Origin of the sequence: Bacillus sp. AFS053548, assembly GCF_002575105.1 — a bacterium.
In the GTDB taxonomy this organism is placed as follows: Bacteria; Bacillota; Bacilli; order Bacillales; family Bacillaceae_G; genus Gottfriedia.
The window spans coordinates 1-52,383 of sequence record NZ_NUHI01000033.1 but is presented as its reverse complement, the minus strand read 5'-3'; the positions used below and the strand labels follow the sequence as shown (position 1 = coordinate 52,383).

Below are 52,383 nucleotides of genomic sequence, written 5' to 3'. Positions count from 1 at the left end.
GTTTAGTTTTCAAAGTTCACTATGTCGCTCTGAGGCGACTTAAACATCTTAACATTTTCTGTTGAATGTTGTCAATGTTTTTTTTAAGTTTTTTTCGTTGTCGTTTCGAATTAATGTGACAACGTTTAATAATATAACATCTATAAAAACAAAATACAATACCTAATTTTAAATTCTTTTTATTCAGATAGTTTCTACCAGATTCCAATAAATAAATGATGTCCTTATTCCTTTAAAAAGATACATCCAATCATAAAAAAACTGGCTAAAAATATTCCTTCAGCCAGTTAGTTAAATCTTATTTATGTCTCATTAATGGGAACAATAGAACGTCACGGATCGAAGGAGAATTAGTTAACAACATAACTAATCGATCAATACCTATTCCAAGACCACCAGTTGGTGGCATACCATGTTCTAATGCTTCGATGTAATCATCATCCATCATATGTGCTTCGTCATTACCAAGCTCACGTTCTTTAAGCTGTGCTTCAAAACGCTCTTTTTGGTCAATTGGATCATTTAACTCTGTAAATGCGTTAGCATGTTCACGTGCCACAATAAATAACTCAAAACGATCAGTAAATCGTGGATCGTCAGCATTCTTTTTCGCAAGCGGTGAAATTTCTACAGGGTGACCATAAATAAATGTAGGTTGGATTAATGTTTCTTCAACTTTTTGTTCAAAGAATTCGTTAATAATATGACCAACAGACATATTCTCATTAACTTCAACATTATGTTCTTTAGCATATTGTCTTGCTTGCTCAACTGACATCTCTGGCCAGAAATCTACTCCACAAGCTTCTTTAATCGCATCTACCATATGAAGTCTAGTCCATTTTGGCTCTAGGTTTACTGTGTACTCACCGTAAGGAATAGTAGTAGTACCTAAAACTTCTTTAGCGATATGAGCGATTAGATTCTCTGTAAGTTCCATAATGTCAGCATAATCAGCATAAGCTTCATATAATTCAATCATCGTAAACTCTGGGTTATGACGAGTAGAAATACCTTCATTACGGAATACGCGACCAATTTCATAAACTTTTTCAAGTCCACCTACAATTAGTCGTTTTAAGTGTAGCTCAATTGCAATACGCATATATAATTCCATATCAAGCGCGTTATGATGAGTGATAAACGGTCTTGCAGAAGCTCCACCTGCAATAGCATGTAGCATAGGAGTTTCAACTTCTAAATAACCTTGGCTATCTAAATAACGTCTCATAGATTGGATAATTTTACTGCGAGCAATAAATGTTTGTCGGCTTTCCATATTCATTAAATCTAAATATCTTTGACGGTAACGTTGCTCAACATCTTGTAAACCATGAAATTTATCAGGAAGTGGTAATAACGCCTTTGAAAGGAATGTATATTCTTTAACTTTAATAGATAATTCTCCTACATTCGTTTTAAATACCACACCTGTAACACCTACAATGTCACCTAAATCAGTAATATCAAAGATTTCATATTGTTCTTCGCCTACAGCATCTTTACGAACATAGATTTGAACTTGTCCATTTAAATCTTGAACATGTGCAAATCCAGCTTTACCTTTACCACGTTTAGTCATTACTCGACCTGCAAATGAAACAACAATCGCTTTTTCTTCTAATTCTTCTTTAGAATACTGGTCAAATTGTGCTAATAAATCATTTGAAGAATGTGTGCGCACAAACTTTTTACCGAATGGATCGATACCTTTTCCTTCAAGTGTTTTTAATTTCTCCCTACGTATAAGGGCTTGATCATTTAATTCTTCGTGACTCATTTTCTCAACTCCACGTAATTATTCAAAAATATTTAAATACAATATGATTTTAATAGAAAAACTGCCAGTATTTCGATCCGGCAGTTTTGTTTACTATAACTTATTATATTTTGTCAAGCGAAACCTGTCAAACTTACAAAGCTTGAGTAGCTTTCATTTTTTCTTCCACTTCATTAACGTATGTTGCTAACACTTCAACCATTTGAGCACGAGTACTAACCTCGTTAATTTGATTTCGAACTAATGCAGTACCTTTTAAACCTTTTAAATACCATGCTGCATGTTTTCTCATTTCCAATACAGCTACATGTTCATTTTTCAAATCAATTAAACGGTCTAAATGCAATAAACATACATCAATTTTTTCACGCGCTTCTGGCTCAGGCATTAATACACCAGATTCCAAGTATTTAACTGTACGATAAATCATCCATGGATTTCCTAATGCAGCTCGACCAATCATTACACCATCACAGCCTGTTTCATCTAACATACGCTTGGCATCTTGAGGAGTCTCCACATCACCATTACCGATTACCGGAATCGAAACCTGATTTTTAACTTCTTTAATCCAGCTCCAATCAGATTTCCCTTCATACATTTGATAACGAGTTCGTCCATGGACCGCAACTGCTTTTCCACCCGCTGCTTCAACTGCTTTTGCATTATCTACTACATATATGTGATCGTCATCCCATCCAAGACGCATTTTAACTGTAACTGGTTTACTAACATTCTGTGCTACAGCATATACCATTTCATGAATTTTGTTTGGGTCTAAAAGCCATTTAGCTCCTGCGTCTACTTTTGTAATCTTAGGAACAGGACATCCCATATTAATATCAATAATATCTGCATTCGTATTTTCGTCAACGTACTTAGCAGCTTCAACTAATGTTGATTTTTCTCCACCAAAAATTTGTAAGCTTAATGGCTTTTCACGTTCATCCATATAAAGCATATCTAATGTTCTTTTATTATTGTGAAGAATAGCTTTATCACTTACCATTTCTGCGCATACTAAACCTGCACCAAATTCTTTTACAGTTAAACGGAAAGCTGAGTTACAAACTCCAGCCATCGGTGCTAATACGACGGGATTTTTCATCTCGATGTCACCAATTTTTAGCACATCCCATCCTCCTTCTATCTACAAGAAAACTCTATATTGATAATTCCTCTACACTTACTTTTAATTGTTTTGCACAATCATGCAAAAATTGTTCAGTCGGCATACGATTCCCTCGCTCAACTTCACCTAACACAGAAACAGAAACTCCAAGGTTTTTTGCAAAGCCTTCTTGGGTAAAACCTTTTAATTTTCTAAAAGCCCTAATCCGTCTACCCCACTTTTCAGCTTCCATAATCGAACTCCTTTATCCTCTAAAAATTTAGTTTCAACCTTAATTGATTGGTTAATTTCTTTTAAGGGGATTAATACAAAGCTTCTTTCAAACATTCTCGGGTGCGGTATTCTTAGGTGCTCAACTTCTATATCTTCGTGATTATAGAGTAAAATGTCAAGGTCTATCGTTCTTGGACCCCAACGCAATTCCCTTTTTCTACCAAGGCTTTGTTCGATTCCTTGCGTAACATCAAGTAATTGAAGTGGTGTTAAATTGGTAGAAATTTTAATAACGAGATTTAAAAATGGATCTTGGTCTACGTATCCAACTGGGTCTGTTTCATAGATAGAAGAGATTTGTTCTACTTGAATGTCAGGATGATTCACTAATTCCCTAATAGCGTTTGTAAGAAAACCTTCTCGGTCGCCTATATTCGTTCCTAAACTTAAATATGATTCATTTTTCATATGCGACCTCTTGTTATTTCAACTGCTACAAAATCATAATTTCCTGGTATTGGTGGATCTGGTTTTATGACTTTTACAGTACATTGTTGAATTAAATCATATGTATTTAATAATTGTTTGGCAATCTCTTCAGCCACTGATTCAACTAAATCATAAGACTGACCTTGAACTACTTCTTCGCAGGTTTTAAATAAGTCTGCGTAACTTACTGAATACGCCAAATCATCTGTTTCTCCTGCTTTTTTTGTATCTAATTCGACAATTAAATCAACATTAAATCGTTGCCCTAATGTTTTCTCCTCTTTAAATACACCATGGTACCCATAAAATCTCATACCTGTAACATAAATTTTATCCATTTTTTACTCCAATCCTTAACATTGCGTCCATCATTTTAGCCATACGGGAAATCGCTAATACATCATGTACTCGGACAATTTCGCAGCCTTTCATAATACCTAAACAGACTGTAGCCCCTGTACCTTCCATTCGCTCATGTACTTCAGTACCAAGAACCTCCCCTATAAACCTTTTTCGTGAAGTACCAAGTAACACTGGATAATCCAATGCTTTGATTTGCTCCATTTGGTTTAAAACTTCTAAATTCTGCCCAGCCGATTTTGCAAAACCAACACCCGGATCCAAAATTATCATTTCATCCTTTACACCTGCGCGTTTTGCTATATTAATACTTTCAACTAAATCACAGACAAGATCACTCATTAAACTATAATAGTTTTCATCTGTTCGATTGTGCATTAAACAAATTGGAACATTGTATGCAGCTGCCACTTCAGCAATTTTAGGGTCTTTCTTTGCTCCCCAAACGTCATTAATGATTGTAGCTCCTGCTTCAACAGCTTGTTTTGCCACTTCAGATTTATATGTATCAATGGAAATTGGGACATCAATTTCTTTAGATAATGCTTTAATAATCGGAACAACTCTTCTTAACTCTTCGTCTTCGTCAACTATGGCAGCTCCAGGTCTTGTCGATTCCCCACCTACATCAATAATTTTTGCACCATCAGCAATTAACTTCTTTGCATGTTGTATCGCTAATTCAATTTCGTTGTATCGACCACCATCAGAAAATGAGTCCGGGGTTACGTTTAAAATCCCCATTACAATTGTTTCATTCGGAATTGGTAATGAGTAATTTCCACAAATCAAGGGTTTTGTTGCTCTTCTCACGCTTGTTCACTTCTTTCCATTTCATTCATGCTTAATAAGGATTTTCGATGAATTCTATAATCCTTCTGCAAATCCTTTATTACGCTACTTTCACTAACATTAAAAATCCGCTCACCAATTACTGTAACGGGAATAATTTCTTGGATTGAGTTTGAAATAAATATTTCATCCGCTTTTAACAACTCTTGTTCAGTATAGAAGCCCTCTTCAACTGTAATCCCTTTTAATTTAGCCCAATGAATCACGAACTGTCTCGTTATCCCATTCAAGATTCCCGTATCAACGTGTGGTGTATATAATCGACCTTGGTTAATAAAGAAGAGATTTGAAACGATACCTTCTGTAAGAAACCCATCTTTGTTTAAAAAGATACCTTCTATACTTGGTGAGTTACCGATTTCTTTTTTACCGATAATATTATTTAAATAATGATGAGACTTTAAACGCTCTTTTCCTTCAGGAGAGTTTCGAGGGGTATTTAGTATTACCCCTTCTTTCTCTAAGATATTACTTTCATGCATAGGTTTAATAAAAATGATGGTATTTGGATTCGAATACTGACCAGTGTATAAACCTATTTCACCTTCACCTGCTGAAACATTCAAACGCATATACGCATCTTGTAAACCATTTAATTCAATTAACCTATTTAAAATCGTTTGAATTTCCTCATCTAGCAAATTCCATTCGATATTCAAGTTTAATAACGACTTTCTTAAACGTTTTAAATGATCAAATAATAAAAATGGATGCCCATCATAGATCCGAAATGTTTCAAATACTCCTAAGCCATATAAAAAGCCATGATCAAATGGAGATATTTTCACTTCATGATCGTTCAAGAATTCTCCATTAAAATATAGTTTCATACTGTACTCCTAGACGGTTTATATGCTTGTAAAAAGTTTCTAAGCATTTCTTTCCCGAATTGTGACATAATCGATTCTGGGTGAAATTGTACTCCTTCAATCGGTAATGTCTTATGTTTTAAAGCCATTATTTCTCCCTCATTCGTCCAAGCTGTTATTTCAAGCTCCTCAGGGAACGTTTCTTTTTTAACAATTAAAGAGTGATATCGTGTCACATCAATTGGTGATGGTAGATCATTAAATAATCCTAAACCTTCATGTGTAATTGCAGATGTTTTTCCGTGCATTAAGCGTTCTGCACGTACTACGTCACCTCCAAACACTTGAGCGATCGATTGGTGACCTAAGCATACGCCTAAAATTGGGATTTTCCCAGCAAAGTGTTCAATTGCTTTTAAACTGATTCCAGCTTCGTTTGGTGTACAAGGACCTGGTGAAATCATCAAATAAGATGGGGCTAATGCTTCGATTTCTTCTAAAGTAATTTCATCATTTCGTTTTACAATTAACTCTTCACCTAATTCGCCTAAATATTGAACTAGATTATAGGTAAATGAATCATAATTATCAATCATTAATATCATTTTACATTCCCACCCATCTTTGCTTTTTCTTCACTTACTTTCTTAGCTGTCCATAAAGCTTGAGCTTTCTTAAGACTTTCTAAATACTCATGTTTTGGACTAGAATCAATAACAATACCAGCACCAGCTTGTACAAATGCTTGCTGGTCTTTTGTAATCATTGTTCGAATCGTAATGTTCAACTCCATATCTCCTGTGAAGCTAATCCACCCAACAGAACCTGTATAAATGCCACGCTTGGTCGGCTCTAGTTCTTCAATAATTTCCATCGTACGGATTTTTGGAGCTCCTGTTATTGTTCCCCCGGGAAATACTGCTTTTAATAAGTCAAATGAATCTTTACCCTTTTGTAGCTCACCTCTAACATTTGAAACAAGGTGCATTACATGCGAATACTTTTCGATTACTAATAGTTCGTCTACTTCAACAGTTCCATATTCGCATACTCTTCCTAAATCATTGCGCTCTAAATCAACTAGCATAATATGCTCAGCTTGTTCTTTTTCATTGGAACGTAGTTCTTCCATCAGTTGTTGTTCTTCCTCAACTGTTTTACCACGAGATCTTGTACCCGCTATTGGTCTTGTCCAAACTTCTTGATCACGTTTTGCTACTAATAGCTCTGGTGAGCAACTAACAATTTGAAACTCTTCAAAATCTAAATAGGACATATATGGTGAAGGATTTATTTCTCTAAGCTGCTCATATATATACAGTGGTTCTGTTACAAGCGTCTCAGATTGTAGCACCGATAAATTAACCTGGAATACATCCCCCGCACTGATATATTCTTTAACATTTCCAACAGCATCCGTAAATTTTTGTTCAGACATATAAATTGTTTTTTCAATCTCTTCGGTAGAAGTTCTTCTAGATAAATCGATTTGCTCTATTTCACTAATGTAGAACTCTTCTAAAGAGTCTAGTCGTTCTTGTGCCTGATCAGCATTTTTCATTTCATCTATAACAATAAAATATAATTGATTTTCTTCATGGTCATAAATAACAACTTCATGGAAGATTAATAAATAAACATCTGGAATATTGTAGACATCCTCAGCCATTGTTGGTAGGTCTTCGATATAATGGTTACAGTCATATGTGAAATAACCGATTGCCCCACCTTGAAATGGTGGTAGGTCATCTCTTTTTTCCGTTGTGTATTTAGATAGATATTCCTTTGCTAATTCAATTGGATTTCCTTCATACTCCACTTTCCCGGAGCATCCTTTAATCCCTACTTCGATCATTAATTTATTATCCTTCCCATATAACTTCGCAACAGGATTAGATGCCATAATTGAATATCTACCGTCACGACCACTTTCAAGAAGAACGGCATTCTTTTTCTCTTTTGCCGTTTCTACAAAGTATTTAAAGAAAGGTGTAGTATATTTGATAACTTTTGAAAAGATTTCATAATTCATGTGAATATCCCCCTCTGATAGCGCTTCTTTTTTCATTTTACACAAAAAGTAAGAAGTATACATCAAAGCATTTTATGGAAAAACAAAAAACCCCTTTGCTCACTTGCAAAGGGATTTTAAATTAATTATTTAATCCATCAAAAAATTACTCAAATTGGAATAATGCTGTACTTAAATAACGCTCTCCATTACTTGGAATGATCGCAAGTACTTTTTTACCTTTTCCAAGTTTTTTTGCAACTTGTAAAGCAGCACTAATTGCAGCACCAGAAGAGATGCCTACAAGTATACCTTCTTCTTTTGCTACTTTTCTAGCCGTCTCCATTGCATCGTCATTTTTGATTTTAACGATTTCATCATAAATATCCGTGTTCAATGTTTCAGGGATAAAACCTGCTCCAATACCTTGAATTTTATGCGGACCTGGTTTACCACCTGATAAAACTGGAGAGTCTTCAGGTTCAACTGCGACAATATTAATTCCAGGGTAAGCTTCTTTTAAAACAGCTCCTGCGCCGGAGATTGTTCCTCCTGTACCAACTCCTGAAATAAATGCATCAAGTTGATCTCCCATTTGTTCAACAATTTCCGGACCAGTTGTTAAACGGTGGACTTCGGGATTTGCAATATTATTAAACTGCTGTGGAACGAAATATCCATTTTCTTTTGCTAATTCATCAGCTTTACGAATTGCTCCTCCCATTCCCTCAGGGCCAGGAGTTAGAACTAATTCTGCGCCATATGCACGTAATAAGTTTCGTCTCTCAATACTCATTGTTTCTGGCATTACTAGAATTGATTTATAGCCTTTAGCAGCTGCTACCATTGCTAATCCGATACCAGTATTTCCACTAGTTGGTTCAATAATTGTATCACCTGGTTTTATTAGACCTTTTTTCTCCGAATCCTCAATCATCGCAAGTGCAATACGATCTTTAACACTGCTACCAGGATTCATAAACTCTAGTTTTAAGTAAATTTCCGCGCTGTCCTCGTCTACTAATCTGTTAAGTTTTACAATTGGAGTTCTACCGATTAATTCGTAAACTGAATTTGCAACTTTCATTTCATCCACTCCTAATTCCAAGTATATTGACCTGTTTAATATACATTATGTAAAAAACAAAAGAATCTGTCAATTACTTTCTCCTATACATAACTTGTATGAAATTCATAATAAATTATGAAAAGAAAGCTCGACAAATTCCTTCAATTTTCACCTACAATTTGTTAATTAATTCTTTTAATTGTTCATCAGAATAATGATAAGGTTGATTACAGAAATGACATGTTACTTCTGCTTCTCCATCCTCTTCTAATATTAATTCCAATTCTTGTTTACCAATGCTTAAAAGAGCACCCTCAATTCTCTCTCTTGAGCATTGACATTGGAATTTTACATCCATCGTTTCTAAAACTTTAACTTCTTCTTTTCCTAACACTTCATATAAAATTTCTTCTGGAGTCAGGCCTTCTTCAATTAGTTTAGAAACTGGTTTAATTGTTTTTAAACGATTTTCAATTTGCGTGATACATTCTTCACTTGCACCAGGTAAGATTTGAATAATAAATCCTCCACTTGCTAAAATCGAATGATCTGGGTTTACTAATACGCCGACACCTACAGATGAAGGTGTTTGTTCAGATACAGCAAAATAGTAAGTAAAATCTTCACCAAGTTCACCTGATACAATAGGTACCGAGCCTGTGAAAGGTTCTCTCATACCAATATCTTTAACAACCGAGATTGTACCTACAGTACCAACAGCTTTTGCTACATCAATTTTTCCATGTTTGTTAAGCTCAGTTTGTACATGCGGATTCTGAACATATCCTCGTACTTCACCTTTTGCATTACTATCGACTAAGATATGGCCAATTGGGCCATTACCTTCAACTTTTAAAGTTAACTTTTCATCGCCTTTTAACATAGCACCCATCATTGTAGCAGCTGTTAGTGTACGACCTAATGCAGCAGAAGCGTTTGACCACGTGTCATGACGTTCTTGAGCTTCTTTTACGATATTTGTTGATCTAACGCTATATGCACGGACTTCACCGTTAAAAGCTAATGCTTTTACTAAATAATCTTTCATGTTGTACCCCTTTTTATGAATTTCGTTTATAAATTAAATGTAGACCTTTTAATGTTAAATATGGATCCATGACATCAATGATATTCGATTCCTTAGATATTAATGATGCAAGTCCACCTGTTGCTATAACAGTAGGTTCTACCTTTGCTTGAGCTTTCATTCGTTTTACAATACCTTCAACTTGACCTACATAACCATATAGGATTCCAACCTGCATTGCTTCTACTGTTGTACGACCGACAATATTAGAAGGTCTTGAAAGCTCTATACGAGGCAGTTTTGAAGCCTTTGTATAGAGTGCCTCTGTTGAAATATTGATGCCTGGTGCAATTGCTCCACCGATGTAATTTTTATTTTCATCTATATAACAATATGTAGTAGCTGTTCCGAAATCTACAATAATCAGCGGACTTCCGTATTGTGCAATTCCAGCAACCGCATTAACAATTCGGTCCGCGCCAACTTCTTTCGGATTATCATATTTTATGTTTAAACCTGTTTTTATACCAGGACCAACGATTAGTGGCTTTTGTTTAAAGTATTTTGTTGCCATTCTTTCCAGTGAGAACATAATCGGTGGGACAACTGATGAAATAATAATTGCATGAAACTCATCAAACCCAATACCTGCATATTCAAGTAATGAACCAATGACCATACCGTACTCATCTTCTGTTTTGTAACGATTCGTCTCAATTCTCCAATGATGTATTAACTCATCTTCTTGATAAACACCTAAAACAGTATTTGTATTTCCTACATCGATTACAAATAACATAAACTCCACCGTCTCTCCATTTCAAAAATAAAACTTTTATTTTATATTTTTTGTCTCAAGTACATTTTTTAATCACTATAAAAATAATGATAACACAAGTTGATAGTAGTTTAAAAATAGATGCTTTTTGCTGTGGGTATGGCTCTGTAAAGGTTTTTTAAAACGCTTCATTGAACCGATTTTCCCCATGGTCTTGGCCTATTTGACTTTTCGCCAATAAACAAAAGAAAGAGTGTCTAGAAAGACACTCTTAATTGTTTATTCAGTGATTTTAGGCTCAGTTGGTTCATCATTCTTTTTAGAAATGTTGACTTTAATCTCATCATTTGAAGTTGGAGATGTAGGAAGTGTGCCTTGTTCCCAAAGACTCTTAATTGCTTTTGCATCTAAAGTTTCCACTTCTAATAATGTGTTAGCAAGCAAGTCTAATTTTTCGCGTTGCGTCTTAATAATATCGGTTGCTTTTGCGTAACATTCTTTAATGATTGTTTGAATCTCTACGTCGATTTCATAAGCAATTTTATCACTATAATTTTGTTCATTATTAAAGTCTCTACCAAGGAATACATTTCCTCCTTGAGATTGACCAAACTGTAATGGACCTAGTTTATCGCTCATACCGAACTCAGTAACCATACGACGAGCAATACCTGTTGCACGTTGGAAGTCATTATGAGCTCCTGTACTTACTTCACCAAATACCACTTCTTCAGCAACACGTCCACCAAGTAGACCTGTAATTTTATCAAGTAATTCTGGTTTTGTCATAAAGTAACGATCTTCTTTCGGAAGCATTACAGCATAACCACCAGCTTGACCACGAGGTACAATTGTTACTTTATGAACCATTTCAGCCTCATCTAACACTTGGCCAATAACCGTATGTCCAGCTTCATGGAATGCAACAATTTTTCGCTCTTTTACAGATATAACTTTATTTTTCTTAGCAGGTCCCGCAATTACACGGTCAGTTGCTTCGTCAATATCAAGCATATCGATTTTCTTTTTATCACGACGAGCCGCAACTAATGCCGCTTCGTTTAATAAATTCTCTAAATCTGCACCAGAGAATCCAGGAGTTCTTTGAGCAATAGCTTTTAAGTCTACATCTGGAGCCAATGGTTTATTTCTTGAATGTACTTTTAATACCGCTTCACGTCCTATTACATCTGGACGATCTACCGTAATCTGTCTATCAAATCGACCTGGACGTAATAACGCTGGGTCTAAAACATCTGCACGGTTTGTTGCAGCGATGATAATAATACCTTCGTTAGCACCGAAACCATCCATTTCAACAAGTAACTGGTTTAATGTTTGTTCACGCTCATCGTGTCCTCCACCTAATCCAGCACCACGTTGACGACCTACAGCATCGATTTCATCAATAAATATGATACAAGGAGCGTTTTTCTTCGCATTTTCAAATAAATCACGAACACGAGAAGCACCGACCCCTACAAACATTTCAACGAAATCAGAACCACTGATTGAGAAGAATGGAACTCCAGCTTCTCCTGCAACAGCTCTTGCTAATAATGTTTTACCTGTTCCAGGAGGTCCTACTAATAGTACCCCTTTAGGAATTCTTGCACCTAATTCAGAAAACTTACGAGGATCCTTCAAGAACTCTACTACTTCTACAAGCTCTTGCTTCTCTTCATCTGCACCTGCAACATCTTTAAATCGTACTTTCTTTTTCTCGTCATTATAAAGACGAGCTTTGCTCTTCCCAAAGTTCATAACACGGCTTCCGCCACCTTGTGCATTATTCATTAGGAAGAAGAAAAGAATGAAAATAATTACAAATGGAATGAGTGAAGTGAAGATTTGCACCCATGCACTTGTTGTTTCAGCTGGATTCCAATTAGCCTTTATTTTATAGTCAGCAACTGCTTTGTTAACTATTTTTGTCGTTTCGTCACTAATTGGTACTTGAGTTTGGAAAGATTCGCCTTTTTTTACATCTGTAAAATGACCTCTTACTATGTACACTCCATTTTTAGGTTGGATAGATGTTAAACTGCTAACATCTCCTTTTTGTAACTTAGTATAAAATGTATCGTAACTTACTTTCTTAACTTGAGATTCTGGCCCATTGAAATATGTAACAACACCAATCACAACTAAGAAGATTAATATGTAAAAGACTGTATTACGGAAAATTCGATTCAATTCCAAACCTCCTCTCTTTCAATTTAATTACTTTATATAGTAGCATAGTTATACCATGTAAACAAACGAATAAAACTTGACTTATTTCGTGTAAACTTCAGGCTTTAAAACGCCAACATACGGCAGATTTCGATAACGTTCAATATAATCTAAACCATATCCTACTACGAAAGCATCTGGTACTTCGAAACCAACTAAATCAGCCTCGATATTTGCTTTACGTCCGCTTGGCTTATCTAATAAAGTAACGATTTTAACTGTATTAGCTTTGCGATGTTTAAATAGTTCAACTAAATAATTTAAAGTTAGACCACTATCAATAATATCTTCTAGAATGATTACATCTCTTCCTTCTACAGAAGTATTTAAATCTTTTACAATTTTCACTTCACCAGAAGAAACTGTACTATGTCCATAACTAGAAACATCCATAAAATCAATTTCGATATATGTATCAATATGCTTGATAAGGTCAGACATGAACGGAAGAGCTCCTTTTAAAACACCCACTACTAGTGGAAAGCGGTCTTTGTACTCTTCAGTTAGTACTGCACCTAATTCTACTACTTTTTGTTGAATTGCATCTTCACTTACTAATACTTGTTGAATGTCTTGTTTCATTTTTTCCTCCTAGAAACTCTTAGAAACCACCTGTATTGCAATGAGTGACTCATCTGTCGAAAAATTTCTTTCAAATGCAGATTTCTTTACGAAAGGTACCCATAATATATTATTTTGACTATCCGTAATTATTGGCCATTCATCACGTAATGATTGTTTCATTTTTTCATCAATAAATATATCTTTTAACTTTTTTGACCCATTCATACCCTTTAATGACATTCGATCACCATTCTTTCGATTCCGAACAATGAGTGGAAAAGAAACATCCTTGATAGAACAAATAAACGTGTCATTTTTTTGTTCAAAACATTGATTGTTTAATTCAACTTTAATTGAAAAACCATTTGGTAGTTCGTATTCGCCAGGCTCATTAATAGAAATAGTATAATCCTTCACATTCATTTGTTCGAATGTAAAGAGGCATTCATTATATGAGCGTGTGACAAAAAGTCCTCCAGGTAAATGCTGCTCCCACGTAGATTTTTCATTTCGTAATAAAGTCAGAATTGAATTAAGATGCCCTTGTGTCAAGCCTTTAGGGATAGATAGGTAGACATAATCTAATATTAGTTGAATACATCTTCTTTGTAAAGATATAGGCACATTTAAAAACTGTTTAACGTCAATAGTGACTGCTTGCTTTTCTTTATTTTTTATAACTGTATTCATTGCGTCTTCAGTTAATTCCATTAAATATAGATCATCTTCCAATTGCTGTCTACTAAACTGCTGGAATCTTTTATGTGCAGTTGGATTTTCTTCAAAAATAAAAGGTAGAATATGATGCCTAAATCGATTTCTTGTGTAAACATCTTTATCATTACTTGGATCTTTTCGAGGGATAATAGTTTGTTCGTGACAATATGTAGTTAATGCTTGTTTTCTTAAATCTAAAAAAGGACGAATAATTTCGCCTGTACTAAAAGATCTCTTTTCCCTAATGCCAGCGTAACCGACCTGCGAGCTACCTCTTACTAAGCGCATTAAAATCGTTTCAACTTGGTCTTCCCCATGATGACCTAACGCTAAATAATTCGCTTCATATTTATTCATCACTTCGTCAAAAAAACGATATCGACATTCCCTTGCCGCCAATTGACTACTTAATCCCGTTTCCTCGATATACTGATTCACATTTATGCTCTTACCTTCATATTGTACGTTATTTTGTAGGCACCAGTTCTTAACATATTCTAAATCATCTAAAGATTCTTGTCCTCTAAACATATGATCTACATGTGCGATAATAATCGAGAACTCATATTCTTCCCTAATTGATAAAAAAGAATGAGCTAACGCCATTGAGTCTGGACCTCCAGAAACGCCGATCACAATTACACTATTTCTGATAATATTGTTTTGTTTTATAAATTCCTTTAATTGATTAATTACCATTTACCTATACTCCTAAATGAAAGTAAAATTCATATCTTTATGTTACCATTCACACACTTGGAGTACTATAATTTACATCTGATAATAAAAATATAATGCATAAGCCAAGCCCATTAGCAGGAGAATGGTCGACGTTTCGAACCAGTGAATTCTTTTTTTCTTTTGCTTCACTTGGACATTGTTCCCTGCTCTTGTCTGTGTTGATTGGTTAGGTTTTTGATTCTGATTAGTTCTAGGTTGATTTGTAGGCTGGCTATGTTTTTTTGATTGTGTTGATTGATTAGCAGTCTGATTTTGCTTTTTCGATTGCCTTGTTTGATTCATCGTTTGTGCTGTAGTAGCTTGATCCTTTTTACTCTTCTTCTTTTTTGTAGCATTTATCTTTTGTTCATACATTAATAGAGCTTGCTTCATAGCATTTGCATTAACATACTCCCCTTTTAATCCCTTCATTAGAAACTCTTTATATGGATTAAGGGTTTGTGTTTGCGTTATTACTTGTTCAATTTGATTTATTCCCAACCCATTTTTTAAAAACTGCTTTTTACAATGCAAGTGGATAAAAATCATCGTAACAGCAAATAAGTCATAGGAAATTTCTGCTTTTCTAGAACCTAAGCCCCAGTAACCACGATCAAAGAACTCCGTAAACTCTTTAACTGCACGTCCAATTTGAGTAACTCCTCCAAAATCGACCCACTGGATTTTATTTGGTTCTTTCGTAACTAGTAGATTATCTGTTTTTAAATCTCCAAAAATAAAGCCTTTATGGTGCAATTTATCTAACAATGATAAAACTTGTATGATAAAAATACTACTCCATTCCATTCCATTTCTTTCAATAAATTTTGGTAAACTTACACCATTTACATATTCCATAACATAGTAATAGCAGCATTCATTTGTTACTGGATTTATATAGTCATCTACATCGATAAAAGAAGGCCCAAGGATTGAATCCTGGACCTGTGTGATTTTTTTTAAAACATTTACTTCGTTCGTGATATTAGTAGAATCTTTACTCAGCTTAATAGCAACATCTCCAGTTTTTCCAGAAGCTAGATAAACTGTTCCATTTGCTCCATTTCCAAGTAAACTCTTAATTTCGTATTTGTTTTTATTCCACTTTCCAGTAATGAGAGTCCCAGGCGCTAAATTAATCTGCCCATTCAATTGATTGTTCATCATCACCATTATTACCTCTATTGTAGTTTTGTTCGTTAAAATAGTTTAAAGCCTCACGTAGAGCAGGACCTGTTGGCGTCATACCGCCCATCGTTAACTTAGGAAAAATTGTGTTTAGTTTTTCTAACTTAGGTGTCCAATCTAGTAATTTATCTACATCGTCATGTTTCCCAGGAAATATAAATAATGAGTAGGCATTCTCTCCTGTTCTTGAGTTTAAACTAATTTGTAAATCAAATAATGATTCCTTAACAGTTTCTAGTTTGTCTTTCATACTAGCACTCGTATCTACTAAAATAATAACTTCTAAACCTACAGTTTCACCGATATCCTCTACAACCTCATATACCTCTTCTCGTTTTGAAGGAGGAAGTGATTCAATCGAATTGCTATCGCCTAAAATTTGCTTTAATTCTTTATTAACAAATCCCTGAATTGTTTGTGTCATCGCTTTTCTAGTAACCATTTGGACAGTTTGAGAAAGTTGCTTTGTGTAAACGACTTGACTAATCCCTCCACCAGCTTTAGCAATTTCCTCGATTTCCTTTAAACCGTCACCACTTTGTACATTTTCATCTAAAATTCCAATTACATTTACTGTAATACCGTATTCTTGTGCCAGGCTTGACACAGCTAACGGATCTTCACCATGGTTTGAATAACCATCAGTTATTAATAGAATTTGTTTTAATTTTCCCTTATACATACAAAATCCCCTCCGCGTAAAAGTTGTTACCATTTTGTCCAATTACGGGAGGGGATAAACCTTTATTATTTTATTTTACTAAGCCATTGCACTATATGATGAGATAGATGACCACTCTGGCAGGTTTCGTTTAACAACAGCAACCACAACCGTCATATCATCATTAATATCACCTGTATTCGAACGTATTACTTCCTCGAGTAACAATTCTGCTACAGTTTGTGGATCATCCGTTTCAAATTCACTTATTTTACGTTTCATCCACATTTCGTAATTTTCAACATGTTTAGGACCTTCAAAAATACCATCACTCATCATAATTAATAAGTCTCCAGCTTTTAACTGCTCACTAATGACTTCTACATCAAAATCATCAATGATCCCAATTGGTAAATTACTACCTTCAATTTTAATAACTTGCTTGCCTCGTTTAACAAAGCTTGGCGATGAACCAATTTTTAAGAATTTTGCTGAAGCATCGTGTAAATCGACCATTGCTAAATCTAGTGTAGCAAAGACCTCTTCAGTAGTACGTAATGATAGAATCGAATTAATCGATTTAATAGCGACTGTTTCTTCAATACCTGAATTTAATATTTTTTGAAGTAGTTTTAGTGTTTCATTACTTTCAATATGAGCTCGCTCACCATTTCCCATTCCATCACTAATCGCGATAGCGTGCTTTCCTGCTCCAACATCCATTATTTTAAAAGCATCACCCGAAATAAAGCCTCCACCTTTAGCTGCAGTCGCAACCCCGGTTTCAATAACAAATGCCTTATCTGATCCAAATGTAACTAAGTAATTACCTCCATTTGGTATTGTCGCTGACTCTTCTTTTAATACGACAATCGTCTCTTTTAAAATATCTGATAGAATCGGCGCAATTAATTTTTGGCATTCACCATACTCGTTTTCAAACGGAATTAATATATCTATATCAATATTACCTTGCTCTAAGTTATAAATTTCTACTTGGCTAACGTCAATTCCAAAGTTTAATAAAGCTTGTAGGATTTGGTCCTCCTGTAATTGATGGTTTTCTTTTTCACGTTGAATCTCTTTTGCAAAATCAACCATTACTTTTGAAACCCCGCGCAATTGCTCAGCCACTAATCTTCTACTTTCTTGAACTTGTTTTTTAAGTCTTTGATTTGCACGGAAGTAGAAAACCTCTTGCTTCATTAAATCAGCCATTTTTGAAGAACGTTGGCAATATTTCTCCCACTCTCTCATAAATTGGCCATTCTTAATGAGCTGATCCTTTTCAACTAAATGCATCATATTTTCCATGTATTGATATGTTCGGTCACCATTGTTTGACCAGCAATGGTCCTTTTTCATACAACTATTACAGCACTTATTTGAAATACTACAAATAAACAGTTCTTCATCAGTTAGTTCGTCCTCAATATGTGCAAACTGGCTAGGCTGTGAAAAACTTGCAGATAATGCTTCAAACACGTTTGAAAATTGAGTAATCCGATTAGCTGTCAAATCTCTTATTTTACGCAAGTATTGTTGTTGATCTGTAGAATGTTCTTCTGTTCCTGGTACTAGTTTAGCTAATTGCTTAAGTAGGAAAGATGGTGTTATTAAGAATAAGACAATCGCAATTACTGATTCAATGATTGAAAAAATAATATCTGATTGTTTCTCAGCATAAAAGCTAATGAGGCATGTCCCAATTAATAGGCCGGCTGCCGCACCTAATCTTTTTCCCTCTTTAAGGAGGCCACCAAGTAATCCAGAGAATGCTAATAAGCTCATTTGATATAGACTCGAAACACTCGCTAAACTTAGTATAAGGCCCGTTACAACCCCTACTGTACAACCGACCGTTCCTCCGGCTACGAAGGCAAATAGTAAGACAATGTATCTAGTAACAATATGCTGAATAGATAAATCTTGAATATACCAATCAGTTGTCCCCGTCACAACTGAAGCTAAAAGAATAACTAAACATACGATTTCTTCAACACCTAAAAGCTGTTTTCTTTTAGGAATTGCGAGTAGAGGTACGCTCTGGAAAAAGATCATCGTTAAAATAAAACTTAACCCCGCTTCAACTGATGCCATCAAAACATCATACATCAGAACTTCCTGTTGAAAAGCATAAGTGATTAATAGATGACTAATAAATACTGATAAAAAAACTTGAAAAGGTACTAAACCTATATAATGTCGTTTAACTCTAGCGAAGAAAATATTAAGGATAAAAAATAGGATAATTGTGGCAAATGCATAACTAACCGTTTCAATCGACACCGTTAATGAACCGATCATAAGAGCAACAAAAGCTATTCCTGTACGCTCACGTTTCATCATATAAACTGAGGCAAAAAACGGTAATACAAACGGGAGAATATGTGATAGTATCAACGCTCGTCCTAATAAAAATCCCGTTAAAAAGATTAGTAACCCCCAATCAAAGAATGCTCTCTCTAATTTGGATTTAATTGATTTAGAAGATTGCCGAAATACTGATTGAAATCCATTAGTAGGGACCAAGCTTGCTGAAGAATTAGAAGACCCTCTTTGCAGTTTCGTCATATTTCCACCTCATCCGAATTGGTTTATTGAACATATTTTAACTTGTCCAATTGAAGGAATATGTCAAAATGACAAAGGCAAATAAAAGTTTTCTTCGACGGAAAAAGCTTTTACGTACAACTGTTTTACAAAATATGAGAAAAGCTTGCAGCATAATTTCTCTAATAGGGTAAAAGAAACGCAATTATTAAATTTTATGTCAATCGAAATTCAGAATAAAGAGAGAAAGTATGGAATGAAGAATGGGTTAAGGGGCGGGGACACATGTTCCTGAAAAAGAAAAAAAACGCCTAGCCTCTCTTATAGAGACCAAACGTTTTTGTTGTTGTATGACCCGTACGGGATTCGAACCCGTGTTACCGCCGTGAAAGGGCGGTGTCTTAACCGCTTGACCAACGGGCCGTTAAAGGGAATGGTAGCGGCGGAGGGAGTCGAACCCACGACCTCACGGGTATGAACCGTACGCTCTAGCCAGCTGAGCTACACCGCCATTATCTTTAAACGACAAGATTTATATTATCATGGTACCAATTAACCGTCAACAGTTTTTTTAAATGTTATTTTATTATTTTTTCCATACAAAAACGCACCCATTAAAGAGTGCGTGTTCTATATACCTATTTATGTCCTGACAAGGTAGGAAATTAGCCTCGACGAGCTCCACGGCCACCACGTTTAGATTCTGTGTTGCGTTTTAATGAAGCTAGACGGTCTTCACTGTCTTTTAAAAATTTACTCATTTTTTGATCAAATGTTTCTTTAACCGGACGTTGATCCGAACGGTTTTGATTTTTGCCACGGTTTCCACCACCGCCGCCTCCATATGAAGGTCTGCTTTGACGAGGTCTTTGCTCACGCTCTCCCTCTTTTACTGGTGGACGTTCTTTCGCTTTTTTGATTGAAAGACCGATTTTACCGTCTTTTTCAACATTGATTACTTTTACTTCTACTTCATCGCCAACTTTTAAATGTTCGTTAATATCTTTAACATAGTTGTCAGCTACTTCACTAATGTGAACAAGTCCAGTTACTCCTTCTGGTAACTCTACAAAAGCACCAAAATTTGTAATCCCTGTAACTTTCCCACTAACTTTGCTGCCTACCTCAATTGACATAAAAAAAATGCTCCTCCTTAAAAATGTTTAACTGGATTTACTATATTATATAAAATTATAAAAACAAGTGTCAATGAAACGATAATTACTTGATATTAGGAAAAATTATTTCTCCCTTTTTAGAAAAAAATAAGTTTTTTCTAGCTAACTCAATAATATATTGATCATCGTTCAATTGGTCGATCATGCGCTTCGAATCCTCTACCTTACTCTTAGTTTTCTTTAAATCAACCTTTGCTAGTTTTAATTGCTTTACTTTAGATGAATACACATGTTGTTGTGTTACATAATGAGATTGTAATAAAAAGAATAGGGGGACAGTTAAAAAGCAGAATAATGAAATTCGCACTAAAAACTTTTTAAAACTCCTTCTCCTTGGCTTAACGCCATTTTCCTCTACTAAAGTAATATTTTGTTTATCTTGAACTTGTCTAGTTAAATCCAATTTTCTCGCATGTTCCACCTATTTCTTCCTCCTATCTAAAAGGTCCTTTACTTTTTTAATAGTAGTAAGGAAGATATTCTTGAATTTTCCGAAAACTCCTTTAAATTGTATTAAATAGTTTTTGACTCGTTTTGGCACAAAAAACCAACATACTCTGCCGAAAAACAAAAGAATTGATAGTACAACGTTGTAAACTAAACGGATTAGTCGAATAAGGAGTCCATAAATAAACAAAAGAATGATGATTATTACCTGAATAATCCACTTTATAGGTTTTACAATGAATATTACGATCAACTTTACTATAATGCGATAAATGCTAATAACTAGCTGAATAACAAATTCTAATATTTTTTTATAAATAGTTCGAAAAAGACTTTGATATGCCGCATAACCACATAGTAAAGCTAATAGTAAATAAAACCTAAGTGCACCTTCATTAACTAAGTATAATACATAAAAAACTAGAAGAGCTTGAAAAATCCAAAATAATATATCAGTTGCAAATACAATTAATCGATTACGAGTACCTCGATATAAAAAACGATGGTATGTATCTAGTGCCATACCAAGATAAGCACCCATACCGACCATCGCTATCATTGAGTAGAACTGAACGTTTAAGCTCATTTAAATAGCTTGCTAAAGATTCCTTTAGCTTTCCCCGAGTTGTATTCGTCAATATAACAAAGTTCATTAATCTTTCCCTTGATTGCTACATGACCTTTTTCTACATCGAGGTTTTTCATTTGTAAATTATGACCTTTGATATGCAAAAAGCCTAAAGCCGTTTCTAATAGGAACTCTTCACTATCAAAGCTCTCAACCTGTTTTACTCCAGTAATCTCAAGATATCTTCTACTTTTTAACGATAAATCCTGCTCGATTATTTGGCTTGTATTTTTCGCATTTAACTCATACGGATTATTCATACTAGTCCCTCCATTTACATAAACTGTACCTCTTGTAAATCGATTCCTAATACAGTGTTATTTGTACAAGTATATGAAGGGACAACTTTTTTAGAACAAGCTATCTGACAGTTTTTCCTCACTTATGATTGTATACATTGCATCTGCTTCTTCTTTTCGAACGGTCTCTTTAAGTAAATTAATTTTTGCTGTAACAATTTTTTGTCCGAATCGAATTTTTAATTCGTCATTTACTTTGACTTCTGTAGATGCTTTTGCAACTGTTCCATTAATCGTTATTCTTCCTTGATCAGCTACTTCTTTCGCAAGTGTACGACGCTTAATAATTCTCGATACTTTTAAAAATTTATCAAGTCTCATAATTTATTCTCCTCAATTCTCATTCAATTAGACATTATTCGTATTTTTTAGCTTCATTCCATATCTCATCCATTTCTTCAAGAGATACATCAGAAAATGTCTTATTTATTTCACGAAGTCTTAATTCAATATATTGAAAACGTTTTGTAAATTTCATATTTGTTTTTAAAATCGCTTCTTCAGGATTTACATCAATAAAACGTGCTAAATTAACAATACTAAATAACAGATCACCAAGTTCCGCTTCAACTTTAGACTGATCATTCAATTTGATGGCATCAAGAACTTCAGTTAACTCTTCGTTAACCTTATCTACCACTGGCGGTAATTCCTTCCAATCAAATCCTACTTTCGCAGCCTTACTTTGAAGTTTCTCTGCTTTTAATATTCCTGAAAGATCCTTTGGTATGCCTGAAAGAACAGATTCAACGACATGTCCTTTTTCAGCTTGTTTTAATTCTTGCCAATTTTTTAATACGTCTTCTTCATCATTCACATGAACTGTTGAAAATACATGCGGGTGACGATAGATTAGTTTGCTTACTAATCCTTGAATTACATCTTGGATTGAGAAGTAACCTTCATCTTCTCCAATTTGGGCGTGCAACATGACTTGAAGTAATACATCTCCAAGTTCTTCAATAATATGATCGTCATCTTCTTCATCGATTGCTTCAAGTAGCTCATAAGCCTCTTCTAGTAAGTACTTCTTTAATGATTCATGAGTTTGCTTTTGATCCCAAGGACATCCATTTGGGCCTCTTAAAGTAGCAATGACAGAACGAAGTGTTTCAAATTGATGATACAGATCCTCTTCATTTTTAACTGGAGGTACATAAACACTAGTCAAATTATTAATTGATGTATCGCGATCTAACTCAAACAATGGTACTCTTCTTATTTGCTCATTTGAACTACCCGCTGCCGTAACTATTACGACTTCATAATCATCAGGAAGCTGCTCCATTAGCTTTAATTTCGCATGTGAGGCAGTCATTTGATCGTAAACCTGGCAGATGATCAAATGCTGTCTAAACGTAATCGACTCCGCCTCTAAATCCGTTGCATCAACAAACTGGAAGCCTTCGATTGGATCAATCTTCAAACTAGTAAACATCGCATCTAAGAAGCTTTGTCCACCTTTGATGTCTAGCTGGATATTTCCTTTATCTGCAAGCTCTATTAATAGCTGAACAGTTTTTTCTGCTACAAGAGGATGGCCTGGTACAGCATATGTAATTGCACCTTCTTCAGAAGCTTTCACCAGTAGTTTAACAATTTCTTCATATACCTCTTCAAAACGATCATGTTTTTCATAAATTCCATCGAATGATTGGAACGTTAATCCTTCTGTTTCTAATTCACTTATAACAGGGTGGTCTTTTGTACGTAAATATAGATTGTCAGTTTTTTGCAACTCTTTATAAATACCAAATGGAAGCTGATTAAGGTCACCTGCTCCTAAACCTAAAACTGTAATCTTGTTCATTTTGATCCTCCTGTTCTTTTAAGAAAGCCATTTCTGTAATTTTTCACTTTTAACGATTGAGCTTAGTTCTTCTACAGTAAATAACTTAACTTTTATTAATACAATCGCGAATACGATTGCACCTACAACCGCTGAAGATAGTGCCTCAACTAACATTCTTAAACGAAGTGGGTTAATAAACATTGCATATTTTTCAAAAACATATTCATAACCATATACACAACCATACATAATGGCTACAGATAGTAGTAATTTCACAATAAACTTAAAGTCAAAAAATGCTACTTTTGACAATTTATATATATAAGCTAAGTTCAAAATCGTAACAATAATTAAAGCAGATACCGTTGAATAAGCTGCTCCTTTAGATCCGATTTGCTCCATTAAAATAACATTTCCAATAAATTTAACACATCCTCCAGCAATTACATTTAAAGCTGGAATTAAACTTTTACCTAATCCTTGTGCGATCGAAGATGTCGTAATCGATACCCCAGCAAAGAAGATTGATATACATAAAACAGTTAGGACATCCGTTCCTAAATCATTTCGATAAAGCATTATATTGGTCGGGTGGATAATTGAAATTAAACCAATTGTTGCTGCTGCTCCTACTACAATACTTACTCTAATGGCACCTGAGATTCGATTATTAATAGAATGATGTTCTTTACGAACTAATTCACTAGACAAGTACGGAATTAGAGCCAGTGAAAACGATGAAGCAATGACAGAGCCTAATTGAATCAGCGGGAATCCACGGTCATAAATACCCTTTACTAGCTTAGCACCTTCAACATGATATCCATACTGTACTAATAACGGATAAAAAGAGAGTGAATCGATAAACTGAATGAATACAAGTACTAAACTACTTAAGCTCAGCAGGATACCTTGATACAAAATGGTTTTTAATTCTAAGCGATAGGTTTTAAGTAAACCAAATGATGGTATAGTCAAACCAGATCCTCGAAAAGAAACCCAATAAAAGAAGTACAGTATCGCTGCTATACTACCAAGTATTGAACCTGAAACAGCCCCTGCACCTACAATATAAAGATTGTCGGTTGTTTGCATTAAATAAAGTGACAGCACTAAAATCGTAATAACTCGAATTAATTGCTCAATCACCTGACTGACTGAAGTAGGTCCCATATCCCCTAAACCTTGATAATATCCTCGAAATGCTGACGTGATTGGAACAAATAAAAAGCCAACACTAACAACACGAATTAACATCGCTAGATGATCATCACGCATAAACTTCGCTATACTATTACTTCCTACGTATAAAGTAAAGAAACACAATATACCAATGACTAACAACATCATAAATGTTGCATAAACTAAATCTTTAGCCCCTTTATCATCTTTTTTAGCCAATCTTTCAGCCACATAAGATGATAAAACTAAAGGAAAGCCATATGTAGAAAATGCTAAAGCAATTGCGTAGACTGGATATACCTGTTGGTAAATATAATAACCTAAATCGCCGGCAATATTTTGATAAGGAATTTTATAAAACGCACTTAGTACTTTTGATAATAACGATGCTATTGTTATGAACAAAGCCCCTTGTAGGGCTGCTTTTTGCTTAGCTTTTTGCAAAAGGATAACAACTCCTTTATTAGACGGTTCACCCTTTAATGTATTACATTATTAGGGCTTATGTAAAGAGTTGCCAAAAGAAAAAAACCTCTCTTTTCCAATTTTAGCAAGTAATGGTTTTCTTTAAATATAAATCCGGTAGTTTATATCAAAGGGAAAAAACAAAGACCAGTTAAGGTATTATTCCTTTACTGGCCCATGTTTACTTCATATTTAATTATTGCTCCATTTGTCTAGCTAAGAAGTTAGTAGCGGTATCGATTGCTTTCTTTTCAACTTCAGAAATTGTTTTATCTTTTGAAAAGATTACAACAGCTCCAATTGGATCTCCACTTGCGATGATTGCTCCTACTGCATAAGATTGATATTTTTCAATTACACTTTCGATAAATGAAGCTTCCCCAGGCTCGCTAACTACTTTTGAGTTACGCTCCACCATAGTTTTTTCGATAATATCACCAATGTTTTTGTTTAAGTATTCTTTTTTGGAAGCCCCTGCAACTGCTACAACTGAATCTCGGTCACTTATAATGACAGTATGTCCAAGTGTGTCGTAAAGTGCATCAGCGTATTCCTTCGCAAAATCACTTAATTCACTAATTGGTGAATATTTCTTTAAAATGACTTCTCCATCTCGGTCCACAAATATTTCTAATGGATCACCTTCACGAATCCGTAAAGTTCTCCTAATTTCTTTTGGTATTACTACTCGACCTAAATCGTCAATTCGACGAACAATACCTGTTGCTTTCATACTTGTAAAGCGCCTCCTCACTTACTTGCATGTCTACGTTGATGAAAGATATCCGAGTGACAATGAGGTAAGGTCACCCTTAATTAATGATAGTATCCTACACAACGAAAGTTCTATACAAAATAAGTGAGATTTTTTAACACCTTTACTAAAAATATAGTACTGTAAGCACTTTTTGGTAACTTTTAATTACTTTATCGCCTAATTAAAGCAACCATTCGCATTACTTCCCTAAGCATTTACACTCTCTTTTTTCACGTTCTTTAATCCATTAATTAAACCTTCTAGCGTAGTAAGCCATTCAGCTGGATTTTTTCCTTTTACGTCTAGTGTTACTTTTAATTTCGATCCATCCATGCCTAAACCAATGCCTCTACCGAATGAATTACATAGTTGGAATAACTTCCCACCATCAATATTAGCACTTGCCTTCTCAGAGAAATAAACACTTACTTCTGATTTAACTTGTTTAATCAGTTCAATCTGCTCTGCAATAGCTAAAAGTTTAATATGAGCAACCTGACATAGGTAACCTACTTCTAACGGGAAATCGCCAAAACGATCCATTAATTCATCTTGCAAATCATTTAACTCTTCAAACGTTTCAACACGTCTAAATTGCTTGTACATCTCAATTTTTTGCTTACTATCTTGAATATACGTATCAGGTAAATAAGCATCTACTTCAATGTCAATTTCAATTGAAATTATATCTTCTTTCTTAACTCCTCTACGCTGTTCGATTGCATCTTTTAGCATTTGAGAATATAAATCGAAACCAACTGAATCAATAAATCCATGTTGTTGTGCTCCAAGTAGATTTCCTGCACCTCGTATTGACAAGTCACGCATAGCGATTTTGAAACCTGAACCTAGTTCTGTAAATTCTTTAATTGCTTGCAGGCGCTTCTCGGCAACCTCAGTCAATACTTTATCCTGTTTATATGTGAAGTAAGCATATGCCACTCTATTTGAACGTCCTACACGCCCTCTTAATTGATAAAGTGTTGATAGACCCATTCGATCTGCATCATATACAATCAATGTATTAACATTTGGAATATCCACGCCTGTTTCGATAATCGTCGTACTTACTAATACGTCATATTGGCCATCTAAAAAGGCATACATAACTGACTCTAGTTCCCCTTCATTCATTCGACCATGTGCTACAGCTACTTTTGCATCTGGTACAAGCATCGAAATCTGTTCAGCCATACGTTCAATATCTTCTACTCGATTATATAAGAAATATATTTGTCCATCTCGAGCAAGCTCTCTTTCAATCGCTTCTCTTACTAATGCAGCATTATATTCAACAACATATGTTTGAACTGGAAAACGATTTTCTGGTGGCGTTTCAATAACTGATAAATCTCTTACTCCTAACATCGACATATGCAATGTACGAGGGATTGGAGTTGCAGTTAACGTTAAAACATCTATATTTGCTTTTAGTTGTTTTATTTTTTCTTTATGAGATACACCAAATCTTTGCTCTTCATCAATAATTAAAAGTCCTAAATCTTTATATAGAATATCCTTCGATAATAGGCGATGTGTTCCAACTACTATATCGACAGAGCCCTCTTTTAAGCCTTTCATCGTTTCAAGCTGCTGTTTGCGAGAGCGGAAACGATTTAACAAACCGATATTAATTGGATGATCTTGGAACCTTTCTCTTAATGTTTCGAAATGCTGCTGTGCCAAAATTGTAGTAGGAACTAAAATAGCAACTTGCTTGCCTTCAACAATTGCTTTAAAAGCCGCTCGAATAGCTACTTCAGTTTTTCCGTATCCTACGTCACCACAAAGCAGTCGATCCATTGGACGTTCTCTTTCCATATCCTTTTTAATTTCATGTATTGATCTAAGTTGATCGTCAGTTTCCTGATAAGGAAATGAAGATTCGAATTCTTGTTGTTCGAGTCCATCAGGTGAAAAAGCATAACCTTTTGATGCTTCGCGTTCTGCATAAAGTTTAATTAAATCATCAGCTATATCCTGAATGGAGCCTTCAACCTTCTTCTTAACCTTTTTCCAATCAGTACCACCAAGTTTATATATCTTTGGCTCTTTACCTTCAGATCCAACATACTTTTGTACTTGATCAATTTGTTCAATCGGTACGAATAATTTGTCGTCGCCATGATATCGAATATGTAAATAATCTTTATGAATACCATTAATCTCTAATGTTTCAATTCCCAAAAACTTACCAATACCATGATTTACATGAACAACATAATCTCCAACTTTTAATTCTGAGTAATTTTTTATTCGTTCAGCATTTGATAATTTTGTATTGATTCTTTTTTTCTTCTTAGCTTTTTTCGTGAATAACTCACGCTCTGTTATTAGAACAAATTTTTCTAAAGGAAGTTCGAATCCAGAACGAAGATCACCTTTCATGATGTATACTTCACCATTTTTTATTTGTTCTAAAGAAGAGACAATTTTACCTTCAATTTGGTAATCTTCTAATATATTTTCAATTTTATTTGTTCTTTCGTCACTTTCGCCGAGCATAACGATTGTATAGTTATTTTTCTTCCATCGATCTAATTCATTTTTCAACAGATTCATTTGTCCATGAAACTCTTGCATCGATTTACATTGAATCGAAACTACTTGTTCAGGATGCGTATGAGGTACTCTTCTAGGGAAAAGACTCGTATGAATTTGTTGGCGCTTTCTCGAATGTAGTAATTCAAAAAAGTCATGTGAAAAACTTACCCCATGTAACGCATTTCCTTCAGCTAGTAAAGACGTATACCACTCTGCTTCATCCTTTTTAAGCTGCTCTACAATTTCATGAACCCTCGAAATCTCATCAATAACGACAACAGTTTCCTTAGGAACATAATCTAGTAAACTAAATTGGTTTTCATAGATTAGACCAAAGTATTTGTATATTTGATCAATCAATTGCCCTTGCTTTAGTTGTTCAAGATCATAGGTTACCTTTTCAACCAATAACTCTTTTACTTGTTGATCACTTATTTTTGATAGAGTTGTTTTAAAAGCTTGTTCAATTCGTTGAACTCCTAATTGCAAATCAGTCTTGGAAATAATCCTTTCCGTTGCTGGACCAATATGGACAATCTCATACTTTGTAATAGATCTTTGAGAATCAGGAGAAAACGAACGGATTGAGTCGATTTCTGTGTCAAAGAGTTCAATTCGAATAGGATCTTCATACGTTAGCGGATAAATATCAAGAATTCCTCCGCGTACACTAAACTCACCTTTACTTTCAACCATCCCAACACGTTCATAGCCCATTTGAACAAACTTTGAAATCAAATTAGATAAGTCAATTTCTTCACCAATTTCAAAACTGATCTGATAGTTAGACCATAATTCTGGAGATGGCAAATAGCCAATTAATCCCGATACAGGCGTAACTACTACCGACGGTTTTTTTGACATCAAACTGTTTAACGCGATTAATCTTTGCGATCTAAGCTCTGGACTTGATACTGCAATCTCTGAAGCAATCAATTCATTTGCAGGATATAAAAATACTTTATCTTCCCCAACAACTGATTTTAGGTCTTCCGATACTTTTTGAGCTTGGAGAAGATTATTTGTCACGATTAACTGGGTTTGTCCAGTTTCTTTAAAAACAGCTCCAGCAAGCAACGTTTTCGCAGACCCCGTTAAGTTTGTAACCAATTGTTCTCTTAGTCCATTTTTTAGGCCATTTATTATTTTCTTAATATCTTTATACTGGTTAAATTGTTCAATTAAACCAATCACGAAGTCAATCTCCCCTAACAGTCAATCTAAGTAACAATAATCTTAGTTGAAGTTTATATTTATAGTTTTTTTGAAATTTGCTCCATTTCAAGTGACATTTGTATAGATAAACACACTTCATCTTAACAGAGTCTAGAAAAAAACAGAAAAACGCCTCAGTTATAAACCAAAGGCAATTTAATTTATGAAATTCTTATATTCATGATAATGTGGAAACTCAGAAAGAGTCATTTCGCAATCCTCGCACACAATATAAATTACTTGATTAGGAGATTGAATAAAATTTACAAAATCGCTTAATTCTTCATCGAAAGAATGACAATACGAAGATGAAACTTGTAACAACTGTTGTTTTTCAATACTACCCATTTGTTTACTACAATACCGACACTGACAATCTAATAATTCCATTACTTCCTCCATACTACATAAAATTCATATATACAGTATGGATTGTACTAACTATACTTATTCAATGTGAAAGCTTAAATTCCTGTTTTTTTATTTTTTATTATATTGATTCATTACATCCACGAAAGAATGCTTTAAAAAATATTCACATGCATCTGCGGCTCTTTTAACACCATCAACTACTTCAGCAATTTCTTCTTCAAAAAAGTTTGATAATACGTGATTTACGACACTCATCCCATTTGATGGACGATCTACACCAATTCGAACACGTTGGAATTCTTGTGTTCCTAAATGCTGAATTAATGACTTAATGCCATTATGCCCCCCAGCACTTCCTTTTGTACGAAGACGAAGCTTTCCGGTTGGAATATCCATTTCATCATAAAGAACGACAAGATCTTCTAAATCAATATTAAAATAATCCATAAATGGTCTTACACATTCACCTGACAAGTTCATATATGTTAAAGGTTTTAACAAGAAAACTTTTTCTCCGTTCACAATTCCTGAAGTATAAATACCATTAAATTTTTGTTGGGTTAATGAAAAGCCCCATCGGTGAGCTAATTCATCGATCGCAATGAAGCCAATATTATGTCGCGTTCTTTCATACTCTCTACCTGGGTTGCCTAATCCTACAAACAACTTCATTTATTATCCTCCATTCTAATTCACTTGGTTATATTACGAAAAGACGTAACCACTTCTGGTTACGTCCTCTTATAAGTTTCAAAGCAAAGATGTAATTTTTATATTAATCAAATAAAGTACTTACTGATTGCTCTTCGTATACACGGATAATCGCTTCACCTAATAGGCCAGCAACTGATAATTCAACAAGTTTATCAGTCTTTTTATCTTCAGTAAGACAAATTGAATTTGTTACAACTAGTTCTTTAATACAAGAGTTTTCGATACGATCAATTGCCGGTCCAGACAATACAGGGTGTGTACAACATGCATATACTTCTTTTGCACCATGCTCTACTAATGCATTAGCAGCAAGTGTAATTGTACCCGCTGTATCAATAATATCATCAATTAAGATAGCCGTTTTACCATCAATATTACCGATGATGTTCATAACTTCAGCAACATTTGGTTTTGGACGACGTTTATCAATGATAGCAATCGGAGCTTTTAGACGATCTGCCATTTTACGAGCTCTTGTTACTCCACCGTGGTCAGGAGAAACAATTACGATATCTTCAAGGTGTTTTTTTCTAAAGTAATCTGAAAGGATAGGTACACCTAATAAGTGATCAATCGGAATATCAAAGAATCCTTGAATTTGTGGAGCATGTAAATCAAGTGTAATCACTCGAGTTGACCCCGCAGTTTCAAGTAGATTTGCAACTAACTTTGATGTGATTGGCTCACGTGAACGAGCTTTTCGATCTTGACGAGCGTAACCGTAGTAAGGAATTACAATGTTAATTGTTTTTGCTGATGCACGTTTTAAAGCATCAATCATAATTAATAATTCCATAATACTTTCATTTACAGGGAAACTAGTTGACTGAATGATAAATACATCACAACCACGGATACTTTCCTCAATGTTAATTTGCACTTCTCCATCGCTAAAACGAGAAACCGAACATTTACCAAGCTCTACACCAATGTGTTTTGCAATTTCTTCAGCTAATTTAGGATTCGAGTTTAGAGTAAATACTTTTAAATGCTTGTCTGGATAATGATTAGGCATGTTTCGTGTACCCTCCGCTTTTTTTCTTTTCTTTTTATCTATAATTAATTTTTATAGTAACCTTCTTTGTTCACTTGTCTTGCTCTTGCAATTGCTAGTGAATCTTCTGGAACTTCATCAGTAATCGTTGAACCAGCTGCAATGTATGAACCTTTTTTCACAGTTACAGGTGCAATTAAATTTGAATTACAACCAACAAAGACATTGTCCTCGATTGTTGTTTTAAACTTATTTTTACCGTCATAGTTCACAGTGATTGAGCCACAGCCAAGATTAACACCTTGACCAATTTCCGCGTCACCAATATAGCTTAAATGAGATGCTTTACTTCCGTTGCCAAAAGTAACTTTCTTAGTTTCAACAAAGTTTCCAATTCGAACTTCATCACCTAATGTTGATGCCGGACGAATGTGAGCAAATGGTCCAACTGTAGTTGAATGACCGATTTTACTTTCATGTACAACTGATTGTTTAATACTTGTATCATTACCAATTTCACTATCGATAATTTCAGTATTTGGGCCAATTGTACTACCCGTTCCAATTATACTATTTCCATAGATCATTGTACCAGGGTAAATAATTGTATCCGATCCAATTTTTGCATCTGCAGAGATATATGTGCTAGCAGAATCAATAATTGTTACACCGTTCAACATATGCTTTTTGTTTATATTTTTGCGCATGATTGATTCTGCAATAGATAATGCATATCGATCATTTACACCTAATGTTTCATCGAAATTTGCTGTTTTATATGCAGCTACTATTTCGCCTTTTGCTTTTAGTATCTCAATAACATCTGGTAAGTAGTACTCACCTTGAGCGTTATTATTGTTTACCTCATTTAAGGCTTCAAATAATGCTTTATTATCAAAGCAATATGTACCTGTATTGATTTCTTGAACTGTTAGCTCTTCTGGACTTGCATCCTTATGCTCAACAATTTTTATTACAGACCCATTTTCGCCCCTAATTATTCTACCATAACCAGTTGAATCCTCAAGATGGGCTGTTAAAATTGTAGCTTTTGCCTGTAATCTTTCATGCTCATCGAATAATGCTTGAATTGTCTCTGGTGAAATTAATGGTGTGTCACCACATATTACCAAAGTAGTTCCTTCTTTATCCTTTAACATTGGCGCTGCTTGAATAACAGCATGTGCAGTACCTAATTGCTCAGCTTGTAGAGCATATTCGCTATGATCACCTATTTGTGTTTTAACTAATTCCGCTCCGTGACCTACAACAGTTACAATATTTTGTACACCAACTGACATTACGTGGTCTACAACATGTTGAACCATAGGCTTCCCACAAACAGGGTGAAGTACTTTATATAATTTTGATTTCATTCTAGTACCTTTTCCTGCAGCTAGAACAATCGCATATTTATTTGACATAGTCATCCTCCATCAATCTAAATACCTATACCTGGTAGCTCAAAATGCTAATTTTAATATTTTTCCACAAAATACATCCATTTTATTATACCATAAAAAAAGAACCCATTATACATTAATGGGTTCTTTTTGGTCATATTTTTAAGAAGCACCTGCTTCTTCAAAGTCTTCTTCCAACTCACCTACACGGTGATATTCAGCTAATACAGAATCCTGTATTTTGCTACGAGTTGAAGAGTTAATCGGATGAGCGATATCACGGAACTCTCCATCCGGAGTACGTTTACTTGGCATTGCTACAAATAAACCGTTATTACCATCGATTACGCGAATATCATGAACAACAAATTCATGATCTAATGTAATTGATGCGATAGCTCTCATACGACCCTCCGTGTTTACGCGGCGTAGTCTTACGTCTGTCACTTCCATCTTGTTCACCACCTTTATCAACTTAAACCATAATTAGTAAGTTTCAACAATTATCAATAATTTCCTTCTTTTTGGAAAATTTTTTATTTAAATTATTTAATTTTTACAAATGTTTACTAAATTAATGTCCTCAACTTATTTATCGGAATATTTTAATTGAATTTTAATGAATATAAAAAAAAACCTGAAAATAATTTCAGGTTTTGGTCTTATACTACTGCGATACATTCGATCTCTACTAATACGTCTTTAGGTAGTCTTGCAACCTCGACACAGCTTCTTGCAGGCTTGTGTTCATTGAAAAACTCTTCATAAATAGCATTAAAGTCAACAAAAGTTGTTAAGTCTTTTAAAAATACAGTTGTTTTAATAACTTTTGATAAGTCTGTTCCGGCTTCTTCTAGAACAGCCTTAAGGTTGGCAAATACTTGCTTGGTTTGTTCCTCAATTCCACCTTCTACTATATTTCCTTCTACTGTTAATGGAATTTGTCCAGAAGTGTATAATAATCCATTAGCGATTATTGCTTGAGAATATGGTCCAATTGCTTTTGGTGCATGATCAGTATGAATTAATTGCATTATGTATCTTCCCCTTCTTCATTATATACATTTAGCTTATCTATTAAATGATTATAAGCTTTCAGTTTTAATAAATGATTCTTCTTGGAAATTGCCTCTTTCAACTCGAATAAGCTGTTCTCTTTCATTTACCTCAGATAACTTTACAAGTGATATATAATCTTCAACTAATCTTTCTTCAATATTTACTGCCTCAACTAATACACCAATTCCTGCAACATTTGCCTGAAATTCCTTAAGCAAATTTTTCATACCAGTAACCGTTCCACCAGCTTTCATAAAATCATCGATAATTAAAACATTTGAACCTGCCTCGATGCTTCTTTTTGCTAATGACATTGTTTGTATACGTTTTGAAGAACCTGATACGTAATTAATACTTACTGTTGATCCTTCCGTAACCTTGTTATCTTGACGAACAATTACAACTGGTACATTTAAAAAGTTTGCAACAGCATATGCTAAAGGAATTCCTTTTGTTGCGATTGTCATAACGATATCTATTTTTTGATTACTGAATATTGATGCAAACATACGGCCTACACTATTAACATAGTTAGGATTGCTTAATATATCAGTCATGTATAAGTATCCACCGGGCAAAACTCGGTCTGGTTTTTGAAGTAGATCACATAATTCTTCAATTACTGTATTTACTTCTTGATTACTAATACTAGGAATATACTTTACGCCACCAGCTGCTCCTGGCACAGTCATTAGTGTCCCAATTCCTTGCTGTTCGAACGTCTGCTTTATAATACCTAAATCTTCACTTACTGATGATTTAGCAGACGCATATAAATCAGCAAAAAATGTTAATGATACTAATTGTTGTGGATGGTGCAACAAATAGTGTGTCATACCTACAAGACGAGAGCTTCTTCTAATTTTCATGCAGCACCTCAAATCACGAATATTTTATAAAAATTTTATAATAATATTCGTTTTTAATCAAGTTTTTCCCTTTCACCTAACATCCGAACGGCGTATACTTGATCGCAGAAACCTTTTAATCCGTTATAAACACGATTCATCCTAGAATCATGGCGAACTAATCCGAATACTGTTGGACCACTTCCGCTCATTAAAACAGCATCTGCACCAAAACGTTTCATTTGATCCTTAATCATTGCAACCTCAGGGTGTAATTGCAGTGTAACTGTTTCTAATACATTTCCTAATGACAGACAAATATCGTCGTAATTTTTATTCGAAATGGCATTAACCATACGATCTACATCAGGATGTTGAATATTATCTAATTTAAGCTTTTGATAAACAGTTGCTGTTGAAACGCCCTGTGTTGGTTTTGCTAAAATAACCCAACAAGGTGGTGGGGTATCAATATGTTCAATTTTTTCACCACGACCTGTAGCTATAGCTGTTCCTCCGTAAACACAAAATGATACGTCCGACCCGATTTTAGAACCAATTACCGCTAATTCATCTAACGAACAATTTAAATTCCAAAGCTTATTTAGACCTCTTAGTACCGCAGCAGCATCTGAACTACCTCCAGCTAAACCAGCAGCAACAGGAATATTTTTTGTAATAAAAATATGCGCTCCTAATTTTACTCCGAACATTTCTTTGAGTAGCATCGCAGCTTGATAAGCTAAATTACGTTGATCATCTGGCACGTAACGATTGTGTGATGTAACGACAATCTTATCTTCTTGAATAAGCTCTAATTCAATTCGATCGGCTAAATCGATCGTTGTCATGATCATTTTAACATCATGATAACCGTCGCCTCTTTTCCCTACTACGTCTAATGAAAGATTTATTTTCGCAGGAGCCTTCACCATTAATTTCACTATTTTCACCTTCTTATGAACACTTACTTTTTTGCTATTGTATCATAATTAACTCATAAGAAAAATGTACCCCAATGAAAGAGAGCAAGATCAGTAAATTTTCTTTTAGAAGATTCACAAAAACCGAAGCATTTAGCTTCGGTTTGATGTGTAGACAAATTTGCTTGTCGAAGTGAAGATTGTTTATTGTTGCTTATTAGATAAATGTAACTCAGCTAATTCGATTGCCCTTTTAACCATGTTGCCGGCATCCTTCGCTCGAATGCCTCCCCAGCCTTCTTTTTGAACGACTTCATAGAAACCAAGATCTTTTGCAAGTTCCTCTTTAAAGCTCTGTGACATTATACCCCTTTTTCTTCTACCCAAAAAAAAAGCAACCCCCTTTTTCCACTTCGACATTATTAGTATGTGTAAATCTGTTTAATTTCATGAATAATAAAAAGAAAAGGGACAGTAGAGAATTCTACTGCCCATTCGCCATTAGTCCACTTGTATGGTCATCACAGAAAAACAATTCAACTGTTTCTGTTAAAATATCTGCATAACTAAAAGATAAGCGTTCAAATGTGTTCTCTTCTTGATCTAATTGTACTACGAATATGGATGGATATGTTTCTGCTAATACACCGGAACGTTCCACAGTCTTTCTACGTCCGCTGTTTGCTTTCAATGTAAGTCGTTGTCCAACATGACTATCTAAAGTATCCTTTATTTCAGATAATTTTTTTGCCATTTCATACCACCTCACTATGACAAGTATACCATCTTATGTAAACTAAGTCAAAAAAAGATAAAATTATACCAACGATACTGGTTACATGTCAATATTTTTTTGCAACACCCGATTATTATTTGTGAAAATCTGAAAATTTATGTATGAAAACAAAAAAAGATTTTCTACATACGAGTTCTCTCGTTAATGTAGAAAATCTTTTCCTTACTCCTCTTCCATCGATTGGAAAGGTAGCCCTGTTCTTAAAATTCCTTTTGTTTCTACTCCACCTAGTCCCTTTTCACCTGTAATTGTATTACGAACGACTTCATAAACATTTACTCGATCCATAAATGATGTGAAACTTATCTTTCCAACTACATAAACGGGATCTAATGCATGTATGTTTACTCTAGTTGGTGAGCTTGCAAAGTTTGCTCCTGCACGTATAATCGCTTCAAAGTGTGATTGACATGCCCCAGCAAAAATTACAAGATGGTCTAAAGATGGAACCTTTTTTCGCGCTTCTTTTACAGCATCGACAAAATATCTTGAATGTCTGTAAGCTTCTATATCAGTAACAACCCCTTTTGCCTTTGTGTATGCATCGTGACCTGTTATAACTAGTATATCGGGACGATAATGATCTAAGTAATAACCAATTTTTGTTGGTAATTCTGTTTCCTTACAATAGATTCCCTCAACAGGGACACCCATCTTATTATACATTTCAAGACATTTTTTTAAATATATTGGATCTCCATCGATGTGAAGAACCCGACCTGGTATTTGAAAAAGATTTACATCTGTTCTATATCCATTTGTTGCTTGAAATCTTCTTTTTTCTTTTTGCTCCAAAGCTTCTCTTTTAAATAGTTTGTAGTTTTCCTCAATTTGAACAGATGATCTTTTACCTTTTTCTCGATACTCTGATTCAATGATTACTCGCAGGTCAGATAAAGGCGCATCAGCAATTAAACGAAAATCGTCACCATATAAAACAGCAATGACTTCATCCCCGATTTGTTTTACCTCCACTACTCGAAAAACTAGGTCATATTTATAAGATGCTCTTTCTACTATATCCCCTACATTAATATTCACATGCCTTCCCCTCCAAAATTGCTTAAGTACACTACGAGTTCGCTCTCTTTTTTTAGATTATGTATGGACAAAACAAAGGGTGAAAAGAAGGTTTATTGAACTTTTGTAGGGCATCAGAACTAAAATAAGTTATCAAATAAAAAAGATGATTACAAACTAGTTGGCAAATTAGCTTATAATCATCTTTTTATTATTTTACTTGTTTATATAGACTATTACTTAATGTGGCAAATTCTTGAATTGATAAAGTTTCTCCTCTTCTTGTTCCTTCAATACCTGCCTCTAGAAGACAAGCTTCAAGTATTGCTTTATCCTTTTTTAGATGAGAAAAGTTATTTAATAAATTATTATTTAATGTTTTTCGTCTTTGAGCAAAGCTCGCTCTAACGACTTCAAAAAAGAATGATTCGTCAATTACCTCTGCAGCTGGTTCTTCACGTTTTACTAGCTTTATAACAGCAGAATCAACGTTTGGCTGTGGCATGAAGACTGTTCTAGGTACAGTCATAACAGTTGAAGCATGTGTATAAAACTGTATTGCTATTGATAGTGAACCATAATCCTTTGTTCCCGGCTTAGCGGCGATACGGTCAGCCACTTCTTTTTGCAACATACAAACAATTCCTCTGATTGGTAAACCATCTGTTAATAGCTTCATGATAATTGGTGTCGTTACATAATAAGGCAAGTTTGCGACTACCATTATATCTAACTCATTGGGCAAATACTCATTAATCGCTTTTTCAACGTCTGCCTTTAGTACGTCTTCATTAACGATTTGTATATTATCATATGGTGAAAGTGTATCTTCTAAGATTGGGATTAGTCTATTATCAATTTCAAAAGCTAATACTTTCTTAGCTCGCTTTGCAATTTGCTCAGTTAATGCCCCAATTCCCGGCCCAATTTCAATTGCACAACTTTCTTCAGTTAAATCTGCATAACTTACAATGTTTTCTAGTATATTTGTATCAATTAAGAAATTTTGACCATAGTTTTTTTTAAAGAAGAAATCGTACTTGGCTAATATTTCTTTCGTTCGACTAGGTGTCGCGATATCCTTCATTATTTTTCCTCCATTAAAACTTTTTTTACTGCTTGCCCAAATTCATCTTTTGAGATTTGAAACATTTGCAGTCTTTTCTCTAGTTGCTTACCGTTTGTATAACCTATATTAAGAATTTTACCAAGTTTATCTCGTCTTTCACTTGATTTGGGATGTCCAATTAATCCGGCATCTATTAAATCTTCCTTTGTAATTTCAGATTCAACTTCGATAAATTCCTGCTTAACATGAATTAAAGCATTTCGAATAGATTCTCTAGTAGCATGCTCGATTCCTAATCCTTTTTTACCTGAACGAACAGCTTCTTCCTTTGGTAAAAATGCATGCTTACATCCTGGTACATGTTCTTTAATAATCGAGCGTATGCGTTGTCCAGGATAATCAGGATCTGTAAATACGATAACTCCTCGAGTCTCCTGAGCATGCTTTATTAATTTTAAAGTATCCTTATTTATAGCAGAACCACTTGTTTCAATTGTATCTGCATCCACAGCTCTTTTAATTGCCGCCGTATCATCTTTACCTTCAACAACAATGATTTCTTTAATTTTCATTTGTTCCTCCAACCAATACAAGTATATGTAATCATACCATAAGGATAATAAAACTTCATACTCTCTTAAAAGTAGTATAAAAAAAAGCAGAAGGACTTATCCTTCTACTTTCATTCAAACAACGATCTATTTTAAAAATATTAGCTAATAATACGAATTTTTACAGTACGACGACCAAAATCAAAACAATCGTCTTTTGTAGGCATTAAAATATCGATTCTTCTGCCTTTAATTGCTCCACCAGTGTCACCAGCAATAGCAACGCCATATCCTTCAACCCAAACTTTAGATCCTAAAGGAATCACTTTTGGATCAACTGCAATCAGTTTTGTGTTAGGATTTTTACGAACATTAATACCTAAAGCTGTTACACCAGACATCCCAGCATCGTAAGGTGAATATGCAGTTGCTTCAACATACATTTCTTTTACCTTACTACTTGATTTTGGCGCACTAGATTTTACTAATGCACTTGATGTAGGTACAGACTTTGTTCCAACTGCAACTACTCGATCAACTGGTTCTTTTAAAATAGTTTCATCAACTAGTGTTTTAGAAACTACCTTACCATTTTCTTTAATCAGTTCAAAGTTACGTTTAACAAGTCCTTTTACACCTTCTGAAATGACCGAAGATTCATCCTTATACATAGAAGAATCTTTTTGCTCTTTTTCTTTAAAATCTACAGGCTCTTCCACCACATCGTTGACTTTTTCGACACGGATAACTCGAACTGCATCATTTGGTTTGATCATTTCGCCGGCACCTGGTTCAACTCGGTCAAATTCGTTTAATGTAATGTTCTGCTTTTCTAAAAAGTCAGCGACAGTAGTCGAAGTTGCAAATACTTTTTTAGAAACTCCTCCGTCATTTAAAACCATAGGGAATGCTTTTTCGTAAGATACCTTACCATTTTCCTCTAACGGTGTTGACAGTGCAGGCATTATAACATCATCAGGATTGGTCTTAATTTTTTGTTCCTCTAATAATTCCTTTACCGTTTGAGCAGTTGTCATAATGACTTTTTCTTGCCCATCGATCGTAAGTTTAACAGGTTTCGCTAAATGAACTGTAATATCCATATCATCTGATATTTTCGTTTTGGCTGACGGATATATTTCATCTGCATTCGTAATATTAATATTTTGTTCTTTTAATAATTCAGCCACAGTATTTGCATGTGTTTGAATAACCTGTTCTTTCCCGTCTACCTCAAGAGTTACTTGTTCTTTAAGTCCCTCATATGCTCCTGTACCTACTGATCCAGTGAAAACTAAAGCTCCTGCAAGTTGTACTGCTAGTTTTTTACTACTCCCAAGTCTAGAAAGTAACCTATTCGCGTCTATCACGATTTTACTCCTCCTTTTCGCCTGAGAAAAAAGATTGACTAGCTCCAAACCTATTAACTAGTGCTTCTACTCTACTGAATGTATGTTTACTAGATTTAGAAGTAGAAGAGTTTTCTTTCGACAAATTCTTCAACTCTTCATACGTGAACTGTGACGAATTTTATGTATTCGTACTAGTTCATGAGATCATTTGTTAATCTGAAAAATATTACACGCATTTTCGAAAGTTCGTTTTTGAACTTCCTCAACTGATATGTTTTTTAAATGTGCAATTTCTTCAGCAACAAGTGATACATAGCTAGGTTCGTTTCTTTTTCCTCTATACGGATGTGGTGTTAAGTATGGACAATCCGTTTCGATTAATAGATTTTCTAACGGAATCTCTGTCGCTACTTCTTTTGGTTTTTTTGCATTCTTAAATGTAACTGGTCCTCCTAATGAAATATAGAAGTTCATTTTAATACATTCTTTTGCAGTTTCCACACTTCCGCCGAAGCAGTGCATAATGCCACCTACTTCAGATGCATTTTCTTCTTTTAAAATGGTTACAATGTCTTCTGTTGCGTCTCGATTGTGAATAACAATCGGTAGTCCGCATTCTTTTGCTAATTGAATTTGTTTGCGAAATACTTCTTTTTGGATTTCTTTTGGAGATTTATCCCAGTAGTAATCTAATCCAGTTTCACCAATTGCTACTACTTTAGGATGCTTTGATAATTCCTTAATCCATTCAAAATCTTCTTCGGTTGCGTCAATTGCATCAACTGGATGCCAGCCAATAGCTGCATAAAGAAAATCATACTTCTCAATTAATTCCATAGCTTTCGTAATTGTTGGTCGATCAAAGCCAACAACTACTTGATGAACAACTCCTGCTTCCAAAGCTCTACTAATTACTTCTTCAAGGTCTTCTTTGTATTGATCTGCATTTAAATGTACATGTGTATCAAAAAGCATTTTTACTTCCCCTTTGCTCATCTGAGATTTAGTCTAGCATACCGTAAAATTTCTTACCTAACGCACAGTTAACAATTCCGTTACAAAAAGAAATGGTCAAAATTAAGCAATTTCTAATAAATTTTTAAAGATGTTTTAAATTAATTCCATGTTATATCAAGACTTTCTTACTTTTTAAAACAAAATTCTGATAATTTTTTCAGTTTACTATTGTAATCAATCTGTAATATTTTCTTCATATAGTGACATTTTCTAACAATAACTTGTTAACACCTGCCATAAATCAACAAATTATTATCATATTTGTGATTCTTATGATATTTTTACAATTTTCTGCACAATACAACAATTATTTTAGTAAAACAAATCAAAAAAGAAAAGTATTTCATGTTAGTTTTTACACGAAATACTTTTCCTAGTAACATTATTTAATAATAGTACCGTTTGGTAATGATTGATCAATTGTTGCAAGTGATAGCTTACCTTCAATACTTCCTGCAAGGATCATCCCTTCGGATAGTTCTCCTCTAAGCTTTACAGGTTTTAAATTCGTTACGCAGATCACTTTTCTACCAATTAAGTCTTCTGGTTTATAGTATTCCGCTATACCTGATACAACTTGTCTTGATTCATTTCCTAAGTCTAATTGAAGTTTTAGAAGTTTTTTTGCTCCTTTTACTGCACCAGCTTCTTTTACTTCAGCAACCTTTAGTTGAACTTTAAAGAATTCATCAATTGTAATTTCAGGAACAGTTTCTTCCACTTTTTCTTCTACCACTGGTTTTACAGTGCCTTGCATTTGTTCTTTAATATATGCAACTTCAACCTCTGTCTCTAAACGTGGGAAAATTGGTTCACCTTTTTGTACTCTCGTATCCTCTTGAATTGCTCCAAACTCATTTAGGCTATCCCATGAAAGAATCTTTTCATCAACTAGTCCTAACTGTGTGAAAATTTTCGCTGGAGTCTGAGTTAAGAAAGGTTTTAATAAAATCCCAACTTGACGTAAAGATTCAGCTAAATGTGCCATTACCGAAGCTAGTTCTTGTACATGGCTTTCGTCTTTAGCAAGTACCCACGGCTGTGTCTCATCAATATATTTGTTTGTACGACTAACGAACTGCCAAATATTTGTTAATGCAACTGAAAACTCCATATTTTCCATTGCTGCTTCCACAGTTTCCTTCGTGTTCTTTGCCACTTGTTGAAGGTTTTCATCAAAATCTGTTACTGTTCCATTAACTGCAGGAATATTACCATCAAAATATTTTTGGATCATTGCAATTGTTCGGTTTAATAAATTACCTAGATCATTCGCTAAATCAAAATTAATACGATCAACGAATCCTTCAGGCGTAAAAATACCATCTGATCCAAAAGGAACTTCACGTAATAGGTAGTATCTTAGAGCATCTAAGCCATATCGGTCGATTAATACTACTGGATCTACAACATTACCTTTTGATTTACTCATCTTGCCGTCTTTCATTAATAACCATCCGTGAGCAAAGACCTTTTTAGGTAATGGTAAGTCTAATGCCATTAACATAATCGGCCAATATATCGTATGGAAACGTACAATTTCTTTACCAACTAAATGAACATTCGCTGGCCAATATTTTTTATAGTTTTCTTCATTATCTGAACCATATCCTAAAGCTGTAATATAGTTAGATAAAGCGTCAATCCACACATAAATTACGTGTTTAGCATTACCAGGTACTTTTACTCCCCAATCGAATGAAGTACGTGAGACAGCTAAGTCCTCTAATCCTGGTTTAATGAAATTGTTAATCATTTCATTTTTTCTTGATTCAGGTTGAATAAATTCTGGGTTTTCTTCATAATACTTCAGTAATCGGTCAGCATATTTACTCATTTTAAAGAAATATGACTCTTCTTTAACCAGCTCTACTGGATGACCGCTGTCCGGACTCTTTCCACCAATAATTTTTCCTTCTTCATTATATAAAGGATCAACAATTTGTGTTTCAGTATAGTATGTTTCATCCGGTACAGAATACCAACCCTCATACTCGTCCAAATAAATATCACCTTGATCAAGTAATTGCTTGAAAATCTTCTCAACAATTTCTTTATGTCTGCTTTCCGTCGTACGGATAAAGTCATCATAGGAAATATCTAATTTTGTCCATAGGTCCTTAATTCCAACAACGATATCATCTAAGTATTCTTGCGGTGAGACATTTAATTCCTCAGCTTTTCGTTGAATTTTTTGACCATGTTCATCTGTACCCGTTAAATAAAAAACATCAAAACCTTGAAGTCTTTTATATCTAGCCATTGCATCCCCAGCAACAGTCGTATAAGCATGACCTATATGTAATTTTCCGCTCGGATAATATATTGGGGTTGTGATATAAAAAGTTTTATTACTCATTGACCAAAAATCCTCCTTCAAAAATTTCTAAATATTGACACTAAATTATTCGCATGATTTTGCATTTCATTATAAAATGAAAAATGAGTTATCTGCATATCCCCATCTACTATTACAACTTCATACTTATTTTATAAGTTAAATTTTACACAATAGTAACATCTATTTCTATTATTTCTCGTAAATATACATACATTTTCTCTTTAATTAACCCATTTTGGCATTGTAGCATTATGTAGCTCTATCTTTTGGACTACATAGTACATTTATTTTCATAAAAACTTTATATAGGAGGATTAATTATGAAATCTACAGGAATTGTCCGTAAGGTAGACGAGCTCGGCCGTGTAGTAATTCCAATTGAACTTAGAAGAACACTAAATATCACTGAAAGAGACACACTTGAAATATTTGTTCAGGATGATCGAATTATCCTAAAAAAGTATGAACCAAATATGACTTGTATGATGACGGGAGAAATTTCTCAAAATAATCTTGAGGTTGCTGATGGCAAAATTGTTTTAAGTAAAAAAGGCGCAGAACTTCTAAAATTCGAGATTGAACAATTTATAGCTGATAATAATTAAATTGAAGAGGCTGCCTATTTTAATTGCATTCTCTAAATAAAAGCTAGTAAAAATGAGTAGAGAATTACAAATAAATTAGGCAGCCTAACTTCATTTTTAAACCTTATTAAATTTCGTGATATTCCGCGTAGACGTCCCTTTTATTTAATGAACGATCCTTCGCAACAAGTTTTATTGCATCTTTACTTTTTTCATTTTTTTCATTTATGTACCAATCGACATGTTGGTTAATAGTTAGTTCCTGCCACCAACACTCCTCATTGTTTTTCACATCCTCTTCAGATGCCCCTTCTAAAACAACTACAAACTCTCCGCGTACTTCTTCATTCGTTGCCCAGTCTATTGCATCACTAACTGTCCCACGTAAAAACTCTTCGAACTTCTTTGTTAATTCTCTACAAAGGACAATTCTTCTGTCACCTAATACTTCAAGAATAACGTGTAGTGTTTCTTTTAAACGGTGTGGAGACTCGTATAAAATGACTGTACTACGTTGCCCCTTTAACGGTTCCAACTGCTTCTTCTTATCTTTCTTTTGGCGTGATAAGAATCCTATGTATAAAAACGAATCAGTAGGTAGTCCAGATGATATTAAAGATGTTAAGGCAGCATTTGCGCCAGGTAAAGGAACGACAGAAATACCTTCTTCTAAACAAAGTTTTACAAGCTCATAACCTGGGTCATTTATACACGGCATTCCAGCATCACTTACTAATCCAACTTTTAATCCTCGTTTCAAGTCTTCTACAAGTTTTAATCCTGCTTTTTCTTTATTATGCTCATGATAACTCACTAAAGGGGTTGGTATTTCGAAGTGATTACAAAGCTTTTTCGTGTTACGAGTATCCTCCGCTGCAATATAATCTACTTCTTTTAGTATTCGTACCGCTCTAAACGTCATATCTTCTAAGTTACCAATAGGGGTTGGTATTAAATAAAGACAGCCTAATTCTTCATTCAAGAAGCTCTTTTGACTTTTAATCATTACTCGTTCCTCCTCTCATATATCGTTCTTTGTTTTCTCTTGATAATTGCTTAAAAGCGTATTCCGCTTGCATTGCTTCTCTTTTAGTTGGGTACTCCTCAAAAAATATACAATTTACAGGTGTCCTACCCCTTGTATATTTTGCACCCTTTCCATCGTTGTGTTGTTTTACTCTACGCTCAATATTTGTTGTATACCCTGCATAGAAAGTTGTATCTGAACATTCTAGCACATATAAATAGTGTTTATGATCTTCCATATAGAATTTCCTTTAACTCAGCCGTATACTCGTTATTTTCCTCATATACGTAAATCGGAGGCAAAATTTTAAGGTCAGCTTTGCCACCTTTAATACCTTCAATTAGAAGTGTATTTGCTTCCTTACCCATTTTTGGATAAACAAACTGAATTCTTTTCGGCTCGATACCATGTTTACGCATTGTTGTAACAATATCCAACATACGTCCTGGACGGTGAACCATCGCCAATTTTCCACCATGCTTCAAAAGTTGTTTACTTGCGTTGATTACTTGTTCTAAATTCGTTTTAAGCTCATGTCTCGCTATTGCATAATGCTCATTCATATTCTGTTCAGAAGTCGGAATATCTTGAAAGTATGGTGGATTACACGTAACAACATCTACAAATTCTCTACCTATTTTATCTGGTGCATTTTTTAAATCGTCATGAATCATTGATATTTTTTCATCTAACATGTTATATTCAATGCTTCTTTTAGCCATATCATACAGTCTCTCTTGTATTTCTACACCTATTATATTTGCTTTAGATCTTCGGTGTAACATCAACGGAATAACTCCATTTCCAGAGCATAAATCAACGATTGTACCTTTTTGGATCGGGACATATGTAAAATTAGATAAAAGAACTGCATCTAATGAAAATGAAAAAACAGATGGACTTTGAATAATTCTCATATCATCGGTTAATAAGTAATCTAAGCGTTCGTCACCTTTAAGCATAATTAGTTCCTTTCAAATTCATACCAATATTATCTTTTAGCATTGCCTAATTGTCTAACAATTAACTAGCAATGCATAAAAAGAAGCTATTCCATTTGAAGCCTGCGCACTTTACCTTTTTAAACAGCTTATTTAATAGCTGATTTCTAAAAAGGTAATCGCTCGCTTCTTCCGGAATAGCCTACCATTACTTTTTATCAAAGAAGGATAAACAAAACAGACAGTCCTCACCATGACGTACGCTTCCATAATGTAGATTACAAATATGGAAACCTTCTTGGTACAATCTTGCTAAATTATCATAGCCTTCTCCAAGATCCTTATCCTTTTGTACCTTTTTCTTCTTTGAGTCTTTTATTTGTTCTTTTTCTTCTATACGTTTATTTAGACCTAATCTTTCTCGTAAGTGATCATTCTCAATTTTCGTATAGTGATTTTCTTCTAGTAGCTCAGCAATATATTGTTTTAAATCACTAAGCTGTGTTGATAAATCTTGAATTTGTTCTTCCATATTGGAAAGAGATAAGAATATATTCTTCTTGTCCAATCTTACCACCTCTTAATCTGTGGTTTGTATTGACACGACTCCCTCGTGAATTAAATCATCTAGGGTATACTCCACAACGCGTTCTTTTTTGATCAATTCTACCTGAATAACTCGTTCTAAGATGTTCAATCCTACTACTCTTCCAGGACCTTCTGCTGTCTTGATGATATCCTCTAAGTCTGGAAGTTGTTCTTTTGCAGCCTCATACTCGTCATTTTCATATTTTAAGCAGCACATTAATCGGCCACAAAGTCCTGAAATTTTCGCCGGGTTAAGAGAAAGGTTTTGATCTTTAGCCATTTTAATGGATACTGGTTCAAAATCACCTAAGAACGTTGAACAACACAACATTCTACCGCAAGGCCCAATCCCACCGAGCATTTTAGCTTCATCGCGTACTCCTATTTGTCTTAATTCAATTCGAGTACGGAATACTGCAGCTAAATCCTTTACTAATTCTCTAAAGTCTATTCTACCATCTGCTGTAAAATAAAAGATGACTTTATTTCGGTCAAATGTATATTCGACATCAACTAATTTCATATCTAGTTCATGTTGCATAACTTTACTAGAACAAACTTCATAAGCTTCTTTAGCTGATTGTTTATTCTCTTCAACAATCATACGATCATGCTCATCAGCTAATCGCATAACTTTTTTTAACGGAAGGACTACGTCATTTTCTCCGACCTTTTTATTAGGTACAACTACTTTTCCAAATTCAATCCCTCTCACCGTCTCAACGATGACAAAAGTATCTTTAGGGATTGCTAATCCATCTGGGTCGAAATAATAGATTTTACCAGCTTTTTTAAAACGTACTCCGACTACTTCGTACACAATCTACAATCCCTCCTGTAGCTCTATAATCATTTGCTCTAAAACCATTAACATATTTGCGTTGGATGTTAATCGCTTTTTAGCAAAAAGGATGATTTCTAAACAAGTTGTTATTTTCTCTAATGAAATACGATTTAATGCTTGTCTCATTAATGGCTCTTCATTTTTAAAAACAACATTTTGATCTTGCTCAGCATATATATATAGCATATCTTTAAAGGCTAATACAAGCATATCAAGCATCATTTGTAACTGTTCCTTCGTATCAAAATGACGAGAAACATTTTGTTGTATGACTAGAAGACTATCTTTTTTTGTCGTTAATAATGCTTCATATAATTCTATCACTAAATCTCTAGCTTGTGCAAACCATTCTTCTTCAGCAATTTGAAGTGCAACTGCCTCACTATTTGTTAATCTTGCTAATAATGGTACTAAGTTTGATTGGAGCTCGATATTAACTAAATGTTCTTCAAAGTATTTTGTTGGTAATGGATTAAAATGGATTGATTGACAGCGAGATAATATCGTTGGCAAAATTTGTTGTACTTGTTCAGTTAATAAAAATGCAGTTGTAATTGAGACCGGCTCTTCCAAAAACTTCAATAATGAATTAGCTGCATTTGTCGTCATTCGATCAGCATGATCTATTATATAAATTTTCCGATTCGATTCAACAGCTGTTTTAGAGAATTCTTCTTGTAATTGTTGAATTTGATGTTTCTTTATTGAGGTTTCTTCGGGCTCAATTACATAAACATTTGGGTGATTACCAGAATCGACACGCTTACAATTACGACAAGTTCCACAAGGTGTAGCGCCACTTACATTCTCACATAGTAATACTTTTGTGTAGTATAATGCAAGTTCGCGTTTACCAGTTCCTCTTGGGCCTTCAAATAAGTAAGCATGAGCTACCCTGTTCTTAATTACTGCATTTTTTAACATTTTTGTGGCAACTGGCTGACGCTCGCTTAGTTTCTCCCAAGATGTTTTCATGTTTACACCTACTCATATCTATAAATTAATCAATGATATATTTAAATTGTATTGTTTTTTTTAATCGTTTTATAAATTACTTCAGCTTAACTTTTGGCCTACATTTTTCAAATAGATGCAAGTAATTTTTAGTTAAGTTTCGAATGTATCCCTACTTCTATTATAACAGTTCCGTCATGTTATTGTTCATGTAATCAATTTTTGTAAATAATTAAATTTCTTCTATTTTTTCTAAAATGACTTTTAAAGTATCATTAAATACTTGATCGACCTGGTTTGATGCATCAATTCGTTTAAAGCGCCATGGCTCTCTCTTCATGATTTCAGCATATCCACTTTGAACTTTTAAATGAAAATCTAGTTCTTCCAAATCCAGTCGATTGATTTCTCTCTCATCTGCTTGGTGAACTCTATTTAGTCCAACTTTAGGGTCTAAATCAAAGTAAATTGTTAAATCAGGCATTAAACCATCGATCGCAAATTGATTGATATTATAAATTTCATCTATTCCGATCCCTCTACCGACACCTTGATATGCGAGCGAACTATCTACAAATCGATCACACAACACGATTTTTCCTTCTGCCAATGCAGGGATTACTTTCTCTGCTAAATGCTGCCTCCTTGCCGCAGCATAAAGTAGTGCCTCCGTACGTTTGTCCATTTCAATATTCTCTGTGTCTAATATAATATTTCTTATACTTTCAGCAATCCGTATACCACCTGGTTCTCGAGTGGATATAAAATTTACACTTCTTTTACGAAGTTCTTCTGATATCATATTTATAATTGTTGTTTTCCCTGCACCCTCTGGTCCTTCAAATGTAATGAATAAAGATTTCAAGTGTGTTTCCTCCTAAATCAATACTTCAATTTGTAAATTTTTATCTTCAATCAAATTTTGAATCGTCATTCCATATTGATATACATCATGAATATAATCAACATGCTTAGTAGTAATTAGTTCACCCTTTAGTAAAATCGGAATTCCTGGTGGATAAGGAACAATATTTTCTGCAGAGATTTCTCCTACTGAATCTGCCAAATCTTTTACCAACTTCCTTTTTTTCTTTAAGTCAGCGTAACTATGTAACACTGTACTGGTAAAATTAGGTACATTAAGCTTAGGTTGTTTATTTTCAATATAAGCCATAGATTCAGTTGCTTTATTTACTCGATTAATAAGGTCATTAAAATCCATTCTTTCATCTAGCGGAAGGATGAACAAAACATGTCCCCAATCTGATAGTTCAGAATAGATTCCCTCATTTTCAAATATTTCCTGTAATTGCTTACCGGTATGTCCTTTTTTACTTTTTACGATTACTTTTAGTAAATCTTGTGAATAGTTTATTCGACTTGATGTAACAATTTGTATACTAGATAAATCATTAACTTCTTTAATAAAGTCGGCAATTTTCTTTTGAAGTATCTTCACCCTATCATGAGAAAATGTTTCGACAAAACTCCTTGCGTAATCTAAGGAAGCCATAATTGGATAAGAGGGACTGCTGCTTTGTAGCATTCTCAGCATTTCTCTTACTTTATCTTTGCAAACAAGTTTTGATTTTATATGTAAATATGACCCCATTGTCATTGCAGGCAAAGTTTTATGCGCTGATTGTATGACAATATCGGCACCCATAGAGAGAGCATCATTTGGAAAAGGATTCCCGATTATAAAATGTGTTCCATGTGCCTCATCCACGATCGTTGGGATCTCCATACTATGAGCGAACTCAATTATATTTTTTAAATTCTGAGACATTCCATAATAATTAGGATTTGTTAAAATTATTGCTTTTGCTTTCGGATAATTTTTTATTACATCCATAGATTGCTCACTGTTTACCCCAAGTGGCTGTCCTAGCTCTTCATCAATATCTAATGGCAAGAATATAGGCTTTGCTCCGGCAAGTAAAAGACCATGAAAAATTGATTTATGACAATTGCGTTGTACCAATACTTCGTCATTTTCGCCACATAACGCTAAAATTGCAGCTAGGTTACCCACAGTTGATCCATTTACTAAAAAGAAACTTTCTTCTGCTTTGTATACTTTCGCTAACATTTTTTGAGCCTCGCTAATTACCTCTGAAGGATAATGTAAATCATCTAAGCCATTTAATTCCGTCACATCATAATTTAATATATTTGGTAATCCTAATTCATTTATAAAAGTGTGCTTTCCATTTTTATGACCTGGAACATGTAGAGATATTGTTTCTTTATTTACAAACTGTTTCAGTGCATTTACTAATGGCATTTTATTCATCAATAACTCTTCCTTTAATTTACGCAATTTATTTGTATGTATCGTTATATTAGTATATTTTTGTTAAGTTTTAAATTAAACATTCCAAACATACTTTTCGACATTTTATACAACTGCCTAATTCGAAATCTTATATTTTATAGACAATATAAAAACCGATTATATTTACAAGTTCTCTCCACTACTTAAAGGCCCAGTCACTAAAGGGGTGACCAAACAGTAATAAATTATGGCAGAGGTACCTGTATATAGAATCGGTCCTTCACTTTATATCTTATTTTAACTTACAAAAACTTATTAGACTACTACTATTAGTCTATTACGCTTATGCTAGCCTCTAATTCGCAATTTCTTCTTTCACCGTACTAATACATCTTAACTTCTCTACAAAGGAATTGTATATAGGTGCATCTGTTTCAGTTTTTACGATTTTCTTTTCACACTCTTCACATACGAATGCTTCAATAATATGAATGCCATTTTCCTTTTTTTCTTCACAAACTATACATTTTGATAAACCATTCACCTTTTTTCCTCCTCTAAGTGTTTTTCCAGTGCAATTTACGATTGATTAAAAAATTTTGTTTATTATATAGTTTTGCAAATTAAAAACTTTTTATACAATTTAGGGCCTATTTTTTTGTAATATATGAAAATAGTTCTAATTTTGTGCTCTATATTTTAAATATTTTTTTCTAACATGATACTACTTTCCTGTTTTAATCTTACTTTTGTTCCTTTTAACTACTATAAAAGGACTATAATTCGTTTGTTGTCTCAGACTAGCCGCCAAACGCTCGTTTTCTTCGTTACTTCGCCTGCCTTACTGTGCGGTGCTCATTACCATATAAGGTAACCCCATGCCTCGAAAGAACTGCTACTTAAGCCAAGGGACCTTTAAGTGAAGTATCAGTGAAATTAGCTTTGATTAAATACATTGATCAAGTTTCACATAGTTTTACTTTGATTTATTAAATATTTTTATATTTATTTTTATAAATACAAAAAAAACATCAGCCTAATAG

The 52,383-nt window shown here is 34.2% G+C and carries 53 protein-coding genes and 2 tRNA genes; 1 reads left to right on the top strand and 54 read right to left on the bottom strand.

The genetic code is table 11. The features are described from left to right. Positions 1-298: 298 nt before the first annotated feature. The 45 genes from lysS to metG all read right to left on the bottom strand — a co-directional run bounded on the left by lysS (position 299) and on the right by metG (position 44,142). Positions 299-1,780, bottom strand: a complete 1,482-nt coding sequence (lysS, locus tag CN946_RS17795; RefSeq protein ID WP_098862359.1) for a lysine--tRNA ligase — start codon at positions 1,778-1,780, stop codon at positions 299-301. 133 nt (positions 1,781-1,913) lie between these two features. After that, the gene (gene dusB / locus CN946_RS17790) at positions 1,914-2,912 is read right to left on the bottom strand and encodes a tRNA dihydrouridine synthase DusB (protein ID WP_098429617.1); all 999 of its coding nucleotides are present in this window, start codon (positions 2,910-2,912) and stop codon (positions 1,914-1,916) included. A 31-nt stretch (positions 2,913-2,943) separates the two neighbouring features. Continuing rightward, positions 2,944-3,144, bottom strand: a complete 201-nt coding sequence (locus CN946_RS17785) for a helix-turn-helix domain-containing protein (protein WP_056474403.1) — start codon at positions 3,142-3,144, stop codon at positions 2,944-2,946. Further along, the gene (gene folK / locus CN946_RS17780) at positions 3,096-3,593 is read right to left on the bottom strand and encodes a 2-amino-4-hydroxy-6-hydroxymethyldihydropteridine diphosphokinase (protein ID WP_098862358.1); all 498 of its coding nucleotides are present in this window, start codon (positions 3,591-3,593) and stop codon (positions 3,096-3,098) included. Before folK ends, CN946_RS17785 begins: the two co-directional genes overlap by 49 nt. Continuing rightward, positions 3,590-3,952 (bottom strand): dihydroneopterin aldolase, encoded by a 363-nt coding sequence (gene folB, locus CN946_RS17775; protein WP_098862357.1) that lies wholly within the window; start codon positions 3,950-3,952, stop codon positions 3,590-3,592. Before folB ends, folK begins: the two co-directional genes overlap by 4 nt. Beyond that, the gene (gene folP / locus CN946_RS17770) at positions 3,945-4,718 is read right to left on the bottom strand and encodes a dihydropteroate synthase (RefSeq protein WP_098862360.1); all 774 of its coding nucleotides are present in this window, start codon (positions 4,716-4,718) and stop codon (positions 3,945-3,947) included. Before folP ends, folB begins: the two co-directional genes overlap by 8 nt. Positions 4,719-4,783: 65 nt before the next feature. Then, positions 4,784-5,656: an aminodeoxychorismate lyase gene (gene pabC / locus CN946_RS17765; RefSeq protein WP_098862356.1), complete on the bottom strand. Its 873-nt coding sequence runs from the start codon at positions 5,654-5,656 to the stop codon at positions 4,784-4,786. Further along, entirely contained in the window at positions 5,653-6,240 is a 588-nt protein-coding gene (gene pabA, locus CN946_RS17760) for an aminodeoxychorismate/anthranilate synthase component II (RefSeq protein ID WP_097979251.1), read from the bottom strand. Before pabA ends, pabC begins: the two co-directional genes overlap by 4 nt. Further along, entirely contained in the window at positions 6,237-7,667 is a 1,431-nt protein-coding gene (locus tag CN946_RS17755; protein WP_098862355.1) for an anthranilate synthase component I family protein, read from the bottom strand. Before CN946_RS17755 ends, pabA begins: the two co-directional genes overlap by 4 nt. 145 nt (positions 7,668-7,812) lie before the next feature. Then, a complete protein-coding gene (cysK, locus tag CN946_RS17750) occupies positions 7,813-8,733 on the bottom strand; it encodes a cysteine synthase A (protein ID WP_098862354.1) in 921 nt (306 codons plus the stop codon). A gap of 154 nt (positions 8,734-8,887) precedes the next feature. Further along, entirely contained in the window at positions 8,888-9,763 is an 876-nt protein-coding gene (gene hslO / locus CN946_RS17745) for an Hsp33 family molecular chaperone HslO (protein WP_098862353.1), read from the bottom strand. Between the two features lie 13 nt (positions 9,764-9,776). Further along, a complete protein-coding gene (locus CN946_RS17740; protein ID WP_098862352.1) occupies positions 9,777-10,541 on the bottom strand; it encodes a type III pantothenate kinase in 765 nt (254 codons plus the stop codon). A gap of 258 nt (positions 10,542-10,799) precedes the next feature. Next, positions 10,800-12,716: an ATP-dependent zinc metalloprotease FtsH gene (ftsH, locus tag CN946_RS17735; RefSeq protein ID WP_098862351.1), complete on the bottom strand. Its 1,917-nt coding sequence runs from the start codon at positions 12,714-12,716 to the stop codon at positions 10,800-10,802. Positions 12,717-12,797: 81 nt separating this feature from the next. Then, positions 12,798-13,337 (bottom strand): hypoxanthine phosphoribosyltransferase, encoded by a 540-nt coding sequence (gene hpt, locus CN946_RS17730; RefSeq protein ID WP_098862350.1) that lies wholly within the window; start codon positions 13,335-13,337, stop codon positions 12,798-12,800. Positions 13,338-13,346: 9 nt separating this feature from the next. After that, positions 13,347-14,735, bottom strand: a complete 1,389-nt coding sequence (tilS, locus tag CN946_RS17725) for a tRNA lysidine(34) synthetase TilS (RefSeq protein WP_098862349.1) — start codon at positions 14,733-14,735, stop codon at positions 13,347-13,349. 72 nt (positions 14,736-14,807) lie between these two features. Beyond that, positions 14,808-15,929, bottom strand: coding sequence for a protein kinase domain-containing protein (locus CN946_RS17720; protein WP_098862348.1), 1,122 nt, complete (start codon positions 15,927-15,929; stop codon positions 14,808-14,810). Further along, positions 15,892-16,626 carry a VWA domain-containing protein gene (locus CN946_RS17715; RefSeq protein WP_098231490.1) on the bottom strand — a complete coding sequence of 245 codons (735 nt, stop codon included), beginning with the start codon at positions 16,624-16,626 and terminating at the stop codon, positions 15,892-15,894. The genes CN946_RS17720 and CN946_RS17715 overlap by 38 nt, the downstream gene beginning before the upstream one ends. Before the next feature lie 78 nt (positions 16,627-16,704). Continuing rightward, positions 16,705-19,179 (bottom strand): stage II sporulation protein E, encoded by a 2,475-nt coding sequence (spoIIE, locus tag CN946_RS17710; protein WP_098862347.1) that lies wholly within the window; start codon positions 19,177-19,179, stop codon positions 16,705-16,707. A gap of 330 nt (positions 19,180-19,509) precedes the next feature. Then, positions 19,510-19,581 (bottom strand) — tRNA-Glu (locus tag CN946_RS17705). A gap of 11 nt (positions 19,582-19,592) precedes the next feature. After that, a tRNA-Met gene (locus CN946_RS17700) sits at positions 19,593-19,669 on the bottom strand. Between the two features lie 154 nt (positions 19,670-19,823). Next, on the bottom strand, positions 19,824-20,294 hold the full coding sequence (locus CN946_RS17695) for a S1 domain-containing RNA-binding protein (RefSeq protein ID WP_056474447.1): 471 nt from the start codon (positions 20,292-20,294) through the stop codon (positions 19,824-19,826). Positions 20,295-20,379: 85 nt separating this feature from the next. Then, on the bottom strand, positions 20,380-20,757 hold the full coding sequence (locus tag CN946_RS17690; RefSeq protein ID WP_098862346.1) for an FtsB family cell division protein: 378 nt from the start codon (positions 20,755-20,757) through the stop codon (positions 20,380-20,382). Then, complete coding sequence (gene yabQ, locus CN946_RS17685; protein WP_098429629.1) at positions 20,758-21,369, bottom strand: spore cortex biosynthesis protein YabQ; 612 nt, start codon at positions 21,367-21,369, stop codon at positions 20,758-20,760. Continuing rightward, positions 21,366-21,671: a sporulation protein YabP gene (gene yabP, locus CN946_RS17680; RefSeq protein ID WP_056474457.1), complete on the bottom strand. Its 306-nt coding sequence runs from the start codon at positions 21,669-21,671 to the stop codon at positions 21,366-21,368. The genes yabQ and yabP overlap by 4 nt, the downstream gene beginning before the upstream one ends. 90 nt (positions 21,672-21,761) lie before the next feature. Continuing rightward, complete coding sequence (locus CN946_RS17675) at positions 21,762-22,031, bottom strand: RNA-binding S4 domain-containing protein (protein ID WP_056474461.1); 270 nt, start codon at positions 22,029-22,031, stop codon at positions 21,762-21,764. A gap of 34 nt (positions 22,032-22,065) precedes the next feature. Continuing rightward, complete coding sequence (yabN, locus tag CN946_RS17670) at positions 22,066-23,520, bottom strand: bifunctional methyltransferase/pyrophosphohydrolase YabN (protein WP_098862345.1); 1,455 nt, start codon at positions 23,518-23,520, stop codon at positions 22,066-22,068. A gap of 18 nt (positions 23,521-23,538) precedes the next feature. After that, positions 23,539-25,128 (bottom strand): putative polysaccharide biosynthesis protein, encoded by a 1,590-nt coding sequence (locus tag CN946_RS17665; RefSeq protein ID WP_098862344.1) that lies wholly within the window; start codon positions 25,126-25,128, stop codon positions 23,539-23,541. A 217-nt stretch (positions 25,129-25,345) separates the two neighbouring features. Further along, positions 25,346-25,882 carry a stage V sporulation protein T gene (spoVT, locus tag CN946_RS17660; protein WP_098429632.1) on the bottom strand — a complete coding sequence of 179 codons (537 nt, stop codon included), beginning with the start codon at positions 25,880-25,882 and terminating at the stop codon, positions 25,346-25,348. 231 nt (positions 25,883-26,113) lie between these two features. After that, positions 26,114-29,644, bottom strand: a complete 3,531-nt coding sequence (gene mfd, locus CN946_RS17655; protein WP_098862343.1) for a transcription-repair coupling factor — start codon at positions 29,642-29,644, stop codon at positions 26,114-26,116. A 177-nt stretch (positions 29,645-29,821) separates the two neighbouring features. Beyond that, on the bottom strand, positions 29,822-30,055 hold the full coding sequence (locus CN946_RS17650) for an anti-sigma-F factor Fin (protein WP_056474476.1): 234 nt from the start codon (positions 30,053-30,055) through the stop codon (positions 29,822-29,824). A 90-nt stretch (positions 30,056-30,145) separates the two neighbouring features. After that, positions 30,146-30,709: an aminoacyl-tRNA hydrolase gene (gene pth / locus CN946_RS17645; protein WP_069033958.1), complete on the bottom strand. Its 564-nt coding sequence runs from the start codon at positions 30,707-30,709 to the stop codon at positions 30,146-30,148. Between the two features lie 103 nt (positions 30,710-30,812). Further along, positions 30,813-31,766, bottom strand: a complete 954-nt coding sequence (locus CN946_RS17640) for a ribose-phosphate diphosphokinase (RefSeq protein WP_098862342.1) — start codon at positions 31,764-31,766, stop codon at positions 30,813-30,815. A 44-nt stretch (positions 31,767-31,810) separates the two neighbouring features. Beyond that, positions 31,811-33,169 carry a bifunctional UDP-N-acetylglucosamine diphosphorylase/glucosamine-1-phosphate N-acetyltransferase GlmU gene (gene glmU / locus CN946_RS17635; RefSeq protein WP_098862341.1) on the bottom strand — a complete coding sequence of 453 codons (1,359 nt, stop codon included), beginning with the start codon at positions 33,167-33,169 and terminating at the stop codon, positions 31,811-31,813. 141 nt (positions 33,170-33,310) lie between these two features. Further along, on the bottom strand, positions 33,311-33,601 hold the full coding sequence (gene spoVG, locus CN946_RS17630; RefSeq protein WP_056474486.1) for a septation regulator SpoVG: 291 nt from the start codon (positions 33,599-33,601) through the stop codon (positions 33,311-33,313). Positions 33,602-33,810: 209 nt separating this feature from the next. Beyond that, the gene (locus CN946_RS17625; protein WP_098429637.1) at positions 33,811-34,182 is read right to left on the bottom strand and encodes a RidA family protein; all 372 of its coding nucleotides are present in this window, start codon (positions 34,180-34,182) and stop codon (positions 33,811-33,813) included. A 51-nt stretch (positions 34,183-34,233) separates the two neighbouring features. Next, a complete protein-coding gene (purR, locus tag CN946_RS17620) occupies positions 34,234-35,076 on the bottom strand; it encodes a pur operon repressor (protein WP_098862340.1) in 843 nt (280 codons plus the stop codon). A gap of 53 nt (positions 35,077-35,129) precedes the next feature. Continuing rightward, complete coding sequence (ispE, locus tag CN946_RS17615; protein WP_097979270.1) at positions 35,130-35,999, bottom strand: 4-(cytidine 5'-diphospho)-2-C-methyl-D-erythritol kinase; 870 nt, start codon at positions 35,997-35,999, stop codon at positions 35,130-35,132. Between the two features lie 183 nt (positions 36,000-36,182). Then, positions 36,183-36,398 (bottom strand): alpha/beta-type small acid-soluble spore protein, encoded by a 216-nt coding sequence (locus CN946_RS17610; RefSeq protein WP_098862339.1) that lies wholly within the window; start codon positions 36,396-36,398, stop codon positions 36,183-36,185. Positions 36,399-36,462: 64 nt separating this feature from the next. Further along, entirely contained in the window at positions 36,463-36,732 is a 270-nt protein-coding gene (veg, locus tag CN946_RS17605; RefSeq protein ID WP_097979271.1) for a biofilm formation stimulator Veg, read from the bottom strand. Between the two features lie 204 nt (positions 36,733-36,936). Next, complete coding sequence (yabG, locus tag CN946_RS17600; RefSeq protein WP_069033952.1) at positions 36,937-37,815, bottom strand: sporulation peptidase YabG; 879 nt, start codon at positions 37,813-37,815, stop codon at positions 36,937-36,939. Positions 37,816-38,005: 190 nt separating this feature from the next. Further along, positions 38,006-38,881 (bottom strand): 16S rRNA (adenine(1518)-N(6)/adenine(1519)-N(6))-dimethyltransferase RsmA, encoded by an 876-nt coding sequence (gene rsmA / locus CN946_RS17595; protein ID WP_098862338.1) that lies wholly within the window; start codon positions 38,879-38,881, stop codon positions 38,006-38,008. Beyond that, positions 38,881-39,435, bottom strand: coding sequence for a ribonuclease M5 (rnmV, locus tag CN946_RS17590; protein WP_098429641.1), 555 nt, complete (start codon positions 39,433-39,435; stop codon positions 38,881-38,883). The genes rsmA and rnmV overlap by 1 nt, the downstream gene beginning before the upstream one ends. Before the next feature lie 140 nt (positions 39,436-39,575). Continuing rightward, on the bottom strand, positions 39,576-40,784 hold the full coding sequence (locus CN946_RS17585) for a resuscitation-promoting factor (protein WP_098862337.1): 1,209 nt from the start codon (positions 40,782-40,784) through the stop codon (positions 39,576-39,578). Positions 40,785-40,970: 186 nt separating this feature from the next. Next, a complete protein-coding gene (locus CN946_RS17580; RefSeq protein ID WP_098862336.1) occupies positions 40,971-41,741 on the bottom strand; it encodes a TatD family hydrolase in 771 nt (256 codons plus the stop codon). Between the two features lie 424 nt (positions 41,742-42,165). After that, the gene (gene metG, locus CN946_RS17575; protein WP_098862335.1) at positions 42,166-44,142 is read right to left on the bottom strand and encodes a methionine--tRNA ligase; all 1,977 of its coding nucleotides are present in this window, start codon (positions 44,140-44,142) and stop codon (positions 42,166-42,168) included. Between the two features lie 302 nt (positions 44,143-44,444). Here metG and CN946_RS17570 point away from each other — a divergent pair, with 302 nt between their 5' ends. Next, positions 44,445-44,729 carry a transition state genes transcriptional regulator AbrB gene (locus CN946_RS17570; RefSeq protein WP_069033946.1) on the top strand — a complete coding sequence of 95 codons (285 nt, stop codon included), beginning with the start codon at positions 44,445-44,447 and terminating at the stop codon, positions 44,727-44,729. A gap of 106 nt (positions 44,730-44,835) precedes the next feature. Here the strand turns inward: CN946_RS17570 and rsmI are convergent, their stop codons facing one another. From rsmI to CN946_RS17525, 9 genes are all read right to left on the bottom strand, one after another. Then, positions 44,836-45,711, bottom strand: coding sequence for a 16S rRNA (cytidine(1402)-2'-O)-methyltransferase (gene rsmI, locus CN946_RS17565; RefSeq protein WP_098429654.1), 876 nt, complete (start codon positions 45,709-45,711; stop codon positions 44,836-44,838). Next, positions 45,707-45,973, bottom strand: a complete 267-nt coding sequence (locus CN946_RS17560; RefSeq protein WP_098862334.1) for a GIY-YIG nuclease family protein — start codon at positions 45,971-45,973, stop codon at positions 45,707-45,709. Before CN946_RS17560 ends, rsmI begins: the two co-directional genes overlap by 5 nt. After that, a complete protein-coding gene (locus CN946_RS17555) occupies positions 45,960-46,700 on the bottom strand; it encodes a tRNA1(Val) (adenine(37)-N6)-methyltransferase (RefSeq protein WP_098862333.1) in 741 nt (246 codons plus the stop codon). The genes CN946_RS17560 and CN946_RS17555 overlap by 14 nt, the downstream gene beginning before the upstream one ends. A gap of 184 nt (positions 46,701-46,884) precedes the next feature. Next, complete coding sequence (gene yabA, locus CN946_RS17550) at positions 46,885-47,244, bottom strand: DNA replication initiation control protein YabA (RefSeq protein ID WP_069033942.1); 360 nt, start codon at positions 47,242-47,244, stop codon at positions 46,885-46,887. Positions 47,245-47,256: 12 nt separating this feature from the next. Then, positions 47,257-48,084: a PSP1 domain-containing protein gene (locus CN946_RS17545; RefSeq protein ID WP_098862332.1), complete on the bottom strand. Its 828-nt coding sequence runs from the start codon at positions 48,082-48,084 to the stop codon at positions 47,257-47,259. Between the two features lie 3 nt (positions 48,085-48,087). Beyond that, entirely contained in the window at positions 48,088-49,083 is a 996-nt protein-coding gene (gene holB, locus CN946_RS17540; RefSeq protein WP_098862331.1) for a DNA polymerase III subunit delta', read from the bottom strand. A 211-nt stretch (positions 49,084-49,294) separates the two neighbouring features. Further along, positions 49,295-49,927, bottom strand: coding sequence for a dTMP kinase (gene tmk, locus CN946_RS17535; RefSeq protein ID WP_098862330.1), 633 nt, complete (start codon positions 49,925-49,927; stop codon positions 49,295-49,297). 12 nt (positions 49,928-49,939) lie between these two features. After that, a complete protein-coding gene (locus CN946_RS17530; RefSeq protein WP_098862329.1) occupies positions 49,940-51,358 on the bottom strand; it encodes an aminotransferase class I/II-fold pyridoxal phosphate-dependent enzyme in 1,419 nt (472 codons plus the stop codon). A gap of 337 nt (positions 51,359-51,695) precedes the next feature. Continuing rightward, complete coding sequence (locus tag CN946_RS17525; protein ID WP_098429651.1) at positions 51,696-51,884, bottom strand: sigma factor G inhibitor Gin; 189 nt, start codon at positions 51,882-51,884, stop codon at positions 51,696-51,698. Positions 51,885-52,383 lie beyond the last annotated feature (499 nt).

Coding starts and splice junctions, on each gene's coding strand:
- folB (WP_098862357.1), bottom strand. CDS start 3,952: ATGGATAAAATTTATGTTACAGGTATGAGATTTTATGGGTACCATGGT.
- CN946_RS17610 (WP_098862339.1), bottom strand. CDS start 36,398: ATGTCGAAGTGGAAAAAGGGGGTTGCTTTTTTTTTGGGTAGAAGAAAA.
- hpt (WP_098862350.1), bottom strand. CDS start 13,337: ATGAAACAAGACATTCAACAAGTATTAGTAAGTGAAGATGCAATTCAA.
- rsmA (WP_098862338.1), bottom strand. CDS start 38,881: ATGAAGGATATCGCGACACCTAGTCGAACGAAAGAAATATTAGCCAAG.
- lysS (WP_098862359.1), bottom strand. CDS start 1,780: ATGAGTCACGAAGAATTAAATGATCAAGCCCTTATACGTAGGGAGAAA.
- purR (WP_098862340.1), bottom strand. CDS start 35,076: ATGAAAATTAGAAGAAGCTCTCGTCTTGTAGGTATGACACACTATTTG.
- pth (WP_069033958.1), bottom strand. CDS start 30,709: ATGAAGTTGTTTGTAGGATTAGGCAACCCAGGTAGAGAGTATGAAAGA.
- hslO (WP_098862353.1), bottom strand. CDS start 9,763: ATGAAAGATTATTTAGTAAAAGCATTAGCTTTTAACGGTGAAGTCCGT.
- veg (WP_097979271.1), bottom strand. CDS start 36,732: ATGGCAAAAAAATTATCTGAAATAAAGGATACTTTAGATAGTCATGTT.
- CN946_RS17625 (WP_098429637.1), bottom strand. CDS start 34,182: ATGCAATTAATTCATACTGATCATGCACCAAAAGCAATTGGACCATAT.
- CN946_RS17640 (WP_098862342.1), bottom strand. CDS start 31,766: ATGCCTAATCATTATCCAGACAAGCATTTAAAAGTATTTACTCTAAAC.
- CN946_RS17785 (WP_056474403.1), bottom strand. CDS start 3,144: ATGGAAGCTGAAAAGTGGGGTAGACGGATTAGGGCTTTTAGAAAATTA.
- metG (WP_098862335.1), bottom strand. CDS start 44,142: ATGAGTAATAAAACTTTTTATATCACAACCCCAATATATTATCCGAGC.
- CN946_RS17580 (WP_098862336.1), bottom strand. CDS start 41,741: ATGCTTTTTGATACACATGTACATTTAAATGCAGATCAATACAAAGAA.
- pabA (WP_097979251.1), bottom strand. CDS start 6,240: ATGATATTAATGATTGATAATTATGATTCATTTACCTATAATCTAGTT.
- glmU (WP_098862341.1), bottom strand. CDS start 33,169: ATGTCAAATAAATATGCGATTGTTCTAGCTGCAGGAAAAGGTACTAGA.
- CN946_RS17650 (WP_056474476.1), bottom strand. CDS start 30,055: ATGGAATTATTAGATTGTCAGTGTCGGTATTGTAGTAAACAAATGGGT.
- CN946_RS17755 (WP_098862355.1), bottom strand. CDS start 7,667: ATGAATTATGAAATCTTTTCAAAAGTTATCAAATATACTACACCTTTC.
- CN946_RS17720 (WP_098862348.1), bottom strand. CDS start 15,929: ATGGTGATGATGAACAATCAATTGAATGGGCAGATTAATTTAGCGCCT.
- yabP (WP_056474457.1), bottom strand. CDS start 21,671: ATGAATAATCCGTATGAGTTAAATGCGAAAAATACAAGCCAAATAATC.
- CN946_RS17530 (WP_098862329.1), bottom strand. CDS start 51,358: ATGAATAAAATGCCATTAGTAAATGCACTGAAACAGTTTGTAAATAAA.
- rnmV (WP_098429641.1), bottom strand. CDS start 39,435: ATGAAAATTAAAGAAATCATTGTTGTTGAAGGTAAAGATGATACGGCG.
- spoIIE (WP_098862347.1), bottom strand. CDS start 19,179: ATGACGAAACTGCAAAGAGGGTCTTCTAATTCTTCAGCAAGCTTGGTC.
- yabQ (WP_098429629.1), bottom strand. CDS start 21,369: ATGAGCTTAAACGTTCAGTTCTACTCAATGATAGCGATGGTCGGTATG.
- holB (WP_098862331.1), bottom strand. CDS start 49,083: ATGAAAACATCTTGGGAGAAACTAAGCGAGCGTCAGCCAGTTGCCACA.
- folP (WP_098862360.1), bottom strand. CDS start 4,718: ATGGGGATTTTAAACGTAACCCCGGACTCATTTTCTGATGGTGGTCGA.
- CN946_RS17695 (WP_056474447.1), bottom strand. CDS start 20,294: ATGTCAATTGAGGTAGGCAGCAAAGTTAGTGGGAAAGTTACAGGGATT.
- yabN (WP_098862345.1), bottom strand. CDS start 23,520: ATGAACAAGATTACAGTTTTAGGTTTAGGAGCAGGTGACCTTAATCAG.
- pabC (WP_098862356.1), bottom strand. CDS start 5,656: ATGAAACTATATTTTAATGGAGAATTCTTGAACGATCATGAAGTGAAA.
- CN946_RS17675 (WP_056474461.1), bottom strand. CDS start 22,031: ATGAGACTTGATAAATTTTTAAAAGTATCGAGAATTATTAAGCGTCGT.
- cysK (WP_098862354.1), bottom strand. CDS start 8,733: ATGAAAGTTGCAAATTCAGTTTACGAATTAATCGGTAGAACTCCAATT.
- spoVT (WP_098429632.1), bottom strand. CDS start 25,882: ATGAAAGCAACAGGTATTGTTCGTCGAATTGACGATTTAGGTCGAGTA.
- folK (WP_098862358.1), bottom strand. CDS start 3,593: ATGAAAAATGAATCATATTTAAGTTTAGGAACGAATATAGGCGACCGA.
- tilS (WP_098862349.1), bottom strand. CDS start 14,735: ATGGTAATTAATCAATTAAAGGAATTTATAAAACAAAACAATATTATC.
- CN946_RS17715 (WP_098231490.1), bottom strand. CDS start 16,626: ATGTATAAGGGAAAATTAAAACAAATTCTATTAATAACTGATGGTTAT.
- CN946_RS17740 (WP_098862352.1), bottom strand. CDS start 10,541: ATGTTATTTGTAATCGATGTAGGAAATACAAATACTGTTTTAGGTGTT.
- CN946_RS17570 (WP_069033946.1), top strand. CDS start 44,445: ATGAAATCTACAGGAATTGTCCGTAAGGTAGACGAGCTCGGCCGTGTA.
- CN946_RS17560 (WP_098862334.1), bottom strand. CDS start 45,973: ATGGAAGATCATAAACACTATTTATATGTGCTAGAATGTTCAGATACA.
- spoVG (WP_056474486.1), bottom strand. CDS start 33,601: ATGGAAGTGACAGACGTAAGACTACGCCGCGTAAACACGGAGGGTCGT.